The 57,671-nt window shown below is 59.8% G+C and carries 49 protein-coding genes and 2 pseudogenes (2 of these 51 cut by a window edge); 11 read left to right on the plus strand and 40 right to left on the minus strand.

All coding sequences use genetic code 11. The annotated features are described in order from the left end of the window. The 8 genes from C8J33_RS12945 to C8J33_RS12980 all read right to left on the minus strand — a co-directional run. Positions 1–879, minus strand: the 5' portion of a protein-coding gene (locus tag C8J33_RS12945; RefSeq protein WP_132664604.1) for an NAD-dependent succinate-semialdehyde dehydrogenase. 513 nt of this gene lie to the left of the window's left edge; the window shows 879 of its 1,392 coding nt (coding positions 1–879); the start codon lies at positions 877–879; its stop codon lies beyond the left edge, outside the window. A gap of 70 nt (positions 880–949) precedes the next feature. After that, complete coding sequence (locus C8J33_RS12950; protein WP_132664605.1) at positions 950–2,368, minus strand: NAD(P)(+) transhydrogenase (Re/Si-specific) subunit beta; 1,419 nt, start codon at positions 2,366–2,368, stop codon at positions 950–952. 2 nt (positions 2,369–2,370) lie between these two features. Beyond that, positions 2,371–2,679 (minus strand): NAD(P) transhydrogenase subunit alpha, encoded by a 309-nt coding sequence (locus C8J33_RS12955; RefSeq protein WP_132442655.1) that lies wholly within the window; start codon positions 2,677–2,679, stop codon positions 2,371–2,373. Next, positions 2,676–3,818: an NAD(P) transhydrogenase subunit alpha gene (locus tag C8J33_RS12960; protein WP_245507169.1), complete on the minus strand. Its 1,143-nt coding sequence runs from the start codon at positions 3,816–3,818 to the stop codon at positions 2,676–2,678. Before C8J33_RS12960 ends, C8J33_RS12955 begins: the two co-directional genes overlap by 4 nt. A 63-nt stretch (positions 3,819–3,881) precedes the next feature. Beyond that, positions 3,882–4,907, minus strand: a complete 1,026-nt coding sequence (adhP, locus tag C8J33_RS12965) for an alcohol dehydrogenase AdhP (protein ID WP_132664607.1) — start codon at positions 4,905–4,907, stop codon at positions 3,882–3,884. A gap of 218 nt (positions 4,908–5,125) precedes the next feature. Further along, on the minus strand, positions 5,126–5,263 hold the full coding sequence (gene cydX, locus C8J33_RS12970) for a cytochrome bd-I oxidase subunit CydX (protein WP_132664608.1): 138 nt from the start codon (positions 5,261–5,263) through the stop codon (positions 5,126–5,128). Positions 5,264–5,276: 13 nt separating this feature from the next. Beyond that, positions 5,277–6,425 (minus strand): cytochrome d ubiquinol oxidase subunit II, encoded by a 1,149-nt coding sequence (cydB, locus tag C8J33_RS12975; protein ID WP_132664609.1) that lies wholly within the window; start codon positions 6,423–6,425, stop codon positions 5,277–5,279. Positions 6,426–6,454: 29 nt separating this feature from the next. Beyond that, positions 6,455–8,020 (minus strand): cytochrome ubiquinol oxidase subunit I, encoded by a 1,566-nt coding sequence (locus C8J33_RS12980; protein ID WP_207904040.1) that lies wholly within the window; start codon positions 8,018–8,020, stop codon positions 6,455–6,457. A gap of 174 nt (positions 8,021–8,194) precedes the next feature. Here C8J33_RS12980 and cydD point away from each other — a divergent pair, with 174 nt between their 5' ends. Continuing rightward, entirely contained in the window at positions 8,195–9,973 is a 1,779-nt protein-coding gene (cydD, locus tag C8J33_RS12985) for a thiol reductant ABC exporter subunit CydD (RefSeq protein WP_132664611.1), read from the plus strand. Further along, complete coding sequence (cydC, locus tag C8J33_RS12990) at positions 9,970–11,628, plus strand: thiol reductant ABC exporter subunit CydC (protein ID WP_132664612.1); 1,659 nt, start codon at positions 9,970–9,972, stop codon at positions 11,626–11,628. Before cydD ends, cydC begins: the two co-directional genes overlap by 4 nt. A gap of 139 nt (positions 11,629–11,767) precedes the next feature. Here cydC and C8J33_RS12995 read toward each other — a convergent pair whose 3' ends face one another. From C8J33_RS12995 to C8J33_RS13020, 6 genes are all read right to left on the minus strand, one after another. Next, positions 11,768–12,604, minus strand: coding sequence for a universal stress protein (locus C8J33_RS12995; RefSeq protein ID WP_245507170.1), 837 nt, complete (start codon positions 12,602–12,604; stop codon positions 11,768–11,770). Between the two features lie 127 nt (positions 12,605–12,731). Beyond that, positions 12,732–13,382 carry a helix-turn-helix domain-containing protein gene (locus C8J33_RS13000; RefSeq protein WP_132664613.1) on the minus strand — a complete coding sequence of 217 codons (651 nt, stop codon included), beginning with the start codon at positions 13,380–13,382 and terminating at the stop codon, positions 12,732–12,734. Between the two features lie 82 nt (positions 13,383–13,464). Beyond that, on the minus strand, positions 13,465–13,821 hold the full coding sequence (locus C8J33_RS13005; RefSeq protein WP_132664614.1) for a transcriptional regulator: 357 nt from the start codon (positions 13,819–13,821) through the stop codon (positions 13,465–13,467). Positions 13,822–13,934: 113 nt separating this feature from the next. Then, complete coding sequence (gene fixJ / locus C8J33_RS13010) at positions 13,935–14,546, minus strand: response regulator FixJ (protein WP_132664615.1); 612 nt, start codon at positions 14,544–14,546, stop codon at positions 13,935–13,937. Next, positions 14,533–16,053 (minus strand): PAS domain-containing sensor histidine kinase, encoded by a 1,521-nt coding sequence (locus tag C8J33_RS13015; RefSeq protein WP_132664616.1) that lies wholly within the window; start codon positions 16,051–16,053, stop codon positions 14,533–14,535. The genes fixJ and C8J33_RS13015 overlap by 14 nt, the downstream gene beginning before the upstream one ends. 206 nt (positions 16,054–16,259) lie before the next feature. Then, positions 16,260–16,925: a TetR family transcriptional regulator C-terminal domain-containing protein gene (locus C8J33_RS13020; protein WP_245420189.1), complete on the minus strand. Its 666-nt coding sequence runs from the start codon at positions 16,923–16,925 to the stop codon at positions 16,260–16,262. A 298-nt stretch (positions 16,926–17,223) separates the two neighbouring features. Between C8J33_RS13020 and C8J33_RS13025 the strand changes: the two genes are divergently transcribed. The 7 genes from C8J33_RS13025 (at position 17,224) to C8J33_RS13055 (ending at position 25,325) form a co-directional block, all read left to right on the plus strand. Then, positions 17,224–18,288 (plus strand): BMP family ABC transporter substrate-binding protein, encoded by a 1,065-nt coding sequence (locus C8J33_RS13025; RefSeq protein WP_110802225.1) that lies wholly within the window; start codon positions 17,224–17,226, stop codon positions 18,286–18,288. Positions 18,289–18,394: 106 nt separating this feature from the next. Continuing rightward, positions 18,395–19,963, plus strand: coding sequence for an ABC transporter ATP-binding protein (locus C8J33_RS13030; protein WP_245507171.1), 1,569 nt, complete (start codon positions 18,395–18,397; stop codon positions 19,961–19,963). Further along, a complete protein-coding gene (locus tag C8J33_RS13035) occupies positions 19,960–20,997 on the plus strand; it encodes an ABC transporter permease (RefSeq protein ID WP_110802221.1) in 1,038 nt (345 codons plus the stop codon). The genes C8J33_RS13030 and C8J33_RS13035 overlap by 4 nt, the downstream gene beginning before the upstream one ends. Beyond that, complete coding sequence (locus C8J33_RS13040; RefSeq protein ID WP_132664617.1) at positions 20,994–21,887, plus strand: ABC transporter permease; 894 nt, start codon at positions 20,994–20,996, stop codon at positions 21,885–21,887. Before C8J33_RS13035 ends, C8J33_RS13040 begins: the two co-directional genes overlap by 4 nt. Before the next feature lie 10 nt (positions 21,888–21,897). Continuing rightward, positions 21,898–22,341, plus strand: coding sequence for a VOC family protein (locus tag C8J33_RS13045; RefSeq protein WP_132664669.1), 444 nt, complete (start codon positions 21,898–21,900; stop codon positions 22,339–22,341). Between the two features lie 68 nt (positions 22,342–22,409). Next, positions 22,410–23,933, plus strand: a complete 1,524-nt coding sequence (locus tag C8J33_RS13050; protein ID WP_132664618.1) for an amidohydrolase family protein — start codon at positions 22,410–22,412, stop codon at positions 23,931–23,933. Between the two features lie 42 nt (positions 23,934–23,975). Then, on the plus strand, positions 23,976–25,325 hold the full coding sequence (locus C8J33_RS13055; RefSeq protein WP_132664619.1) for a thymidine phosphorylase: 1,350 nt from the start codon (positions 23,976–23,978) through the stop codon (positions 25,323–25,325). Positions 25,326–25,659: 334 nt separating this feature from the next. Here the strand turns inward: C8J33_RS13055 and C8J33_RS13060 are convergent, their stop codons facing one another. The 13 genes and pseudogenes from C8J33_RS13060 to C8J33_RS13120 all read right to left on the minus strand — a co-directional run bounded on the left by C8J33_RS13060 (position 25,660) and on the right by C8J33_RS13120 (position 37,583). Then, positions 25,660–26,616, minus strand: a complete 957-nt coding sequence (locus tag C8J33_RS13060; RefSeq protein WP_132664670.1) for an ABC transporter ATP-binding protein — start codon at positions 26,614–26,616, stop codon at positions 25,660–25,662. Positions 26,617–26,723: 107 nt separating this feature from the next. Further along, positions 26,724–27,749, minus strand: a complete 1,026-nt coding sequence (locus tag C8J33_RS13065) for an ABC transporter ATP-binding protein (protein WP_132664620.1) — start codon at positions 27,747–27,749, stop codon at positions 26,724–26,726. Between the two features lie 4 nt (positions 27,750–27,753). Further along, the gene (locus C8J33_RS13070) at positions 27,754–28,725 is read right to left on the minus strand and encodes an ABC transporter permease (protein ID WP_132664621.1); all 972 of its coding nucleotides are present in this window, start codon (positions 28,723–28,725) and stop codon (positions 27,754–27,756) included. 10 nt (positions 28,726–28,735) lie between these two features. Next, on the minus strand, positions 28,736–29,785 hold the full coding sequence (locus C8J33_RS13075) for an ABC transporter permease (protein ID WP_245507172.1): 1,050 nt from the start codon (positions 29,783–29,785) through the stop codon (positions 28,736–28,738). 99 nt (positions 29,786–29,884) lie between these two features. Next, on the minus strand, positions 29,885–31,582 hold the full coding sequence (locus tag C8J33_RS13080; RefSeq protein ID WP_245507173.1) for an ABC transporter substrate-binding protein: 1,698 nt from the start codon (positions 31,580–31,582) through the stop codon (positions 29,885–29,887). Between the two features lie 66 nt (positions 31,583–31,648). Continuing rightward, on the minus strand, positions 31,649–32,542 hold the full coding sequence (locus C8J33_RS13085; protein ID WP_132664622.1) for a proline iminopeptidase-family hydrolase: 894 nt from the start codon (positions 32,540–32,542) through the stop codon (positions 31,649–31,651). 23 nt (positions 32,543–32,565) lie between these two features. Further along, entirely contained in the window at positions 32,566–33,156 is a 591-nt protein-coding gene (locus C8J33_RS13090) for an ANTAR domain-containing response regulator (RefSeq protein ID WP_110802206.1), read from the minus strand. After that, positions 33,153–34,304 carry a transporter substrate-binding protein gene (locus tag C8J33_RS13095; protein WP_132664623.1) on the minus strand — a complete coding sequence of 384 codons (1,152 nt, stop codon included), beginning with the start codon at positions 34,302–34,304 and terminating at the stop codon, positions 33,153–33,155. The genes C8J33_RS13090 and C8J33_RS13095 overlap by 4 nt, the downstream gene beginning before the upstream one ends. A gap of 375 nt (positions 34,305–34,679) precedes the next feature. After that, positions 34,680–34,940: pseudogene (locus C8J33_RS13100) on the minus strand (ArsC/Spx/MgsR family protein); the annotation flags it as partial. Positions 34,941–34,955: 15 nt separating this feature from the next. Next, positions 34,956–35,996, minus strand: coding sequence for an ACR3 family arsenite efflux transporter (arsB, locus tag C8J33_RS13105; RefSeq protein ID WP_132664624.1), 1,041 nt, complete (start codon positions 35,994–35,996; stop codon positions 34,956–34,958). Further along, positions 35,996–36,523, minus strand: a pseudogene (locus C8J33_RS13110) (arsenate reductase ArsC). The gene arsB and the pseudogene C8J33_RS13110 overlap by 1 nt, the downstream one beginning before the upstream one ends. After that, complete coding sequence (locus C8J33_RS13115; RefSeq protein WP_132449589.1) at positions 36,520–36,879, minus strand: ArsR/SmtB family transcription factor; 360 nt, start codon at positions 36,877–36,879, stop codon at positions 36,520–36,522. Before C8J33_RS13115 ends, C8J33_RS13110 begins: the two are co-directional and overlap by 4 nt. Before the next feature lie 275 nt (positions 36,880–37,154). Next, complete coding sequence (locus C8J33_RS13120; protein WP_132664625.1) at positions 37,155–37,583, minus strand: sulfatase/phosphatase domain-containing protein; 429 nt, start codon at positions 37,581–37,583, stop codon at positions 37,155–37,157. A gap of 197 nt (positions 37,584–37,780) precedes the next feature. Between C8J33_RS13120 and C8J33_RS13125 the strand changes: the two genes are divergently transcribed. Further along, positions 37,781–39,742, plus strand: coding sequence for a putative bifunctional diguanylate cyclase/phosphodiesterase (locus C8J33_RS13125; RefSeq protein ID WP_110802193.1), 1,962 nt, complete (start codon positions 37,781–37,783; stop codon positions 39,740–39,742). 209 nt (positions 39,743–39,951) lie between these two features. Here the strand turns inward: C8J33_RS13125 and C8J33_RS13130 are convergent, their stop codons facing one another. From C8J33_RS13130 to C8J33_RS13190, 13 genes are all read right to left on the minus strand, one after another. Next, positions 39,952–40,722 carry an ATP-binding cassette domain-containing protein gene (locus C8J33_RS13130; RefSeq protein ID WP_132664626.1) on the minus strand — a complete coding sequence of 257 codons (771 nt, stop codon included), beginning with the start codon at positions 40,720–40,722 and terminating at the stop codon, positions 39,952–39,954. Positions 40,723–40,741: 19 nt separating this feature from the next. Next, positions 40,742–42,748, minus strand: coding sequence for a Fe(3+)-hydroxamate ABC transporter permease FhuB (gene fhuB / locus C8J33_RS13135; protein ID WP_207904035.1), 2,007 nt, complete (start codon positions 42,746–42,748; stop codon positions 40,742–40,744). After that, positions 42,745–43,671, minus strand: coding sequence for an ABC transporter substrate-binding protein (locus C8J33_RS13140; RefSeq protein ID WP_245507174.1), 927 nt, complete (start codon positions 43,669–43,671; stop codon positions 42,745–42,747). Before C8J33_RS13140 ends, fhuB begins: the two co-directional genes overlap by 4 nt. Before the next feature lie 10 nt (positions 43,672–43,681). After that, positions 43,682–46,102, minus strand: coding sequence for a TonB-dependent siderophore receptor (locus C8J33_RS13145; RefSeq protein ID WP_132664627.1), 2,421 nt, complete (start codon positions 46,100–46,102; stop codon positions 43,682–43,684). A gap of 118 nt (positions 46,103–46,220) precedes the next feature. Further along, positions 46,221–47,225: a FecR domain-containing protein gene (locus tag C8J33_RS13150; RefSeq protein ID WP_245507175.1), complete on the minus strand. Its 1,005-nt coding sequence runs from the start codon at positions 47,223–47,225 to the stop codon at positions 46,221–46,223. Between the two features lie 67 nt (positions 47,226–47,292). Then, complete coding sequence (locus C8J33_RS13155) at positions 47,293–47,796, minus strand: sigma-70 family RNA polymerase sigma factor (protein WP_132664629.1); 504 nt, start codon at positions 47,794–47,796, stop codon at positions 47,293–47,295. A gap of 494 nt (positions 47,797–48,290) precedes the next feature. Beyond that, complete coding sequence (locus C8J33_RS13160; protein WP_110807862.1) at positions 48,291–49,181, minus strand: ABC transporter permease; 891 nt, start codon at positions 49,179–49,181, stop codon at positions 48,291–48,293. Positions 49,182–49,227: 46 nt separating this feature from the next. After that, positions 49,228–50,178 carry an ABC transporter permease gene (locus tag C8J33_RS13165; protein WP_110807893.1) on the minus strand — a complete coding sequence of 317 codons (951 nt, stop codon included), beginning with the start codon at positions 50,176–50,178 and terminating at the stop codon, positions 49,228–49,230. A gap of 140 nt (positions 50,179–50,318) precedes the next feature. Then, complete coding sequence (locus C8J33_RS13170; RefSeq protein WP_110807861.1) at positions 50,319–51,983, minus strand: peptide ABC transporter substrate-binding protein; 1,665 nt, start codon at positions 51,981–51,983, stop codon at positions 50,319–50,321. Positions 51,984–52,118: 135 nt separating this feature from the next. Further along, positions 52,119–53,450: an NAD(P)/FAD-dependent oxidoreductase gene (locus tag C8J33_RS13175; RefSeq protein ID WP_110807860.1), complete on the minus strand. Its 1,332-nt coding sequence runs from the start codon at positions 53,448–53,450 to the stop codon at positions 52,119–52,121. A gap of 1 nt (position 53,451) precedes the next feature. Next, positions 53,452–54,165: an SDR family NAD(P)-dependent oxidoreductase gene (locus C8J33_RS13180; protein WP_110802175.1), complete on the minus strand. Its 714-nt coding sequence runs from the start codon at positions 54,163–54,165 to the stop codon at positions 53,452–53,454. Continuing rightward, entirely contained in the window at positions 54,162–54,647 is a 486-nt protein-coding gene (locus tag C8J33_RS13185) for a MarR family winged helix-turn-helix transcriptional regulator (RefSeq protein WP_110802173.1), read from the minus strand. The genes C8J33_RS13180 and C8J33_RS13185 overlap by 4 nt, the downstream gene beginning before the upstream one ends. A 286-nt stretch (positions 54,648–54,933) precedes the next feature. After that, on the minus strand, positions 54,934–56,577 hold the full coding sequence (locus C8J33_RS13190; RefSeq protein WP_110807892.1) for an ABC transporter ATP-binding protein: 1,644 nt from the start codon (positions 56,575–56,577) through the stop codon (positions 54,934–54,936). Between the two features lie 337 nt (positions 56,578–56,914). On the opposite strand from C8J33_RS13190, the gene C8J33_RS13195 reads away from it, so the two are divergent. Further along, positions 56,915–57,671 carry the 5' portion of a LysR family transcriptional regulator gene (locus C8J33_RS13195; RefSeq protein WP_110802169.1) on the plus strand. 218 nt of this gene lie beyond the right edge of the window, so only the first 757 of its 975 coding nucleotides appear in the window; its start codon is at positions 56,915–56,917; its stop codon lies off the right edge, out of view.

A 57,671-nucleotide genomic window follows, 5' to 3' on the forward strand; every position in this document is an offset into this window, starting at 1 on the left:
GCGCAAGGCGGCAACGCCGGCCGTATAGCGTTCGACGAACTGGTCATAGACCTCGTTGACAATGATCATCCGTTTGGAGGAAACGCAGACCTGTCCGCCATTCCAATGTCGGCCGAAGACGGCCCATCTGGCCGTTTTCTCCATATCGGCGTCGGCCAGGACGACGAAAGCGTCGGCACCGCCCAGTTCCATGGTCGATTTCTTCAGGGCTTTGCCGGCTTGGGAAGCGATGACGGCTCCGGCAGCTTCGGAGCCGGTAAGCGCCACGCCATGCACACGCGGATCGTTGAGAATCGTCTCGATCTGGGTGCGCGTGGCGTAGAGGTTCTGGAATGCCCCCTCGGGAAGACCGGCTTCCTTCATCAGCTTTTCAAAGGCCGCGGCACTCTGCGGTACGTTGGAGGCGTGTTTGAGCAGCATGGTGTTGCCCGCCGACAGCTGGGGAGCGATGATGCGGGCGATCTGATAGTAGGGGAAATTCCATGGCTCGATGGCGAGCAGAACCCCAAGGGGTTCATGCACGAGGGTCGCTTCGCCTTCCTGCGGATCGGCCACCGACAGCTTTTCCGGAGCAAGCAGCTGCTCGGCGTGCTTGACATAGTATTCGAAGATCGCCGCGGATAGCTCCACTTCCGCCAGGGCCTCGGGAACAACTTTGCCCATTTCGAGCGTCAGCAGCCTGGCGTAGCTGTCAGCGTTCTTCCGCAGAATGTCGGCGGCATTCTGCAGGATGCGGGCGCGTTCGCCAAACGGCACGTTCTTCCATGACAGAAAGGCCTGATGGGCTTTACCGATCGCCTGCCCGACCTCGGTGTCGGTGGCATCGGCAAACGTTTTCAACACTTCGCCGGTATAGGGATTGATCGTCGCATAGGCCATGATAATTGCCTTCGTGGTTAGCGGCGCGTCCGATCTGAACGGGACGCCACGGGTTCGGAGCGGAGGCCGATCAGCCTCCGAGCTCCTTGATGGCCTGGACCATCCGGGTGATCACGGCCTGGGCATCGCCATAGACCATGTTGCAGTTGTCGCCATAGAACAGCACGTTCTCGACGCCGGCATAGCCTTTGCCCTGACCGCGTTTGACCACATAGACCTGATGAGCGTGATCGACGTCGAGAATGGGCATGCCGTAGATCGGGGAGGCCTTGTCGGTGCGTGCCGCCGGATTGACGACGTCGTTCGCACCGATCACGAGAGCGACGTCTGTCGTTGCGAAGGCATCGTTGACGTCCTCCATGTCGAAGATGATGTCGTAGGGCACACCGGCTTCGGCCAGCAGCACATTCATGTGCCCGGGCATCCGCCCGGCGACGGGATGGATGGCGAATTTCACATCGACATCGGCTGCCTGAAGCAATTTGACCAGTTCGTAGAGCTTTTGCTGAGCCTGGGCGACGGCAAGGCCATAGCCCGGCACGATGACGACACGGGACGCGTAGCGCATGGCGATGGCCGCGTCGCCGGCATCGGCCGGTTTCATACTGCCGGCGATATCGGACGGCCCGGTCGCTGCGATCTCCCCGAAATTGCTGAACAGCACGTTTGCAAGCGAGCGGTTCATGGCCTTGGCCATCAAAACGGTGAGCATCGTACCAGCGGAGCCGACAACCATGCCGGCAATCATCAGCGCAGGGTTTTGCAGGGCATAGCCTTCGAGAGCCACGGCAAGGCCGGTGAAGGCATTGTACAGCGAGATCACCACCGGCATATCGGCGCCGCCGATCGGCAGTGTCATCAGGACGCCGAAAGCCAGGGAGAAGGCGAAAAAGAGAAGCGCGATGACGGCGGTGGACAGACCCCCGTCGGGAAGAAGGACGATGAGGACGCCAAGCGCGATGGCAACCAGAAAGACGACCGCATTGAGGACCCGCTGGCCGCCGAAGCGCCAGGGCTTGTCGATCCGGCCGTCGAGTTTCGCCCAGGCAATGATGGAGCCGGTGAGCGAGATCGAACCGATCAGCGCGCCGGCGATGGTCACGGACATGAGCAGCGGCCCGGCCGTCGCCACGGTCAGCAGTCCGGCCGCCGCGACTGCGGCAGCGGCGCCACCGCCCATGCCGTTATAGAGCGCCACCATCTGAGGCATCGCCGTGACGGCAACCTTGCGGCCATTCCACCAAGCGCAGCCCCCGCCGATGCCGAGCGCAAGGATGGCGAGAGCGAGGTTCGTCAGAAGGTTGGGACGCGCTGCGTCAGGCAGATCGGCTAGCACCAGGAAGCTTGCGGCAACGGCGATGACCATGCCGACGCCGGCAATCACAATGCCGGACAGCGCCGTGACCGGAGACGACATGCGCTTCAGGCCGAAGATGAAGAGGGCTGCCGCAACCAGGCCGCTCAGCCCCTCGATGTGCTGGAAGAACATGATCAACCCTTCTTTCCGTCGCTCGACCGGAACATGGCGAGCATCCGGTCGGTGACGATATAGCCGCCGGCGGCGTTGGCGGCGCCCAGTGCAACACCCAGAAACCCGATGATCTGTGCCGTCACGCTGGTGGCCGTGAGAAGCGCATGCAATGCACCGACCACGACGATGCCATGGATGAAGTTGGAGCCGGACATCAGCGGCGTATGAAGAATGGAAGGAACCTTGCGGATCACCTCGTAGCCGGTGAAGGCGGCCAGCATGAAGATATAAAGCGCAATGAGCCAGGTAAGCGACGTGTCGATGGTCATGCTGCGGCTCCCTGCGGCGTCATCGATTTGACGGCGCTCAATCCGGGCTGGTTGCGCATCTCGCCGTGATGCGTGAGCACGGTCCTGGCGATGACCTCGTCATCGAAATCCAGCACAAGCTTGCCGTCGCGGATGATCAGCTGGAGCAGATTGAGAAGGTTTTTAGCGTAGAGTTCGCTGGCATGCTGGGCGAGGTGCGAGGGAACATTGAGCGGAGCGAGGATCGTAACCGGTCCGATCTCGACGGTTTCGCCCGGTCTGGTTCCCTCGCAATTGCCGCCGCCTTCGGCACCGAGATCGACGATGACGGCGCCGGGTTTCATGCCGGCGATCTGCCGGGCGCTGATCAACTTGGGGGACGGGCGGCCCGGAACGGCCGCCGTCGTGATGATCATATCCGCCTCCTGGATATGCTGCGTCAGCGCCGCATCGACCGTGCTCTTCTCTTCAGCGGTCAGTTCCCGCGCATAGCCGCCATCGCCTCGCGCATCGACGCCGGTCTCGACGAATTTGGCACCGACGGAAAGCGCCTGTTCCCTGGTTTCCGGACGCACATCGTAGCCTTCGGTGATCGCACCCAGACGGTGCGCCGTCGCAAGCGCCTGCAAACCGGCTACGCCGAGGCCCATCACCAGAACCTTCGCGGCCCTGAGCGAACCGACCGCGGTCGTCATCATCGGCAGAATGCGCGGCATGTTCGCCGCCCCCAGCAAGGGTGCGTAATAGCCGGACAGTGCCGACTGGGTCGAGAGCACATCCATGGCCTGGGCGCGGCTGATGCGGGGCACCGTTTCCATTGCGAAGGTCGTGATCCCACGGTCACACAGTGCCTTCACCAGCTCCGGCTCGCGATTGGCGTAAATCAAGCAGATCAGAACGGCGCCCGACTTCATCCGCGTAACGGCATCGATGCCGGGAGCCTGCACCGCAAGAACGATGTCGGCTTCGCTCAGCAGACTTTGCAGATCTGGCTCGAACGTCACCTGCTGGAAGCTCGCATCCGGTAGCTTCGCCGCGTTGCCGGCTCCCGTCTGCATATGCAGTTCGGCGCCAAGCTTGATAAGCTTCCCGGTCACGACGGGTGCGAGCGCGACGCGCTTTTCGCCCGCCCGCGTTTCCTTGAGCACTGCAATCTTCATCGAAATTGAACTTTCACGATTGTCAGAGCAGCAATCCTGGGAGGGATTGCCGTCTAAACGGTCCTAATGGAGCTGCAGCACGATCCGGCCGTCGATGCCGCCTGCTTCCATGCGGGCAAAGATGGCATTGATATTCTCCAGCTTGTCCCACGAGAAATGCGCGGCCACCGCGCCATCGCCAGCGAACTCGAGTGCTTCTTCGAGATCCTGCCGCGTACCGACAATCGAACCCCGCACGGTAATCCGCTTGAGGACGGTGTCGAAGATCGGCATGGCGAACTTTCCCGGCGGCAGACCAACCAGCGCCATCGTTCCATGAGAGCGCAGCGCGCCGAACGCCTGCTCGAAGGCAGCCGGCGAGACCGCCGTGACGAGAACCCCGTGGACCCCGCCGATCCGCTTTTGCAGTTCGACAGCAGGATCGGTCTCACGCGCGTTGATGACGATCTCGGCCCCGAGCTTGGTTGCCAGAGCGAGTTTGTCGGGATGGACGTCGATGGCTGCAACATGCATGCCCATCGCCTTGGCATATTGCACCGCCATGTGGCCAAGGCCACCAACGCCGGAAATCGCCACCCATTCGCCGGGCTTGACTTCGGTTTCCTTGAGACCCTTGTAGACGGTGACACCGGCACACAGGATCGGCGCTGCGGGACCCCAGTCAAGTTTGTCCGGCAGTCGCCCGACATAATCGGGATCGGCCAGCGCGTATTCGGCAAAGCTGCCATTGACCGAGTACCCTGTGTTTTGCTGCGCGCCGCAGAGCGTCTCCCAGCCGGTCCGGCAATGCGGGCAGTAGCCGCATGCGGTGTGGAGCCACGGCACCCCGACCCGATCACCCTCCTTGACGCGCTTCACGTCGCGCCCGACACCGACCACAGTGCCAACGCCCTCGTGGCCGGGAATAAAAGGCACCGTCGGCTTGACCGGCCAGTCGCCCTTGATGGCATGAAGATCGGTGTGGCAGACGCCTGTCGCGGCAATCTTGACCAGGATCTGGTCGGGACGAGGCTCCGGCACCGGAACATCTTCGATGACGAGAGGTTTGCCAAACTCATAAAGAACAGCGGCTTGCATCATGCGGGTCATCCGGCATCTCCTTGGTTGACCTACAAGTGACACGGGTCGAGGCTGCCTGGATTGATTCACATCAAAGATCGTTTGTTTCCGTCTCCATGGTCGCTGCCAGCAGACGGCATCCAGGATTGCGCCTGACTCGTCGCAGCCGAAAATTTATAAACCGCCATGCGATCGACCTTCACTCTAGAATGATTGTCGCCTCCCGTAACGGACACACGATCGATCCTTCATTGCAAATCCACGCCCGACGGCGGCGCCGGCAAGGCGGATTTGAGCCTGTCCTCGCGCATTTCTAACCACATGGCGTTCAGGATGGCGAAAGAGCAGGCAAGACCGATGCCGAGAATCCAGGAAAAATACCACATGCTGTCGTTTCCTTCAGTAAGCGTTGGGGTTGCGGCCGATGGATATTGTCGTGACCGTGCCGCGCATGACGCGGTAGACCCAGGCCGTGTAGGCAAGGATCAGCGGCAGGAAGATCACCGTGGCGATCAGCATGATGAACAGCGTCAGATGGCTGGACGAAGCGTCCCACACCGTCAGGCTGACATTGGGATCGAGCGAACTTGGCAACAAAAACGGGAACAACGACATCCCGGCCGTCGAGATGATGCCGAAAATGGCGACCGTGCTGCCGAACAATGCCGTTTTGAAAGCGCTTCGACCGAATGCGACCATGGCGATCAGTGCGCCCGATACGCCAAGCACCGGCGCAAGCATCATCCAGGGATGGGCGCTATAGTTGGCGAGCCATCCGCCTGTAACACGCGAGACGGTCTTTACGAGAGGATTGGACGGGCCATTCATGTCCTGTACGCTGGTGACGACGTAACCATCCATGCCGAGGCCGATCCACAGGCCGGCGACGACGAAGAGCGCAACGGTCGCGACAGCAGCCCAGCGGCCGTAGGTCCGTCCTCTCTGCGCGACCGGTCCATCCGTGCGCAGCGCAATCATGGCGGCACCATGGGTGACCAGCATCGCGACGCTGACGAGGCCGGACAACAGCGCGAACGGCCGCAGCAGACCGAAGAAATTCCCCGCATAGGAGGGCCGCAGAGTTTCATCCAGCGCAAAGGGTACGCCAAGCAGAACATTGCCGACCGCCACGCCGAAGATCAGCGCCGGCACGAAGCCGCCGATGAAGAGCGCCCAGTCCCAGGTGGAGCGCCAGCGCGGATCCTTCAGCTTGCCGCGAAACTTGAAACCAACGGGCCGCAGGATCAGCGCCAGAAGGATGGTGATCATCGCCAGGTAGAAGCCTGAAAAAGAGACCGCATAGAGCGCCGGCCAGGCGGCGAAGATGGCGCCGCCACCCAGAACCAGCCAGACCTGATTTCCTTCCCATGTCGGCCCAACGAGATTGATGACGACCCGTCGCTCTTCATCGGTTCTGGCGACGAACGGCAGAAGCGCACCGGCGCCAAGATCGAAGCCGTCCATGATGGCGAATCCCATCAGCAGGATGCCAAGAAGCCCCCACCAGATCAGCCGCAATGTTTCATAGTCGAGGGGGATATTGTTCATCGCTTTTCTCTTTTCTGCGCGCGCATCGATCAGGCAGCAACGCTGCTGGGAACGTGAGGTTGGCCCTTTTCGTCATCGAGCATGGCGTAGTTGCCCGGTCCGGCCTTGATGGTCTTGAGCATGAGGAAAACCATGACGATCAGCAGGACGGTGTAGAGAAGGAGGAAGAAGGCAAGACTGATCGAGAGGTCGACAAGCGTCAGCCCGGAGGCGGCATAGAACGTCGGCAGCACACCCTCGATCGCCCAGGGCTGACGGCCGTATTCGGCGACGATCCAGCCGGACTCGATCGCGATCCAGGGCACAGGCAAGCTGAAGAGTGCGATCTTGAGAAGCGTCCTGTTGTTGCCCAGCCTGTGAAGGCTGCCGAGCACGAAGGCCGTGGCGAAGAAGACGATCATGTAGAGACCAAGCGCCACCATGATGCGGAAACTCCAGAACAACGTGGCGACATCCGGGATCGTATCCATCGCGGCTCTGTCGATCTCTTCGGGCGTGGCGTTCTGAATGTCATCGCGGTACCGCTTGAGGAGAAGGGCGTAGCCGAGGTCGTGCCAGGTGATTGCAAAAGCTTGCCGGGCCTGCTGGTCCTGCGGGTTCAGGCGAATGGCATCGAGGCTGGCGGATGCAGCCATTCCGGTGCGGATACGCTCCCGTGCATGATCGACAAGGGGCCGGATGCCGGGAACTTCCGTGTCCAGGCTGCGCGTCGTGATCAGCCCGAGAAGCCAAGGGATCTTGACCTCGTACCGGTTGCCATCCACCCCCGGCAGCGCAAACAGGGTGAGACCTGCCGGCGCCGGTTCCGTTTCCCACATTGCCTCCATGGCGGCGATCTTCATCTTCTGATGTTCGGTCGCGACATAGCCGCTTTCATCACCAAGCACGACGACGGACAGGGCGGACGCAAGGCCGAAGCTCGCCGCCACCACCATCGACCGTTTCGCCAGGTCCAGATGGCGTCCGCGCAGCATGAACCAGGCGCTGATCGCCATGATGAACATGGCGCCCGTGGTGTAACCGGCACTCACGGTATGAACGAATTTCGCCTGCGCAACAGGATTGAAGATCACCGCCATGAAATCCGTGACCTCCATGCGCATCGTATCGGGATTGAACACGGAACCAACCGGGTTCTGCATCCAGCCATTGGCGATGAGGATCCATAGGGCCGAGAAATTGGCGCCGATCGCGACAAGCCACGTCACAGCCAGATGTCCGGCTCTGGACAAGCGGTCCCATCCAAAGAAGAACAGGCCGATGAAGGTCGCTTCCAGGAAGAAGGCCATCAGGCCTTCGATGGCGAGCGGCGCGCCGAAGACATCGCCGACATAATGGCTGTAGTAGCTCCAGTTCATTCCGAACTGGAATTCCATGACGATGCCGGTGGCAACACCCATGGCGAAATTGATGCCAAACAGCGTTCCCCAGAACAGAGTCATGCGGCGCCAGACCTCGCGACCGGTCATCACGTAGACGCTTTCCATGATCGCCATGAGAAACGAAAGCCCCAGCGTCAGAGGCACGAAGAGAAAGTGGTACAAGGCGGTCGCTGCGAATTGCAGCCTTGCCAGGTCCACCACAGTGAAATCGATCATGATCGCCATGTCCTGTCTGAAAGTCGGTCATATGCCGGTTCGTACAAGCCATTAGGCACGTCATCATCATCCCGCATTGATCCGTATCAATGCGGTCCATGCTTTCGCTCACTATGTCGAAGCCACAAATGAGGCTCGATCCCGAGCGCCTGTGGAAGCGAAGAAAAAACGATGAGTGACCGCGCGCACGACAGTGACCCGGCTTGCGAACGACGCTGGATGAACAGGCTTCGCCAGCGCGGTGGCTTCGCCCTCAGGCTGGCTATTACTCTACCCCTGGTTTCAGGTTTGCTTCTCATCGCACAGGCTTACATCCTGGCATTCGTGCTGCAGAAGGTCATCATCGATCACGCGACCCTGCAACAGGTCGTGCCGATGGTTCTGCTCTTTGGCGGCGTTTACCTTACCAGGACCGGCTTGAGTCTTGGCGCGGAACAGGCCGCATCTGCCGCTGCGGAACGCATCAAATTCGATCTTCGTAAATCGCTGAACGACTTTCTCCTCGATCAGAAGCCTGGCTGGACCGCACACCGGTCCTCTGGCATTTTGAGCGCTGCGATTGTCGATCAGACCGAAGCCCTTGACGGCTATTTCGCCCGGTTTTTGCCGGCGATGGTTCAGGCCACTCTCCTGCCGCTCGTCTTTGCGGTCTCCATCCTCCCCGTCGACTGGATGGTCGCACTGCTGTTTCTGGTCACCGCGCCTCTGATCCCTTTGTTCATGGCATTGGTCGGATGGGGTGCCCAAGCGGAAACCGACCGGCAGGCAGAGGCATTTTCGCGGCTGTCCGGCCTGTTCGCGGACAGGCTGCGCGGCATCGTCACCTTGAAGATCTTCGGCCGCGCTACCCGAGAAACATCCGGCGTTCTCGCGGCAAGCCACGACCTCCGTCTGCGCACATTGCGCGTATTGAAGGTCGCGTTTCTTTCCTCGGCCGTGCTGGAGTTCTTTGCAGCCCTCGGCGTTGCCGGCGTTGCCCTCTACGTCGGACTGTCCTACCTCGGATTCATCGACATGCGATGGGCGCCGCTGAGTCTTCAGTCCGGTTTGTTCTGTCTGCTCATGGCCCCGGAGGTCTACCAGCCTCTGCGGCTGCTTGCGGCGCACTATCATGACAAACAAAGCGCAAAAGCTGCCATATCGGAAATATCAAGGCATTTCGAAGAGATGACGGATGCCGTTTCGAAAACACAGCTGCCACGCAGTTTACCGGCCTCCGCCATGCGTTCCCGCAACGGTGCGGGAGTCGATCTCACGATCCGCGGTCTGCGCCTGAACACGACGGCCGGCAACCGCACGCTGTTGTCGAATGCTGGAATGACCCTTCCGGCCGGTATGCATGCGGCCCTGATCGGCAAAAGCGGCATCGGCAAATCGACCCTGCTCGAAGCCATCGCCAGATTGCACGCCTTTAAGGGCACGATCCGGATCGGGGCGGACCGCCTTGAGGATATCGATGAACAGGCGTTGCGCGCTGGCCTCGCTTTTCTGGGGCAAAACCCTGTGTTGTTCAAAGGCACGATCGCCGACAATATCCGATTTGGCCGCAGCGATGCGACCGATCTGGACATACAGACCGCCGCTGCCTGCGCGGCGGTCGTTGAATTTACGTCCCGCCTACCGGATGGGCTGGACACCCTTATTGGAGAAAACGGACGGGGATTATCGGGTGGCGAGGCCCACCGTGTTGCTCTGGCCCGTATCTTCCTGCGCAATCCCGGTGTGATCCTGCTCGATGAGCCGACGGCGCACCTCGATCCTGCAACGGAAAGCCGTGTGCTCGATGCGCTCGCGATCTTTGCGAAGGGGCGCACGCTGCTTGTCGCCACCCATTCGGAAGCCGTAGCCCAGCGCTTCTCTCGCATCTACCGGATCGCGGACGGGGCCATTCTGCCCGCATTTTCGTCCTGTCCCACCGTGAAGCCGATGCTGCGAGGACATGCCGCATGAGCGCACTTCTTTCCTTTCTTGCGCTTTATCGCCGCCAATCGACCAAAATGGTCGCAGCTCTGACGCTCTGCATCGTGACGATCGCGGCCGGTATCGCGCTTCTCGGCATATCGGGCTGGTTTCTCACGGCAGCCGCGCTGACGACCACGGCCATCAGCTTCAATCTGTTCGGACCGTCTGCCCTCATTCGAGGCCTGTCGCTCGTGCGCATCGGTTCGCGTTACGGCGAAAAACTGATGGGTCACGACGCAACATTGTCGCTCCTGGCCGACTTGCGGGCGCAGATTTTCAGCCGGCTTTTCCCGCGTCTCCCCCTATCAGACCGCACGCTCCAGCACGGCGATCTCGTCAGTCGGCTGACAGCCGATATCGACACGCTCGACACCGTCTTTCTGGTCGCGATCGGGCCGTTATTGACGGCGTTGCTCCTGGGAACGGCAATGACGGCGGCCTTCGCCTTCATCATTCCCAACGCGGCAATACCTTATGGAACGGCCCTGTCGCTCGCAACCGTGCTGGTGCCGCTGCTTCTGGTGATGAGCACCCGCTCGATCGGTGTGGATATTGTTTCAGCTTGCGCAGCCATGCGGACTGCGGTCCTGCAAGGCATCGATGGACATGCCGACTTCATCGTGTTCGGACAAACGGCAATGGCGCGCAAAGCCTTCGATGATGCCGCTCTCTGCCTTGCAGGCGCAAAAAGGCGCCTCGCGCTTCGCAGCGCCCTGGCAATGGGCGGGGTGCAGATTCTTGCCGGGTCGGGTCTCGTTTCCGTTCTGTGGACCGGCATCACGGCGTTTCAACGCGGTGAGATCACGGCGCCCGTGCTTGTCGGCATGCTGCTGGCGACGATTGCGAGTTTCGAGGCAACCGCCGTCATCGTCCGGAGCGTCTCGCGTTTCAGCGCCGCCATCGCTGCCGCCAAGCGTATCCATGACGTCGCAGACAGCAAGATCACGGTGAACGACGATGGCGATGCCAGCCTGCAGCCATGCGGCAATGCCGTAGCGTTTGAAAAGGTAAGCTTCGGTTACGATCCCATCCATCCGGTCCTGCATCACCTGGACCTTCATCTCCCCGCCGGTCAGCGCGTTGCCATTGTGGGGCAAAGCGGCTCTGGAAAATCGACACTCCTGGCGCTTCTCCTGCGGCTCCACGATCCACGGTGCGGTGCCGTCAGGATCGGAGGCGTGGACCTGCGCGATATGAAAGAAGACATATTGCGCCGTCATGTCGCCCTCTTGACCCAGGAAACGCACGTCTTCATCGGCACCGTCCGCGAAAACCTCCTGATTGGCGATCCGGATGCCACCGATGAGGACCTGTGGCAGGTCCTGGAGAAGGCCAGGCTCGACCAGCACATCCGCAGTCTGGAAGAAGGGCTTGAGACGTATGTCGGGGAAACCGGTCGCACGCTGTCCGCAGGTCAGGCGCGAAGGCTCTGTCTGGCCCGCACCCTTCTGTCCAAGGCAGGGATTCTCGCCTTCGACGAGCCGACATCCGGGCTCGATCGTCCGACAGAATTGGCGTTTTTGAGTGATCTGATCGCGGCTACAACCGGGAGGACGGTCCTGTTGGCAACGCACGCGAACCTACCCGAAGGTGCTGTCGATGCCTGCTACACCCTTCGAGGAGGATGCCTGACAAAGCTGTGACGCTGCCGACATCTGCCGCGGGGAAAGTAAATGCCGGCGACAGCCGTCATGAGGTGCTCGATAGTGTGGGCTCGGGCAGGCGGATAAACGCCTGCCCCTTCCGTTTTGGTGAAAGTGTATCGACGGATACTGGGATGGCTCAATGTGCCATGAAGACGGGTGTTTCCCGGCTGGCAATCATCGATTTTGTGACCCCGCCAAAGACGCGCTCCCGAAGACGGGAGTGTCCGTAGGCACCCATGACGATCATGTTGGCCCCCATGTCTGTTGCGTGTTGTTGCAAAACCTCTGCGACGGACCGTCCCATCGCCGGAAGTTGATCGACAATGACATTGGCGCTGTGCCGGGAAAGATAGAGCGCGATGTCAGCTCCCGGTTCGTCACCGTTTTTCCTTGCGCCAGTGTTGGGATCCACGACAACCACATGCACGCATTCGGCCTGGCTTATCAAATCGAGCGCAGCGCCAACGGCACGAGCGGATTCAAGACTGGAATCCCAGGCGATCATCACCTTGGCGGGTCGCAGCGAAACGCCGCCGCCGCGAGGGGCCAGAATGGCAGGCCGGGCCGAACGGAATAGACATCCCTCGACGGCCGTCGAGAAAAGATCGCGATCAAGCTCCAGATCGGAGCCTATGATCGTGAGATCGGAGTAGCGGGCACGCATTCCTAAGTTTTCCTCGGCGGACGCCGCTTCCGCGTACGTTCCTTCCACAGAACAGGAAATACCTGTCGCGGACACGATATCCTTGACCTTCTCGATATACGCATCAAGGCTTGCCTTCTCGCTCTCTCTTTCTTCAAGCCAAACCGAAGAGATAATCATAGCATCTCCTATCGGCGGCGGAGATGCCAGTTGCACGATCAGGACGGAAAGGTGAGCGTCGGCTTCCGCGCAAAAATCGACGGCATCCCGCAGTTCGCGCTCCGAATGATCGACGCGAACAATGGCCAGAATGGACTTATACGACATCATTAAACCTCCATACGACCCCATCGTCGCATTGGCGGCCAGCCTAAGCCACCTGCCGGCATGACGCCTTGACCAAGGTCAAAGCCTTGATAAGATAACAATCTTCTGCCAATTTCTTCGCTCCCTCGCCTCATTCACACATCAGGCGCAGGGCTTGGGGTTTGCAGATGTCCAGCACACGAAGGCCGTGAAACTTGATGAAACCCGTGTCGCGCAATTTTGTGAGCCCTCGCGACACGGTCTCGATGGTGAGACCGAGGTAATCGGCAATATCCTGACGGGACATCGAAAGCTCGATGTGCTCCAAACCTCCTTGACGGTCGGCAATGTCAATCAGAAATGCGGCAATGCGCTCGACAGCATTCTGGCGGCCGACGACAAGAAGATGTTTCTGGGCGCGGGCCAAGTATCGAAGCGCCAGTGGCAGCAAGTCTTGCGACAAGGTTTCGCCGGCAGATACGCGGTGCGTACAAAGACAGGTCGCGACGATCGCTTCCGCGAAAAAATGGTGTGTGAGGTCTGCTTCAAAACCAAAGGTTTCTCCAGCCAGGTGAAATGCCGCTATCTGGCGGCGACCATCGGAAAGCAGACGATAGATCCGGACCGCCCCGAATTCGATACGATAGAAATTGCCGGCCGTTTCGCCCTGAGCGTAGATTTCCGCGTTGGACGTGAAAAACGATATCGGTTGCGGTTTCGCGAAGACCGGGGCGGGCGGGCGCGGGCCAACAGCGATAGTAGAGTTTCTGTGACTTGCTTCGGAGCGGACGAGAGCGTTCATGTCTGTTTCCCGGCGTTGAAAAAACAACAATCGCGCGAAACCCTCGTGGGCGTTATTCGGTTATGTCCTTACGGGAAATTACTTACTCTCGCTCCTGCCCAATGACGGAGAACCGACGAACAGCATCGAGCAAATCACTGCCATGCAGAGGCTTTGTCAGGATGATCACCCCTGCGCCTGCAAGTGGCGCCAGAATACTGTCCGCCAGAAATATGACGGGCGTAGACATTCGCGTGAGCGACTGAAACGCTCCCTCCTCCAAATGTAGGACGTCTTCATCGACAACGGCACACACGGCAACGGCGGCGGCGAGAGAGCCATCGGCGTCCGAAAGCCGCTCATGAGACTCCGTCAGGAAACCTTCAACGTCCAACGCAAACTCGAGTGAGCGTCGAAAGACCCTGTCGAAAGCGACGATCAGTATGATGGCGGCGGCCAAGGTGCGATTCCTGAAAGATGCAAACGGGATAGTCACCATCGTTTGTCAGATTAAAGCAGGAATGTTGGAGATGCGCCTTGCGCGTGATCAAATAGTCGGCCGTTTCGGTGACGTCAAAATCCTGCCACCAACGCCATTCGGACAAGGTGCGGGAGGCTTCTTGCCTGCATTTTGGCCATGACGTTCGACCGGTGAACCTCCACCGTCCTTGGACTGATGCTCAGATCGTAGGCAATCAACTTGTTGGGCAGTCCTGCGACGACTCCTGTCAGAACCTGCCTTTCCCGATCGCTCAATGATCCCAGTCTGACATGAATCGACACGATGTCGTCGGCGTCCGCTGGTTTGTCGATCAGTTGCGCAGCCGCCCTTTGGATCGCCTCCATGATAACGACATCTTCGAACGGCTTTTCGATGAAGTCGATCGCGCCGGCCTTCATGGCTTCGACCGCCATCGGGACATCACCGTGCCCCGTGATCACGACGGCGGGGAGAATTGCTTTTGCAAGCAACAGGTTACGCAGCAATTCGACCCCGGACATATCCGGCATGCGCAGATCGGTGACAAGGACCCCGTTGATGACGGTGGGAGCGGCCGCGAGGAAATCCGTCGCGCTGTTGTGTATCCGAACTGTGAAACCAGCCGTTCCGAGCAAAAACGCGAGTGAGTTCCTGACGGGCTCCTCGTCATCGACGATGTGAACGACATAATCACTCGTCTGCATTGGCATCCTCTTTCTCGGTTGTCGGAAGCGTAAACCGGAAGGTCGCCCCGCCGGCGACATTGCGGCTGACAGAAATCAAGCCGCCATGCGCTTCCACGATGCGCTTCGATATCGACAGGCCAACCCCCATTCCGCTGGGCTTTGTTGTCACAAAAGGCTTAAAAAGCTGCGAGGCAATCTCGTCGGAGATACCTGGACCCGTGTCTTCGACGCTCACGGCGATTTCACCGGGTCCTGCCGATTGCGTCCGCACGACGAGTTCGCGTTGCTCTTTATCCAGCATCGCCTCCATGGCGTTTCGCATCAGGTTCGTCAGGACCTGCTGGATCTGAATGCGATCGACCAAAACCATCTCTGGACCCGATTCGAACTCGAAAACCGTCCGTATTCTGCGCTCGCGCGAGCCGACGAGCGCCAGGGCTCCCGCTTCCTCGATGAGTTGCCGGATGTTTTGCGGGGCCTTTCCGGTTTCGCCCTTTGTCACGAATTCACGAAGATGTCGGATGATCTGGCCAGCGCGCAGGGATTGACGCGCGGTCTCTTCGAGCGCTCCCCTCATTTTGTTGGCGATTCCGTCATCCATGTCGCGCAGCAGCCTCGTGCAACCCTGCACATAATTTGCGATTGCAGATAGCGGCTGATTGAGTTCGTGGGCAAGCGTCGATGCCATCTCGCCCAGTTCGTTGACACGGGCGAGGCGCGCCAGTTCGCTTTGAATCTCCTGCAGGCGAGCGGCAGATTCTTCCCGCTCCGTAAGATCGCGGATAAAGCCCGTGAAATACGTCTTGCCACCTGATGTCATTTCGCCGACCGCAAGCTTCATCGGAAAGGTCGAACCATCCTTGCGACGTCCGACAACGACACGGTCAATACCGATGATCCGCTTCTCATTCGTGGCCATATATCTGTTCAGATATCCGTCGTGCTCCCGTCGATAGGGCTCAGGCATCAGAAGCCGGACATTCTCTCCGACGACGTCTGCCATCGCATAGCCAAACTGGCGGACAGCGGCGGCGTTGAACGAGACGATCGTACCGTCCTTCTCGATAACGATCGTCGCATCCAGAACCGTGTCGAGGATAGACTGCAGGTGAGCCTCGCGGGCCGCAAGCGCACTATCGGCCATATCGATTGCGCGCCGCGCGGTGTGTAACATCTCGCCCATCCATGCGACTGCGATACCGACGACAGTAAAGATCACGAGCTCGAGCATATTGCTGAAGCGGTCTATCGGCAGTCCGTTGAGCCAGAAAATTCCGGCCATTGAAAGCGAGACAGCAAGTATTCCTGGCCTGATGCCGCCCGCGATCGATGCGACAAGAATGGCCGGAGCGGCTAATGTGAACGTCACACCATTATCGATCACGTGCTGAAGCAAGACGATGACCAGAAACGACACCGCCACCAATATCGTCGCCAGGATATAACCGTTCTTCCCCTCGAAGCGGTCTGACAGCCCAGCCTGGGTGAAGCGTCCCTTTAGTCCCGCGATTTTCCGCGCTGGCATGAGATGATGACCGATCGGAGAGAGATTTGGCTGCCAGTTTTGGATTCAGAAACCGCCAACATAGAGACTCTATCGTATGCTTCGCCACAAAGCGACATCGCGCTAGAGGCGCCGACACGGAAATTGACTTTGATGGAAGTGTGGGAAGTAACTTCCCGTCATTTCCATTGAAATCTCTAGAAAAATTTGCGGCCGGACGTATTCACCTATTTTAGAAGACTTCCAATCACCGTCTGTACGATCGTTTGAGCCGCCGTTTCGAGGTCCGCGGCCGTGAGCCGGGTTGTCTCCAGCGCGTCACATGCCAGTTTGTCGAAATCGGCGTAGAATTGGGTAGAAGACCAAAGAATAATAAACAGATGGCGTGGGTCCACAGGCTTCAGCTTTCCCTGCCGGATCCAATGCTCAATGATTTCCGACCGTTCTTTCGTCACATCACGCATGTGCTCGCGGTCACGTCGTGAGAGAAAGGGTGCCCCGGCAAGGATTTCCGTCGCGAACATTCGCGATTCTTCCTTGTTGTGCCAAGCGTAATCGAGCTTTGCGCGGACATAGGCCTCAAGTGCCTCGGCAGGCTCTCGGTCTGCTCTGATCTGCTGAAGCGCATCATCCCATCCAGCAATCAGGTGCCGGATGACGGCGCTGTATATTTGCTCCTTGGACGAGAAATAATAATAGACATTTGCCTTCGGCAATCCTGCGGCCTCGGCAATTTCGGAGGTGCGTGTGCCCTGAAAACCCTTGCGCGAAAACAGCACCGTCGCAGCTTCAAGGATCTGACGCTCGTTGCGTTCGCGGATCTTCTCTTCCTGACCGGAGCCAGTCGCTGCCGCTTTGCCTCTGGCTGAACGCTTCGATTTCACATTCTCCACGCCTGTCTCTCCTCTGTCAGCATCATCGATCCGCCAAGATTACTCGACGGATTAATTGTTGTGCATTTATGAGTTTTCTTTTTGTGCAAACCGCATGATATATAATCGTTCTTTTAAAACAATATCTTGGTGGAGAAAAAATTTGACCATTCGGTCAGATTTTCGATTCCTATAAGTTGACACTTTGGTCAGCTTTTGGCTAGGTTCATGTTAACGACCTGCTTGAAAACAGACAGCCTCACGAGATTGTTTCAAACGGCATTCCGTTCGCGGATGAGCCTCAGCCAAGGATGACGACATGACGAAGTCTGCTGACACCAGTGCGCATTCCCGATTTTCGCCATCCCGGCGCACTCTTCTCAAGCGCTCGGCCGGCCTTGCGGCTGCAGGACTTGCGACCGCGCTTTTGCCGAGCGCGGCTTGGGCTGCGGGCGAGATCGTGGCGCTTGTTCACACTCAGGCGGCCGGAGACAACGGTCCGGTGGACTCCATGATTGCCAAATTGACCGAGCTTGCCGCAGAAAAGGGCCTTGAAGCCAAAATCGTCTACGCTGCGGATCCGGCAACCTACGAGACGATTTTCCGCACCCTCGGTGATGCCGGCGCATCCATCATCGTTTCGACGTTCAATGAGGTCGCCGAACCCTTCAAAGCACTGGCGCCAAGCTACCCGAACACCAAATGGATCCAGCTCTTCGCCGACCCCTTCGAGCCGGCAATGCCGAATGTCGTCACGGTTTCCTATGATTACTATCTTGGCTGCTACCTGTCCGGCATGTTTGGTGCGCTGACATCCACGAGCGGCAAGCTTGGCTACATCGGCGGACTCTCGCTCCCGCCGCTGAATGCCGACGCCAATGCCGTCAAAGCCGGCGCAATCTCGGTCAGGCCCGATGCCACGTTGACGGTAGCTTTTGCCGGTTCGTTTCAGGACCCTGCGAAGGGTCAGGAAATTGCAGGCCAGATGTACAAGGCTGGCGTCGATTTCATCCAGACCGATTCCGCCGCAACGGACGCCGGCATTATCGCGGCAGCCAATGAAATACCCGGCAAGCTTGTCAGTGGCATCTCTCCGGCCCAGTACAAACTGGGTCCTTCCTCCGTCGCAACGCTGGTCTCGCTCGACTTTGGCCAGTCGCTGTACAACGAAGTGTCGAACGCCCTGAAGCCTGGGTGGACGGGCAGCCACACGAAGACCGGCCTCGGGACCGGCGTCATCGACTTTGTCCTCTCCCCCGAGTTCGTCGCGAAGGGACCTGAAGATCTCGTGGCAAAGGCCAGGGAAATCTGGCCGCAGATCGATGCCGCGAAAGCCAAGATTCAGGACGGGTCGCTGACTGTCGCATTCGACACGACGCTCTGATCGTCTTTGCGCGACTATGAAGCCCTCGATCGACCAGGCCCGGGGCACGTCGAACTTGAACTGTCTTTCAGTCTGCAGCCGCCCGATGGGTGGCGGAGCTATGCGTATGAAACCAATGATGAGCCATAGGGCTATAGCATTGCCGGCGCTGCACTGCCGCGACATCACGGTTACCTATGGTGATTCCGTCGCTCTATCCGGTGTCAGCGTGGCGTTCGAACCAGGTCTTATCCATGCTGTCGTCGGTCAGAATGGCGCGGGCAAGACGACGTTTGCAAGGGTCGCGGCGGGTCTTGTAAAGCCGGAGCCGGGCGAAATCCTGATCAACGGCGAACCGATCGAGCCTGGCAAGGTCAAAGCAGCACGGCGTGCGGGGGTCGAACTCGTGCATCAGAGCTTTGCTTTGCCGCCTTCGTTTACCGTTTCAGAAGCAATCGAGTTCGGAGCAACAGGGCAATCGCCGCTTTTCACCTCGTCGCAACTGAACCGACGGTGGCGCGAGCATCTTCATTCGCTCGATGTAACCGTGGATTCCAGCAGACGCATCCGCGATCTTCCGGTTGAAACGCAGCAGGGTGTGGAAATCGCCCGGGCTCTCGTCAGCGATGCACGGATACTCATTCTCGACGAACCCACGGCTGTCCTCTCGCCTTCCGGTATCGAGAGACTGTTCGAGCGTGTCCGGATGCTGAAAGCGCGGGGCGTGACGGTCATTCTGATCCTTCACAAAATTCGGGAGGTGCTGGGCATTGCCGACACCGTCACGGTGCTGCGTGGCGGCAAGCTGATTGCAGCGGCCGTTCCGTGCGCCACAATCGGTCCTCGCGAGCTTGCCGAACTCATCATCGGCACCTCTGCCCCCTCGGACGATGCAGCGGTCGTCATCGGTGCATCGACGCCGACGGATCAAGCGTATGCGATCACCGCATCCGTTCCGCCATTCTTGAAAATGGAGAATGTCTCCACGCAGAGTGACGCGGAAGGCCCTTCGCTGGAAGAGGTTTCCCTGTCGATCCGTCCGGGCGAAATCATCGGCGTCGCCGGCATCGAAGGCAATGGTCAACGCGCATTGGTTCAAGCCATTGCAGGTCTTGTTGAGGTGCCGTCGGGAAAGCTGGTTCTTGGCGGCGAAGATATCATGAAGCGCGACCTGGGGGACCGCCGGTCGATGGGATTGCGGATCATTCCCTTCGAGCGGAACACCGAGGGCCTGAGCCTTTCGAGTTCGCTCTGGGAGAACTGGTCGATTGCAAGGCTGCTGTCGAAAGGGCTGCTGGATTTCGTCAGCCCGCAGGCCTTGAAGCGGGAGAGCGTGGCGACACTCGACGCCTGGAGCGTACGCTATGCGGCACCGACCCAGCGCGCAGGCTCGCTCTCAGGAGGCAATGCACAAAAGCTGATCTTTGCCCGAGAAATCGATCAGAACGCGAAGCTGATCATCGCGGCGCAGCCGACACGTGGCCTTGATATCGGAGCGACTCTGTTCGTCTGGAAGGCGCAGCGTGAGGCACGGAACCGTGGTTGCGCCATCATCCTGATTTCATCGGATCTGGATGAGCTCTTCGATATCAGCGACCGTATCATCGTGATGCTGTCGGGTCGGATTGCCGCGGAATTCTCGGCACCATTCGACATGGCAAAGGTCGGTGCGGCTATGACGGGAGCAGACCAATGAACGCCAGCCTGACGGCAGTGCTCCGCGCGCTCATCTTCATTATCGTCGCGCTGATGCTTTGCGGCATTCTCTTTGAATTCGCGGGCTATTCCGCGCCTTCAATGTTTGCCAGCATTTTCAACGGCGCCTTTCTGCGGCCCGGGGGTCTCACGCAGGGCCTGCGTTGGGCACTTCCACTTTTCATCACCGCATGTGGCGTAGCGCTGTCATTCCGATGTGGCTTCTTCAACATCGGCGCCCAGGGCCAGTTTTACGTGGGCGCGATTGCCGCGACCCTTGCCGCGAGCCTTCTTGACGGCGCTCCGGCGCTTGTCCTGATACCGCTCTGTTTCATGGCGGGGATGGCCGGCGGTGCGCTTTGGGCGTTGTGGCCGGGCATCATGCGCCTGCGCTGGGGAACGGACGAAGTCATCACGACGTTGATGGGCAATTTCATTGCGGCACTCTTGCTGGTCTATGTCACGGCGGGACCTTTGAAGGATCCGTCGGGCAGTGGGCAGCAGGCGTCGAGCAAGCCGCTGAATGCGGCCTATCGGATCAGCAACTCGCTGGGCATTTCGCCGACGATCCTGATCATCACCGCTGTCGTCGGTGTGCTGATGTGGCTTCTGATCAATCGCACAGCCTTCGGCATCGTCGGAGGCCTTGCCGGCAGGAATCCGGTGATGGTCCGCTGGCAGGGCGCAAAGGTTTGGCGGCTTGGCCTCGCCAGCTTCGTCATCAGCGGCGCACTGGCCGGGCTTGCCGGCACGGTCGAGGTCTTCGGGCCAAACGGCCGGCTGATCGGCGGATTTCTACCCACCCATGGCTTCACCGCCATCCTCATCGCGCTGGTGGCCAATCTCTCGATCATCGGGACAGCCGTTGGAGCCCTGTTCTTCGGCGGCCTTGCCTCGGCGGCTCTCTACCTGCCGGTCATGGCCGGTCTCCCCTCCGCGGCAATCGATATCATCAACGCGGCAATCGCGTTGTTCATCACCGCAAAATCCCGGTTCGTCGATCGGCTTCTCAGCGTCGGGAGAAGGTCAGCATGAATGATTTCATCGTGGCCATCCTGCGCTCCGGAACGCCGTTGATCTACGTGACCATGGCCGGGATGATCGCGCAGCGTGCCGGAATCTGGCACCTCGGCCTGGAAGGCGTGATGATTATCGGCGCCTGCGCAACGGTCATCGGCATCGTGCTGACGGGCTCGTTCGTCGCAGCGATGCTGATGGCCTGCGTGCTGTGTATCCTGGCGTCCATTCTGCTCTGGTTCGTCATCGAGAAGCTGAAGGCCAACCCGATCATCGCAGGCCTTGGCCTGACCGGACTTGGCATCGGCGGGACCGCGCTTGCCGCGCAATCCATCTTCGGTAGCCAGGCCTCCGTCACGGCCCCCTTCGGCGTGCCACGACTCGGCCCCGCCTTCGGGTCCTATAGCTCGATCTCCATTTTCGTCGTTGCGATGCCTTTCGTGGTCCTTGCGCTTTGGGTGCTTCTGAAACGGACACGGTTTGGCCTGCAACTGGCGGCCAGCGGTGAACATCCCTTCGCAGCCCGCAGCGTCGGCATAAACCCCGCGCGGATGCGCTTCATCGCCCTGGCCGTCGGCGGTATCCTCTGCGCGATCGGCGGCGCCGAGCTTTCGGCGGGCAGTCTGCAGATCTTTGCGCAGAACATGACCGCCGGTCGCGGCTTCATGGCTTTTGCCGCCGTCGTCTTCGGTGCTGCTCATCCCATCGGCTCGGCCTTGGCAGCCCTGTTCTTCAGCGTCGTCGGCGCGCTCGGGATTCGCGCCCAGATCGTCTTCGGCGACGCTGTCCCCCATGACCTGCTTCTGGCGCTTCCCTATCTGGCAACCATCGTCGGCGTCTGGGTCAGCGGACGGTTGCGCGGCGGCGCGAAGACCGCAAACGGCTTTGCCGAACTTCGAGATTATTGAGGACGTACCGATGCTACCCTTTGCCCAACGCCATGCCATCACGGACGTTTGCCTGCTGGTGCGCGACGTCGAGACTTCCGTTGGTTTTTATCGGGACAAGCTCGGTTTCGCTCTCAAGCACCGCGCCGAGGGCTTTGCCGATTTCACCGGCGCGGGCGTAACCCTGGCACTCTGGGAGAGTGCCCATATCGGACACCATGCAGGCGTCGCCGTTACACAGGATCGTCCGGCAAGCGTCCTGATCGCCATCAAGCTCGACCGCTGCGACGATGTCGAGGCAACATATCAGGAGTTGATTGCTAAAGGCGTCACCTTCACGGGACCTCCTGCCGACTATCCCTGGAACGCCCGTGGCGCATATTTTACCGGCCCCGATGGAGAGATTTGGGAGCTCTATGCATGGCTGGAAGGCGGAGCACCCGGTCGGGTTCCGGAAGCGTTCTCGACCATCTAGCGTCGGCTGCCCGTCGTCATCGCCGCCGAACAACGCAAGCCTCTCCCGAGCATCCGGAGACCATGTCCATGACGGAAACACTATTTCGAAACGCCCTGATTTTGACCATGGCCCCCGGCAGCAATGGCGCGACGCCAAGCGGCGATGTCCTCGTCAGGGATGGCAGGATCATTTCGGTCGGAACCACTGTGATACCGACCCCGGATATGGTGATCATCGAGGCTGCCGGAAAGTTGATCATGCCGGGTCTGATCAACGCCCATACCCATTCGAGCGAAACATTCTTTCGCGGCCGCTACGAACGCATGCCGCTTGAGGTCTGGCTGCTCTATGCCTATCCGCTGCTTGTCGGCACACAGATATCGCCGCGCCTGCTCTATCTGAGAACTCTCCTCCTTGCGATGGAATCCCTGAGGAGTGGCGTGACGGCCCTGTGCGACGACTTTTTTGATGTGCCGGGCCATGATGTCGAGCGGCTGGCCACCGTGTTCTCCGCCTACGAAGCCAGCGGCATCAGAGCAAACATCTCCAGCGCGGTGATGAACATACCAACGCTGGACGCTCTGCCTTTCGCCCGCGAGATCGTGCCGCCCGAACTGCAACGGCTTCTCGACGGCAACCCGCAGATTCGAACCGACGAGTACATTGCCTTTTGCAAAGAGATATTCTCCACATTGCATGGCCGCGCCGGGCGCTTGCAGTTCATGATCGCGCCCTCTGCTCCGCAGCGTTGCACGCCGGATCTCATACAGGCCTGCCATGCGCTGGCGCGAGACAAATCCGTGCCGTTCCACACACACGTCGTGGAGACCAAGACCCAGGCCGTTACCGGTCAGCTGCTCTATGGAAAGAGCCTGATCCGTCACTTGCACGATCTCGGCGCCCTGGATCGCCATACGACGATAGCCCATTCTGTCTGGGTCAATGACGAAGACATCGAGCTAATGGGCGCTGCTCGGTGCTCGGTCGCGCATAATGCCGTCTCCAACCAGAAGCTCGGAGCCGGGATCGCGCCGATCCGAAGGCTGCTCGAGGCCGGCGTGACCATCGGCTTGGGAACCGACGGTGTCTGTTCCAACGATACGGCCCGGATTCTCGACGTCATGCGCACGGCAGCCCTTATCCATGGCGTTAGCGGGCCCGATCCTGAGGAGTGGCTGACGGCGAACGAAATCCTGCATGCCGCAACGCTCGGCGGCGCTCGCACAGCCCTTCTCGATCATGTCACCGGTTCGCTGGAGCCGGGCAAGGCGGCCGATATCATCATGCTGGATCTCGACACCTACGCGTTTCAACCGTTCAACGATGCCGAGCGCCAGATCGTCTTCAGTGAAAATGGCTCCTCAATCGAATTGGTGATGGTTGCCGGCGAAGTCGTCGTTCGCGACCGCAAGCTGGTGACGATCGACGAGGCAGCCATTTTTCAGGAAATTCGCGAAACCGTCCCGGAACTTCTGGCCGAGCATGGAGAGGTCGAGAGAAGGAATCGGATTTTTGAGCCATGGTTTGCCGAAATCCACAGACGCGCGTCACTCGTCGATGTCGGCATGAACCGCTATGCGGGCGATATGCCTTTCTGGCGGCGCAACTGAGAAACGAGCAATCTCATCACCAGCTGATCGAAAGGATATCAGATGTCTGTCGCATCACGGCCATTCCTGCCTCAGGACGTCATTCGCAGGAAACGCGATGGCGAAACCCTCGATCAGCGGGACCTGAAACAATTTGTCGATGGCACGGTCAGCGGCGCGGTGAGCCAGGCGCAGATCGGTGCCTTCACGATGGCGGTCTATCTCAATGGCATGTCCAGACAGGAACGGATCGACTACACACTTGCCATGCGCGATAGCGGTCGGGTGATCGATTGGGCAACGGTCGGCCTTGAGGGGCCTACGATGATCGACAAGCATTCCAGCGGCGGGGTCGGCGACGAAAAGGTCAGTCTGATCGTAGCACCTCTGGTCGCCGCTTGTGGGATCCGCATGCCGATGATTTCCGCGCGAGGTCTTGGACATACCGGCGGTGAAATCGATCTGCTGGAAGCCATTCCGGGATATGACACCGTACCGACCACCGCGGCTTTCATGAACACCGTCAAGGATATAGGCTGCGCCATCATCGCGCCGACACCGGATCTTGCTCCGGCCGATAAGCCGATCTTCTATGCTCGTGACGTCTGCGCGACGGTGGAGAGCATACCGCTCATCACGGGCTCGATCATGTCGAAGAAACTGGCGGCCGGTATTAACGGCCTGGTGATGACCGTTCCGTTCGGGTCGGGTGCCTTCATGAAGACGGAAGCCCGCGCCGTAGAATTGGCTGAGAGCCTCCTGGATGTCGCACGCGGCGCAGGAGTGCCGATGACCGCCCTCATCAGCGATCTCACCCAGGTCCTGGGAGACAGCGTCGGCAGCGGTTTACAGATACGTGAAGTTATACGCTTCCTAACAGGCGAATACCGGGAGCCCAGGTTGCTGGAAGCCGTTCTTGCGCTCGTCTCCGAGACGTTCGTCATGGGAGGCCTTGCCGCCAACTTGGAGACCGCTCGCGGAATCGCGTGGCAGCACCTCGAAGACGGATCGGCCAAAGACCGCTTTGCGCGCATGGTCTTGGCTTTCGGGGGCCCGGCCGATCTCGTCGATCTTCCCGAGAGGTACATAAGGGATGCCCCTGTCATCCGTCCGGTCTATCTGGAAAAGACAGGATTTGTTAGCCAAATGGATTGCTATGCGATCGGCAGCGCGCTGCTTGGCATCGGAGCCAGTCGCACGCGCCCTCAGGATGATATCGATCACACGGTGGGAGCGTCTTCCTTCGCATCGGTCGGCTCCACGATGGATGCCACTCATCCTTTTTGCATCCTACACGCGCCATCCGAAGACGCATGGGAGCGGTGCTCCGAGGCACTCACTGCCGCGGTCAAGTGCAGTGTTACGCCAGCGGAGCCTCTGCCCGTCATTCGATCGCGGCTCAGCACCGACTGATTTAGATCGCTTGCCCACTTGCTCTTGAACCAATACGAAACGGCGATCCAGATCGACACTATGGTTCATGAGAATGTTGAAAGGAGCCTTCTCCCTTAAGCTGTTCGACCCCACAGATCATCTACTGAGAGGATGCGATGCGAGGTGCTGAATGCAGGGGACAGCTTTAACGCCTCTTCTAAGCCTAAAAATTCCTTATCCGCACTGTAAATAGACCGGAATGGTGACGGGTACGGGACGCTTCAGTACCGCGTCCATTATCGCGAGAGATCCATCAAGAACATTGCCAGGAGTTCGAAGCCCTGTTCGGCAGGAAGCTACGCGTTGATGCGCATCAAGCCAGCGGAAAATGGCAGGCGACGGAGCGTTCATTCGATATGGCTGTCAGCGGTGGGCGAACCTCTCGACAGACGGCCTGCGCGTGTGGGCACCGGGTTGAAAACTTGCAGCCTGCAGGCGGGTCAAGCGGGCTCGGGATTTCACCGGTGAGCAGGATCCGCCCTCGCCGGCTCCGGTTATGCGGCTGTGGAATCGCAGATAACAAGGCTTGCGTGTAGGGGTGGCTAGGGCGTGCATAGAGTGCATCGGTCTCGCCCGTTTCGACGATGGAGCCAAGATACATAACGGCCACGCGGGTAGACACCTGGCGCACAACGGCCAGATCGTGAGCGATGAAGACGTAGGTAAGGTCCAGCTTTTCCCTCAGCTCGCTGAACAGATTGACGATCTGCGCCTGCACCGAGACATCGAGCGCCGATACCGGCTCGTCGGCCACGATCAGCGTCGGCTCCACCGCAAGTGCCCGGGCGATACCGATGCGCTGGCGTTGGCCACCCGAGAACTCATGGGGGTAGCGATCGAGATATTCCTGGCGCAGGCCCACGAGGTCCATGAGTTCGCCGAGCCGCTCCTCGATGCCGGCGCCCTCGCGGATGCGGTGAACCTTCAGTACTTCGGCAAGCACATCGCGCACCCGTCGGCGCGGATTGAGCGAGGCCGAGGGGTCCTGGAAGATCATCTGGACCTTGCGGCGTACCGGCTTCAGCGCCCGCGTATCCGCCTTGGTGATATCAGAACCCTCGAAGCTGAGCGTGCCTCCGTCGATGTCGTAGAGCCGGGTGAGACAGCGGCCGAGCGTCGATTTGCCGCTGCCGGATTCGCCAACGAGGCCGAGCGTCTCCGCCGGAAAGACATCAAGGCTGATGCCGTCCACGGCGTGAAGCGTGCGCCCGGAACCAGGTCTGAACGTCCGCCCGACGGTGAAGGTCTTGACAAGCGACCGCGCCGACATCAGCGGCACCCGGGGCGAAAGGCAGGTTTCGCCAGTGCCGCGTATCGAGGTGTCGGGCGCGGACGGACCTGTTGCCCGGGACGCAACGTTCGAAGGGATGGACGGCGTCATGCGAATTCCTCAGGCGACAGGACGGTGCGCCGGAGCGCGCTTCGCTCCGGCTCTTCCAGAACGCAAAGGGCGGCCTGCGTGCCGATCTTGCGCAGCGGCGGCCGCTCCAGGCAGGCGGGTCTGGCAAAGGCGCAGCGCGGTGCAAACCCGCACCCCTCGCCAATTCTGTCGGGCGTCGGCGGCATGCCGGGAATGGACTTCAGCCGGGCGAGACGCGGGCCGGTCAAAGGCGGAATCGAGCCCATCAGGCCCCAGCTGTAAGGGTGGAGCGGGCTTTCGAACATCGCCTCCGTCTCTCCGCGCTCGACGATGCGCCCGGCATACATGACGGCGACGCGGTCGGCGACTTCGGAGACAACGCCCATGTCGTGGGTGATGAGGATGATGGCCGAGCCAAAATCCTTGCGCAGGCGCAGCAGGAGATCGAGCACCTGCGCCTGCACCGTGACGTCGAGCGCCGTGGTCGGCTCGTCGGCCACCAAGAGCGCCGGATTGCAGGAGAGCGCCATGGCGATCACGGCACGCTGCCGCATGCCGCCCGAAAGCTGGTGGGGATAACGGTCGACCGCTTCCTGCGGATTGGAGAGACCAACCTCGCCTAGGAGCTCGACCGCCCGCTTCTTCGCAGCCCGGGCGGAGATCGCATCGTGGGCGCGGATCTGTTCGGCAATCTGCCAGCCGATCGTATAGACAGGGTTAAGCGCCGTCATCGGGTCCTGCGAGATCAGGCCGATCTCCCTGCCGCGGATGCGGCGCAGTTCGCCCGGGTTGAGATCGAGAATGCTGCGCCCGCGGAAGGCGACCATGCCGTCGACGCGCGTCGTCTTGCGGTCGTGGAGGCCGAGCAGCGAGAGCAGGGTCACGGACTTGCCGGAGCCGGATTCGCCGACGATCGAGAGGATCTCCCCCTCACGCACCGAAAAGGAGACGTCGCGGACGGCCTTCACCATGCCGCGGTCGGTGGCAAAGGAAACGGTCAGGCCGTCGACGTCGAGAAGGATGGGTTTTTCCGCTGCGGTCATGGCTTCAGCTCTCCCGGACGCGCGGATCAATGAGGACATAGACGACATCGACCAGCGCATTGGCGGCCACCACAAAGAACGAGGCATACATAACGGTGCCGAGCACCATCGGCAGGTCGAGATTAAGAAGTGCCTGGTAGGTCAGCCGTCCCACGCCGTTCAGCCCGAACACGACCTCCGTCAGCAGCGCCGAGCCGCCGACGAGCACGCCGAAATCGAGACCGAACATGGTGACGAAAGGGATGAGCGAGGTGCGCAGCGCATGGCGGACCATGACCCGCGTGGGGCTCAAGCCCTTGGCGCGCGCGGTGCGGATGAAGTCCTCCTGGTAGGCCTCCACCAGATTGGCACGCAGCACACGGCCGTAGATGCCGATATAGAGCGCCGCGAGCGTGAACCACGGAATGATCAGCGTCTTGAACCAGCCCCAGGGGTCGGTCAGCAGAGGCTTGTAGCCGAGCGAGGGAACCCAGGAGAAGAAAACCGTGTCATGGAAGCGGCTCTGGGTCATGAGGTTCATGACCTCGCCCAGCCAGTAGACCGGCATGGAAACCCCGATCAGCGCCAGCACCATCAGCCCGCGGTCGAGCAGCGTATCGCGCGACAGAGCCGCGACGACGCCGACGAAGATGCCGCCGATGACCCAAAGCACGGCGGCACCGGCCACCAGCGACAGGGTGACGGGCGCCGCCTGCGCGACGGCCGGCACGATGCGCATGCCCCGGTTGACGAAGGACGTCAGGTCCTGCGTGACGAACAGGCGGTTCATCATGATGACGTACTGGACAGGCAGCGGCCGGTCGAAGCCGAAGTCCTTGCGGATGGCTTCAACCGTTTCGGGAGACGCATTGCGACCGGCGAGACGCGCAGCCGGATCGGACCCCGGCGTGGCGAAGAAGATGAGGAAGACGAGCGCGGAGATGCCGATCATAACGAAGAGCATCTGGCCGAGGCGCTGGAGAACGGCAAAGATCATCGGCGTTCCCTCAGACCAGTTTCGTGCGCGGATCGAGCGCATCGCGGATGCTGTCACCCAGCACGTTCAGAGACAGGACGGTGAGTGCGATGGCGATGCCGGGCGCCAGCGCCACGGCAGGACGGGTGTAGAGCAGCGTCTGTCCATCCTGGATGATCGTACCCCAGCTAGCATCCGGCGCCTGTACCCCGATCGACAGGAAGGAAAGCGAGGATTCCGTGATGATGTTCAGCGCCATCATCAACGGCACGAAGACGATCAGCATGGTGGACACGTTGGGCAGGATATCGTTGACGAGGATGCGCCAGGCGGGGATGCCGAGGCCCTTGGCCGCCAGCACGAACTCGCTCTTCTTCAGCGCCATGACGCGGCCGCGCACGGGGCGCGCGACATAGGGGACGTAGATGATGCCGATGATGACGATGGGCAGCAGGAGGCTGTCCCCGGTGATCTCGATCGGCCCGATGACGATGCCGTGCGACAGAAGAACGATGGAGAGCGATATGGCGAGGAGATAGACCGGAAAGGCCCAGAGGATATCGAGGATGCGCGAGAGGATCTGGTCGGTGATGCCGCCGAAGAAGCCGGCGGTAATGCCGATGACGGCCGCCAGCACGAGACAGATGACGGTGGCGGATGTCGCGATCAGAAGCGAATTCCGCCCGCCATAGAGAAGTCGCGCGGCAACGTCGCGTCCCTGCGTATCCGCGCCGAGGAAGTATTGCGCGCCGTAGGTCGGGCCGATCGGGGTGACGCCGAGGCCCAAGCCTTCCGTGGAGGCCTGCATGACCTTGACCCGCTTGCCGTCGACCGTGATGCGCGCCGAAAGGTTCGATCGGAACGGGTCGCTCGCGGCGACATAGCCCGCATAGAGCGGCGCCGAAAGGCTGGAGACCACGATGAGGACGAGCACGATGGCTGCAAGGACCGTCGGCTTGTCGCGCCGCATCAGCAGCCAGGCCCGGCGCCATGGGCTTGCTCCCACCCGCTTGCCCGCCGTTTCGTCCGGCATATCAGGAATGAAGGCGTCGGGGGAGGCGATGTCGGACGGGATGCTCATGGCACCTCCTGCAGGCGTCTGGCGATCGGGGACCGCTGAAGTCTTGACGGGACCGTCCAGCGGCGTGGAGCCTTTAGGGCCGCACGCCGCTGGGCTTTTCTACTTCACCCAGGACTGGGCGATGTTCCAGCGGTTCTGCTTGTTGAACACGTAGTTCCCGAGGCGGGCGGAGGTGAAGTTCACGCTCTTCGGCGTGAAGAGCGGGGCCAGCGGCGCCTGCTCCATGAAGCCCTTGTCAACCTCTGCCCAGAGGACGTTGGCGGCGTCCTGGTCGGTCAGCGCCGTGGTCATCGCCTGCTTCATCTTCGCGTCCAGTTCCGTGTTGCAGTAACCGGCAATGTTGACGGATGCGTCCGAGCCCTTGTTGAACGAGCTGCAGGACAGGAGCACATTCAGGAAGTTGGAGGCAGCGGGATAATCCTGGTACCACTGGCTGACGCTGATCTGGACATTATTGTTGGTGTTCTGGATATAGGTGAACTGGATGTTTGGCGAGATCGCCTTCATCGACGCGTCGTAGCCGAGTTCGGTGAGGACGCTGGCGATATAGGTGCCGATGCCGCGGGCGACCGCGTTGTCCTCGGCAATGATCGTGACCTTCTGGCCCTTGGTGCCGCTCTCGTCCACCAGCGCCTGCGCCTTCTCCATGTCCGGCTCGGACCAGCTTTCGCCGGGCGCCTTGGTATAGAGGCAGCTATCAACGTGGCCGGGGAAGTCCGGCGGCAGGATCTGGCAGACCGGCTGGGCGAGCACGTCGCCGCCGAAGAGGCCGACGAGCGCATCGCGATCCAGCGCATAGTTGACCGCCTGGCGCACCTTCACATTGTCGAAGGGGGCAAGGTTGGTGTTCATCGGCGCATACCAGAAGGCGGCCAGCGGATCGATATGCACCTGGCTTGCATATTTTGCGCCGATCTCCGGCAGGCGGTCGGAGGGCGGCGTGTCGAACATCCAGTCGATCTGCCCGTTGATGATGGCGTTGATCGCCGCTTCCTCGGTCAGGCCGAACTTGTAGACCACCTCGTCGGCATAGCCGTCCGGCTGCGCATCGACGCTCCATTCCTTGAAGGAAGGGTTGCGCTTCAGCACCATTTCGGCGTTCGGGTCGTAGCTGGCGATCATGTAGGCGCCGGTGCCGGGGATGGGCGTGGTGCCGGCGTCGGCCAGCGGTGCGTCGGCCGGCAGGATCGAGGCGTGGGGCACAGCGAGCTTCGAGAAGATCTCGGCGTCCGGTGCAACGAGGTTGATCGTCACCGTTCCAGCCGTGTCGTCACCCGTCACACCGCCTTCCAGCGTGCAGCTTTCCGGCGTCGCGATGCAGGCATCGGCCCCGACGATGCCGTTGTAGAAGCTGCCCGTCGTCGGCCCCTTGATCTTGAAGATGCGCTGGAACGAGGCGACGACGTCGGCGGGGGTGACGTCCTTGCCGTTCGAGAACTTGATGCCTTTGCGGATCTTGAAAACATAGGTCTTGCCGTCATTGGTGGGCTCCGGCAGGGCCTCCGCGATCGATGGCACGATGTCGAAGCCATCGGTGCCGGCCGCCTGCTTGAACTTCACGAGACCGTCATAGGTCATCTGGAATATCTGCCAGAACTGGGCCGTGTAGTTGATCATCGGATCCACGGTGCCGGCGGCAGAGACGGCGGCGAGGGTGATGGTGCCGCCGCGATGCTCGCTCATAAGGGCCGCGCGATCCTGCGCCTGCGCGGCACCGCCGAGCGCCGTCTGGGCGAGAAGGCAGGTCGCGAGCATGGTGCCCGCGTGTCGTGTCAGCTGTTTCAGGCGAATGGTCATGATCGTCGTTCCCTTGTTGTTATGGTTTTGGCGTTGTCATGCGTCTTTATGCTTGTGGCTGGACCGTCAGGGTGCCGTTTCCGCGAGGAAGGCTCCCACCACAGCCATGCAGTCTTCCCGTTCCTCCACATGCGGCATGTGGCTCGACTGCTCGAAGATGGTCCAGCGGACGTCCGGGATCTCATCGGCATAGGGCTGGACGCAGGCTTCCGTCGCCTCGTCGAAGCGGCCAGAAATAAGAAGCGTCGGCACGGAAATGGTCGAAAGACGGCCGACAATCGACCAGTCCTTCATGGTGCCGATGACGTGGAACTCGTTGGGGCCGTTCATGGTGTGGTAGACGGTCGGGTCCGCAGCGATCGCATCGAATGTGCGCTGGACCTCCGGCGGCATGGGCACGACGCGGCAGACATGACGCTGGTTGAAGACATCGGTCGCTGCGGTATAATCCGCGCTGTCCGTCGTTTCCGCACGCTCGTGCTTGAGAAGGGTTTCCTGCACGTCCTCCGGCAGCTCCCGGCGCAGGCGGTTGGCCTCCGAGATCCAGGTGTGCATGGAGGCCGGCGAATTGGCGATGATCAGAGCCTTGAGGCCTTCCGGCCGGTCGACGGCAAATTCCGCACCCAGCATGCCGCCCCAGGACTGCCCGAGCAGGCAATAGGCCTGGCGGATGCCGAGATGGTCGATGAGGTTGTGGAGTTCCGCCTTGAAGAAGGAGACGGTCCAGAAGTCCCCACCCTTGTCCGGGAGATGCGTCGATTGCCCGTTGCCCACTTGGTCGTAGTGGATGACGGCGCGGCCGGTGGCGGCGATGTCCTTGAAGCTGTCGACATAGTCATGCGTGCAGCCCGGGCCGCCATGCGCGACGATCAAAGGCGGCCTGGGGGACGACAGGTCGCCGGTGACCCGATACCAGGTCTGGTATTCGCCATAGGGTGCAAAACCTTCGATGATCTCCATCGTATCCCTCTCCTTGTCCATGTTCAGGCACCGCTGCGGGTGTGTTTGTCATTGCGGCAGATGGCCTCGGCCGCATCTTCGATTGTCATGCCCCAGTCCATGGCAACGGAGCGCAGGCGCTTCCATGCCGCGGCCTCGCCGCCGCCTTCGTTCTGGAGCAGGTGCAGGATGGCCCGCACGACGATCGGGCGCTGGCGCAACCGGTCTTCGAGCACGCGAATATTGTCTGCCTGTGCGCGAACCTGCTCGTAGGCGTGCGATGCGATGAGGAGCGCGCTGTAGGCACCGGTCGAGCCGATGGGTTTGAGCAGATGCGCGTTGGAGCCCTGGTCCAGTGCCCATTCGATCCGTCCCGGCGCTTCCGATCCGATCAAGGCAATCATCGGCATTGGCGCAAATCCCCGCGGCCATGGGAATTGACCGTCATGTCCCATGTCGGCATCGAAGAACACGACGTCGGCCACAGCCTGGGCTTCGTCGAGATGCGGCCAGCAGACCGTGACCCTGATCTGCAGGAGTTCAAGCTGGCGCCGCAGGGCATCCACCGAAGGATGATCGCGATGCAGGATGACGGCGCGCCATTGCGCGAGAGGTGGTCTGTTCCGGCGCGTCATTTGACCACCTTCAGCGTTACCGGATGGGGGGCGGCCACCCTCTTCATCAAGGAGCGGACGAGATAGGGATCGGCCGAGATGACCTCGTTGGCACTCTGGAGCAGGGTAAAACCACCGTCTTCGTCTGATAGACCCAGGTGCGGCCGGAATGCCGCGTGATGGGTGCGGGGATCGATCCCGATCGGCCCCACGGGCGTGTCGAACAGCCTGGATGTCGCGATGCTTCGTACGGCCTCTGGTGCATCCGACCCGGCATCGGCAATTGACCGAGCAAGGATCGACATCGCCATATACGCCGACATGAAGGGTGTTGAGATCATCCGGCCAGCACCTTGACGCGCGGCCATACGCGCCTTGAAGGCTTGATTTTCAGGCGTTTCCAGCCGATCGAAATAGATCGACGTCGTAACGTGGCCGCATCTCGCCTCGGGGCTTAGACCATCGAGATCGCTCTCCGACAGATTGCAGGCAACAATCGGTGGCGCATCAGGCTGGTTTTTGCGAAAGGCGCCGTAAGCCTCGATAAAGGCCGTTGCCGACTGGCCGACCAGATTGCTGAAAATGAAGTCCGGCTTCTTCTGCTGGATTTCCGTGACGAGATGATCGACCTCTGTGGAGCCGAGCGGTACGTACCGATCCGAAGCGACCTGACCTCCGGAAGCCTCGGTGATTTCCCGGGCGATACGACTGATCTCCCAACCCCAGATGTAGTTCGAGCCGACGATAAATGGCCGGCGACCATAGCGCGGCAGAACATAGTCAAACAAAGGCAGCAGGTGCTGGTTCGGACATGGGCCCAGATAGACAACGCTGTCGCTCGCCTCGTAGCCTTCATAGGGAAAGGCGTACCACAGAAGCGCTCCATTACGCTCCACGACCGGCAGCAGATCCTTGCGGCTCCACGACGTGAGGGTGCCGATGATGTGTCGACAGCGGAAATCGCGGATCGCGGACTGCCCCAGACCGGCATATGCCTCTGCCCGACCGCCAGGATCGTCGATCTTGGCGGCAATCGTGAAGCCATAGGCGGGATCTGAATTGATCTCTGCGACCGCTGCCATTGCTCCGCTCACCGCTTCGCGGCCGACAGCCGCATAAGGACCGGTGGTCGAATAAAGGATGGATACCGGCACGACATTCAGAGACATTCGCAGGAAGCTCCTTTCTTGATCCAAGCGTGCTACGGTTTACGTCCCAACATTCGCATCAAGGCCGCTGAAAACAAAAAAAGCCCCGAACCGCGTCGAGCGGTGTTCGGGGCTTAATTGCCAGCGGCGTAAAACGCCATTTGTTGACGCAACGCTAAGGCAAGCATCGATTTTAGTCAAACATATTTTTTGCTCATTTTTTACTCATCCCCCTGCCCTTCCTATCGCTTTATGGCATTACGACCGGATAGTCGCGGCCGAAGCTTCGAAGTAGAGGCACGCCCCGCCTTAAGTCTCAACATGGACACTCAGCCACGAGAGATGCGTGTGCAGGCCCGACGTGAGCGGCCAAAAGCCTATGGAGGGGAAGCCTGCAATCAGGATCGGGACCTTCAGCATGGCGTCGAGCAGTTGGTCGTCGGAAAGATCCGGATTGTCGAGACCAAGTTCGGCATAGGGCGTACCCTTCTCGTGGATCGCCTCTCGCACGGTAAGGCCTGCTTCAGAGATCATCGTGGCAGGCGTCGTTTTCGACGGCGGATGCTTCACATAGTCGATGACCGTGGGTTCGATCCCGGCATTGCGGATCAGCTCCAGCGTGTTGCGCGACGTGCCGCAAGCAGGGTTGTGGTAGATGGGGCTTCCATGGTCTCAGACCTTTCTGATGGTAGCGGCATGGGTGCGGACGGCAGCCCCGCGCTCGTACCAGCCCTTGCTGCCGTTGACGATCCAAACCACCGACAGCATCACCGGCACCTCGACCAGCACACCGACAACGGTGGCAAGGGCCGCGCCGGAAGTGAACCCGAACAGGCTGATGGCGGCCGCCACGGCCAGCTCGAAGAAATTCGAGGCCCCGATCAGCGCCGAGGGTCCTGCCACACAATGCTCCTCGCCGCTCACGCGGTTCAGCAGATAGGCGAGACCTGAGTTGAAGTAGACTTGGATGAGGATCGGCACGGCCAGGAGTGCGATGACGGTCGGTTGCGCAATGATCTGCTCACCCTGGAAGCCGAACAACAGTACAAGGGTGGTGAGCAGCGCCACCAGCGAGACGGGTTGCAGGCGGCCGGCCATGCGTTCGACATCGGTGTTGCGGCGCACGACCTGAGCCACGATCACCGGGAGCACGATGTAGAGCAGCACCGAGAGGATCAGTGTATCCCAAGGCACGGTGATGGCAGACAGGCCGAGCAGGAGGGCGACGATTGGGGCAAACGCCACCACCATGATCGCGTCGTTCAGCGCCACCTGACTCAGCGTGAAATGCGGCTCGCCCTTGGTGAGGTTCGACCAGACGAACACCATGGCCGTGCAGGGCGCCGCGGCGAGGATGATCAAGCCGGCGATATAGCTGTCGATCTGCGTTTCCGGCATGTACGGCCGGAACAGCCAGCCGATGAAGAACCAGCCAAGCAGCGCCATGGAGAATGGCTTGACCGCCCAATTGATGAACAAGGTGACGCCGATGCCACGCCAGTGGCGGCTGACTTGAGCCAAAGCAGCAAAATCGATCTTTAGTAGCATCGGGATGATCATCAGCCAGATCAGCACCGCCACCGGCAGGTTGACCTTGGCGACTTCAGCCGCACCGATGGCCTGGAATACGCCCGGCATCAGGTGCCCGAGGCCGATGCCAACGACGATGCAGAGGGCGACCCAAAGGGTCAGGTAACGCTCGAACGTTGACATCAGACGACCTGACCTTGCGGGAAGGTGCTGCCTTCCAGGTTGCCGATCTCGCGCAGGCGGGTTTCCAGCGCCACCTTGTCGACCGAGGTCAGCGGTAGGCCCAGAAACGCGGAGATACGGTTCTTGAAAAAGCGCGCGGCCTTGGAGAATGCCCGACCCTTCTCCATCTCGGTGCCTTCGACGGCGGCCGGATCCTCGACACCCCAGTGAGGGGTCATCGGATCACCGAGCAACACCGGCAGGCTTCGCCGGAAGCGTTGTTTCAGACCGTGAAGAAGAAATCCATGCCGGGCGCCGGGTGCGGCAAATTCATCCCAGGTCTTCGAGCGGAAATCCGTGGACTTGTAACCGAGGGCGCGCAATCTATCGAGGGCCGGCGGGTGTACCTGCCCTTCGGGCTGGCCCCCTGCCGAATAGGCCCTGAAGCGCCCCTTCCCTTCGCTGTTGAGGATAGACTCGGCGAGGATCGAGCGGACGGAATTGCCAGCGCACAGGAACAGCACGTTATAGACGCGGTCGGTGGTCATTGCAGGTTCTCCGGAGCGGACGGGGCGCCGCAGGGGGTGAGAGCAGTAATCAGGGGCGCGCACAGTTCGGCGCTGCCGCCGCAGCAGTCCTTGATCAGGTAGAGGGTCAGGTCGCGGAGCGTGTCAATCTCGGCGCGGTAGATGATCGAGCGGCTGTGGCGCTCGCCTTTAATCAGGCCGGCACGCGACAGGATCGCAAGGTGCGCAGACATGGTGTTCTGCGGCACGCAGAGCAAGCGGGCGAGTTCACCAGCAGGCACGCCCTCCGGTTCGCGGCGGACCAGCAGCCGAAAGGTGTCTAGGCGGGTGGATTGGGCAAGGGCGGCTAGCACTTCAATAGCGTTATTTGATTCCATAAATCCAGATTACCGGATATATGGCTCATGTCAAACGTCTCCACTCTGCGCATACGCGTGTCGCGATCTTTCAGACTCGCTGAAGACGCTTTAGGTCCTTGTTTTTCCGCATGTCGTGGTCGCAGAACCGCTGCACACTATTGCGCAACGTGTTTTATGTCTTGTCGAGGCTGTGGCGGTCAGCTGTCCGAATGGAGAACGCCGTCCTTTGCCATGAACCAAGTCAAAGACTCGTCCTCATGACACATCCTCCAGGTCAGGAGGCGGTCGAGACCTTAATTCAAAAGAGACCGGCACGCAGGGTCGGTGGCACGGTTGACCATCTCGCCGGGATCGTCGGACAGGTCGAAAAGAACGGGCGGCATTCCGGCGAAATGAACGTACTTCAAGGTTGTGGGTCGTACGACCTGCAGATTGCAGCGATCCGAGGGAAGCGAAAATGCAGTCTCGAAGCGCTTCGAAATGATGTTGCGGAAGTCGTAGCTCCAATGCGCCTCGTCTCGCCAACCGGACGGAACCTCGCCGTTGCAGAAAGCGAGAAAGCTGCGACCGTCCGCATTTCCGGGGACGGGAAGTCCCGCTGAGGCGACCAGCGCCGGTGTGACAGGCATCGCGGCAACTACCTTGTTTTCGCTGTATAATCTATCAGGTCCGTTCCGAATAGGAATGGAAATGGTTGCAAGCGCAATCGTCAAGACCCGCATGGATGGCGACGTTCCACACCATGCCTCCATGGTTGTTGAAACTGTCAGTCACCTGGACGTGGTCGCGCTTTCCATCGGCGGCCAAACTGCGACCTCTCCATCCCCCAGGTCTCGGTGATGACCGGAGATGTCCTTTAAAACAATGCTCACATTTGCTACCTATGTTCACGATACGATGGTAACGGTTAGGCGTCAGCATGAGTGCGGCTACGGAAAATCTGGCGTATCTCAAGCAGCTTATTAGTGCCGATCAACTCAATGCTGTCCGGCGCAGCGTGCTGATTTCTATACCTATCAATATCGCCCTCGCCACGATCATCATGGTCGTGACTATATTCTACGGCCACGTCTTTCCCGGTGTTATCTGGTTTCTCGGAACCTTAATTATCAATGGTTTGCGGATTGCACTTTGCCTTTCCCCCCTACCCGGCGCACCCGCTACGGGCTTGCTGGCATGGCTCAGTAGACTTTCCGTGAAGCGCCACCTTCAGATCGCTGCGGTTCTGGCATTCATTTCCGGGCTGATTTGGGCAATGATGCCACTTCTATGCGAATGGTATACATCACCACAATCCACTTTCTACCTCGTCGTCATATGCGGAATCACAGCGGGCGCAGTCACCCATGGCAACGCCTATGCGACCATTCCCACGGCTTTCATTTTGACGCCACTACTGGTTATGGCGGGGTGCCTGGTCTATGCTGGCGGGATCGATCGTATTGGTCTGGCCCTCGCAACATTCCTGTACCTCGGTGCCTTGATCCGCTCCGCCCGTGAAAGCCATGCCCTCTTCTATGAAGGCAGCCGACGGAAAAACGAAGCGACGGCTTTGGCAGGATCGCTTACTCAGGCCAACGTGCGCACTGCAGAGCTTGCCGAAGAAATGCACCGTCGCGCCGTCCACGATACGTTGACGGGGCTCCTCAATCGCGCAGGTTTTGCTAGTGAAGTGGAGGCACTTAATTCAGGTCCGCATAAATCGATGTGCCTGATGATCCTCGATCTCGACGGTTTCAAATCCGTCAACGATGTGTTCGGCCACCTTGCCGGCGATGAAGTGCTGATAGAGGTCGCATGGCGGCTACGAGATACACTGCCCAACAGCTTCACCATCGCCAGGCTGGGAGGTGATGAGTTCGCCGTCGTGTTCGATCCGGAGGCTGACAGGGCTAGACCCGACCAAATCGCCGATCAGTTGATAGCGGCCATTGGACAGCCCTTTAAGGGCTTCGACGCCGGTCGTGTCGGCGTCAGTATCGGTATTCACCAAACTCGGGATCGCAGCGGCTTTTCCGAGATGATGATCTGTGCCGATAGTGCTCTTTACGCCGCCAAAAGCGCTGGCCGCAACCGACATTACATATTCGATGAACAGCTTGATAACCGTTTGAAAATGAAGCGCGACATTGAGCGAGACCTGCCCAGGGCTTTGGCAACTGAGCAATTGTACATGGTGTTCCAGCCCATTATGGGCCAGGGCGGTCACCGCCTCACCAATTTCGAGGCGTTGCTGCGCTGGGATCACGCCAAACACGGACCCGTCCCACCAGGAGATATCGTTGAAATCGCTGCGGTTCTCGGCTTGTCGGAAGTTCTCATCCAATTTATCCTGAGGCAGTCAGGTGTTCTGATCGAGAAACTCAGGGGGCTTGGGCAAAACGAACTTTGGGTGGCCATCAATGTGTCCCCGCGCGAAATGTCACGCCTGCCGATCGACGATTTTGTGTCTCAAGCCCTGAAACAATGGAACGTTCCAAGCTCCATGCTGGAAATCGAGATCACGGAGGAGACAGCCATGGACACACGTGCGGTCCAAGGTAAACTCGCCGTGTTGCGACAGGCTGGGGTCCGTCTTGCTATTGATGATTTCGGCGTAGGCTATTCCTCACTATCGTCCTTACGAAACCTACAGGTGGACCGCATCAAGATCGACAGGTCCTTTGTCACCGACCTGATGGCTTCTGCGGCCGATCGGGTGATGGTGCAAGCCATTATCAATCTTGGCCGCTCGCTTGAAATAGACGTCGTGGCAGAAGGTGTGGAAACTGAAGACGTAAAGGTCATGCTGCAATCATTAGGCTGCAGTACCATGCAGGGATACCACCTCGGGCGGCCGGGCTCCCTTCAGCAGGCCATCGAGCATTGTCGGGTAAAATGAGAAACTGCGCCATAGCGAAGTGAAGACCTGCCGCTCGTGTCGAAACGAGGAGAGATGCCGCGTTTCAACGAACTCGGTGCGCGGGATCGTGGCAAAGTTTAACATTGCAAATGTCACGATCGCCGAGATGCGGCGCGAACTAGGGCCTGGTATTTTTGGCCCATGCGGGCATCGCGATATGGGCGAAAAGCCGGCGCTTGCCCCGCTCACTATGACGCTACAGCAATTGCATGCCCGGTGGTGGGATGGATCATCACCTCCATCGGAAGCCCGTAGATGAACTGCAATTGTTTGGGCGTCATGATCCCTTCCGGCGCTCCACGCACAACAATCTTACCAGAATGCAGGGCGATAACTTCGTCGCAGAACCGGGCAGCCATATTGACGTCGTGCAAGACCAATACGATGGAAAGTCCTCTGTCTTTCGAGAGCTTTTGCACAAGGGAAAGGACGTCAATCTGATGGGAGATGTCGAGCGCCGAGGTTGGCTCGTCAAGCAACAAACACTCTGCATCTTGCGCGACCAGCATCGCGAGCCAAACACGCTGACGCTCGCCGCCCGACAGCGTATCGACCAGTCTATCAGTCAACGAACCAATATCGGTCAGCGCTACTGCGTCGGCGACCTTGTCACGGTCAATCGCTCCGAAACGTCCAAGTGCACCATGCCAAGGGTATCGACCGAGGGCGACCAACTCCCTGACAAGCAGGCCCGATGTCGCCGGGATGTGCTGCGGCAGGTAGGCGATCTTGCGCGCCAATCGACGTGCGCCCCAATCGTGTAAGGGTTTTCCCTGAAACAGGACCATGCCCGCGCTCGGTCTGACCTGATTGGCCAGGATCTTCAGCAAAGTCGATTTGCCGGAGCCATTATGGCCGATAAGCCCGATCGTTGTTCCTTTCGGCAAATCGAGCGAAAATCTATCAAGAAGCGTCCTGTCGCCCATGCGCAAAGTAACGCCCGCCAGCTTGAAATTCATGTCACATCATCCTGTCCGGTCATCGTCGTTCGCTTCTTTGAATGAGCCACAAGAGCAGTGGCCCGCCAATGAATGCAGCCAACAAACCCGGCGACATCGGCCATGGCCATATGATATTGCGCCCCAGCCAGTCGGAAAACACCATCAGCAATGCTCCGAACAAAGCGCACCCAATGACGGAGTCAGCCATACGGCGAAATCCGGCTATTCGGACAAGATGCGGGATCATGAGGCCCACAAAACTCAATGGGCCTATGACGACCGTGGCCGCCGCTGTCCCGACAGACGCCGTGACAAGCGCCAGTGCGCGCGATGTCTTCAAGGGAACACCCAGACCGCCAGCCAATCGGTCACCGAGCGCGGACAATTCGAGCCAACGGTGACCCATGACGCCGGACACGAGCGCAAGGAATGCGACCACGCAGACCGCGATGGCCTCGTCGATGCCCACACCACCCGTCGATCCGGAAAACCAGCTCAACAGGGCGGCAGCTTTCGGCCCTCCACCCGCCAAGACCAGAACGAGCAGCGCGTTCGTCGTGCTGCCGAGACCGACGCCGATCAGCAACGTGCGCTCAGGATCGAATGCGTTGCGCCACGACAAGAGCACGACAACACCGAGCACGACGAGTGCGCCAATGGACGCGACAGCGAATTTTGACCAGATGCCGGCGACCGGTAACAGGATGATGGCGAACGCCAGACCAAGGCCGGCCCCATGGCCGATACCGAGCAGGTCGGGACTGGCAAGCGGATTGCGCAGGCTACGCTGCAAGATAAACCCGGAGATCGCCAGACAGGCACCTGCGCCGGCGGCTGCAACAATGCGTGGCAGACGCCATGTGAGAGCCGTCTCGATATCGGACGGCATGCCGATATGCCATCCGGTTTGCGACTGCCCGACAAAAAATGCGAGAATGAGCGTGACGAGAAGAAGGAACACCAATGCGCCCGTCAGCCTTGCCGTAGGCCTAGGTTTGACAAATGACGGCGTGACCGTCTCGCTATAGTGCAGCGACGGCTTGCGGTGACGCAGGGCAAGGACGACAAGCAGTGGCCCTGTCAGAAGTCCGGCTGCTGCACCGACGGGAATATCGCCAGCGTATTGTGACAGAATGCGGACAAGCTGGTCGGCAAGCAGCAAAAGAACGGCACCGGTCACAGCAGACCGCACAAGTCTGGCCCTGGTCTGCGGCCAAAGCACCCGTGCCAGAGCCGGCGCTGCAAGCCCGATAAAACCGATGATGCCGAAACTTGCGGTGACGAAGGCGGCAAGCATCGATGCACAGGCCAGCGCAAGGACCTTCATGGTTGCGGATGAGACGCCGAAGGCTTTCGCCGTTCCATCCCCGAGCGACAGGAGGGCTATGGGCCGCTGCATGAGAAAAATGGCCGCCGACACGATGGCAACCTGCGGAAAGAGCATCCTGGCGCCGTGCCAGCCGCTTTGTTGCAACGATCCGGCCTGCCATCGCAGAAGATCGGTGAGAAAATCGTGGTTGAGCAAAACGAGGAGAGCATACAAAGCTCCACAATACAAATTGACCACCACCCCTGCCAGAATAAGGGTGTGGGACGCCATGCCGCGCCCGAAGGCGACACCGAGAACCAGAACAAGTGCAAGTCCGGCGCCCGTCAGCGCAACGACCTCGGGGCCGGAACGCCACAATGCGGGTGCATACAGAAGGCTTGCCGCCAAGGCCAGACCGGCACCGGATGAGACCCCAAGGAGGCCAGGCTCGGCCAGTTGATTGCCAAGGATTTGCTGAAAAACGGCGCCACCCAGACCCAGTGCGAACCCGGCGACAAGAGCCACGACAATACGCGGCAGCAGTCCGTAAAACACCAGAGCTTCCGACGGTGCCGAGACCTTGGCCGAGCTGAGAAGTTGCCACCAGTGTGAGGGCGGCAGGGAATGAGCAAGCCCGTTCAGGGAGAGTGCCGTTGCAGCAATGGCGAGCAGGAGAAAGACGATGTTGCCCCTCAGCGTTAGGCTTTGGTGCGTGGTTATCGCAACGCTTCTCATCGGCCCGCTCCTTCAAGCGCCGCTGTGATGGCCTCGGCGAGGTGCAAAGCGGAGACACAGCCGCCGAATGGATAGAACTGCTCGATCCAACGCGTGCGGCCCTGCCTGACAGACGGGAGCGACTGCCAAAGGGCACTTGTTTCGAGTGCCTTAGTTGTCTGATGCCTGAGTGCGGGAATATCGATCAGGACAAAAATCGCCTCGCCTATATCGAACAGAGCGTCGAAACCGGTCTGAAAAATGCCCGCCGCATTGACCGGCCCCTGCCAGGCATTCTCAAGCCCCAGCCGTTGTAGCACGGCCTCCGGCAGGCTGCCTTTTCCATAGATCACCACGCCACGACCTGTCTGGTCAGGCAACAGGACGCAGATGCGACGGGTGGACACTGGGAGCCGCGCACGCAGGGCCGAAATGCGCTCCAGCCCTTGGGCAGCGACGGCATCCATACGGGAAGGCTCCAGCCCCGCTGCCCCACCCGCATGCCGTAAAATGTCGATGGTCAGATCGTAACGATCGCCAGAGACGGCTTTTTCCGGCACGATCTCGACGCAAGCGATCTTCGCGATATCCGGTGTCATGATGAGACTGGAGCTGTTGATCAAGATGAGGTCGGGTGCAATGTCGGCGAGCAGTTCGCGGTTGATCTCCCAGAACGGGCCGACATCCCGCACATCGTCGGGCAGCGGCAACGGCATTCTCTGGCGGAAATATCCCGTATCCGAGACAGCCGCGGGTACAACACCCAGCGCAAGTAACGATTCCGCTGCAGACCAGTCTATCGCGACAATGCGGGCGGAGCCTGCGGACGCAAAGGCATTGCTGCGCATCCCAGCGATCGAGAAGAGCGAGAGAGCCAGAAAATGCCGACGTGAATGCAGGCGTTTTCCGGGCGGCGAACCACCCGGAAATATTGCGTCTGTCATAGCCAAGACCTTAAAAGTTCACCTTAAGACGGCCGATGACGCTGCGACGATCACCCTCGTAGCAAGAAACGCTATCTTCGCAGGTCGTGTAGTAGCTCTTGTCGAACACATTGGTGGCGTTGACCGAGAAGGTTGCGTTTTCGGTCACCTTGTAGCTGGCACCCAGATCGATCAAAGTGCGGCCATCGACCTTCACGGTGTTGGCATTGTCGCCGAAGCTATCTCCGACATAGCGCACACCGCCGCCGATCGACAGGCCTTCGAGCACCCCGTCATCAACCGTGTAATTGAGCCAAGCCGACGCCTGATGTTCCGGCACGAGATAAGGTGTCTTTCCAACGAAACCGGAATTGTCCCGCGTGATCTCTGCGTTGGTCCAGGTATAGGAACTCGTGAGATCCCAGCCACTTCCAAGGCTGAATTTTCCTTCCACTTCCACGCCGCGCGACTGCACCTCTCCGGTTGCCACAGAGAAGCCAGTGGTCACACCGGCGCCGTTCCGCTCAGGTGTCAGAATGTTCGACTTTACAATATCGAACCAAGCGACCGTAAACAGCGCATCGATTCCCACCGGTTCATATTTTACGCCAACCTCCCACTGACGGCCGGTCGACGGATCGAAGCTGTTGCCGGAGGACGAGATACCCGTGTTTGGCACAAAGGATTGTGCGTAGCTGACATAGGGGGCCACGCCCCACGGCGTCTTGTAGGTAAGCCCCGCCCGACCGCTGAAATTGCCGACATCGACAGACGGATTGGTATTCGAGAGCTGGTTGGCCGTATCGATATCAACCCAATCGTAACGACCACCAAGCGTCGCGATCAGGTTATCCGTCAGATTGATACGGTCCTGCGCATAAAGCCCGATCTGCTGATACGTCTCTTCGTAGTCGGCAAACGCCGTGGTCGGCTGCCGGATACTGACACCATAAACGGGGTTGCTGGGGTCGAGCGAGGGAGCCAATCCTCTATAGCGCTTCACATCCGCCTCCGACCGCGCATAATCCAGACCGAGCAGCAATTCATGCGCAAAAATTCCGGTGTCGAAATTCGCCTGCGCCTGATTGTCGATCGTCAGCGCGTCGAGGCTCTCATCGAACCTGCGCGTGCCACGTATCAGGTTTCCGGAAGCATCCATTCCAGTGGCTAGAAGATTGTCGAGCGTGAAATCGGCTCGACCGTAACGGAGGTTCTGACGAACGGTCCACGTATCATTGAACCGATGGGAGAACTCATAGCCGATCGTCTGCTGTTCCTGGACACTGTTGTTGAAGCTGTGATCGCCGATCAGAGTATTTGTCGGCGTGAACATGAGGACTGTGCCGCCGCTCTTGTCGCGCAGCGCTTGCCCGCTGACGGTCAGCGATGTGTCTGAATCGGGCGCCCATGTTATCGACGGCGCGATCATGAACCGATCATCGCCGATATCGGTACCATCGGGATATTGGAATTGCGTGTTGCTGTTGCGAGCGACGCCGGTCACGCGATACATGATGGACTTGTCATCATTCACCGGACCACCCAGATCAAACCCGACCTGCGCGCGCTGGTGGCTGCCATATTCAAGTTCGACTTCCCTCACGGGCGTGTCTGTCGGCTTCTTCGAGACCTTGTTGACGATGCCGCCAGCGTCACTTTGTCCGTAAAGCGACGATGACGGGCCGCGCAGCACCTCCACCGATTGAAGCTGATATGGATCGGTGCGGAAGAAACTGTACCCGCTCGAAATCTGACGCAGGCCATCCAGATACGAGCTGGTCGACTGGGCGTTGAAACCACGCATCAAAATCCAGTCATAGCCTTTGGGATCGGGACCATAGGTTTCGATCGTAACGCCAGGGACGTAACGCAGGATTTCGGAAACGGATTGCGCATTCTGTGCCTCGATCTGCTTTCGACCGACGATTGAAATGGACTGCGGCACTTCGGCCAGCGGTGCATCCGTTTTTGTCCCCGTCGCGCTTCTGGTGACGACATAGGTGTTTTCACCGTTTCCGGCCCCGTTCACCGTGATGGTCTCCAACAGTGTCGAACCATCGGCTGCGACATTGGCACCTGGAACCAACGGGCCGGAAGCGGCAATGGCCGCGGTCGTCGCGTTGGGGAAAGAGTAGGTCAGACCGGAACCCCTCAGGATGCTGGCCAGCGCCTGCTCCCGTGTTCCATTGCCCGAGAAGCCGGGCGATGATTTTCCAGCGGCAATCGATGCAAGATAGGTGACCTGAAGGCCAGTCTGGCGACCGAAGGACATCAGCGCCTGATTGAGCGGGCCGGCATTGACGGAGAAATTCGTCTGCGCCGCAGCCTGTGCAGATGCCGTCTGTTGCGTCATGCCGATGGCAATACCCAGACTGGTGCTCATCATCAGCGCGGCGATCAGCGCTCTGCGCGTATCATTTGTTTTGCGTCCGTTCCCCGACAGCTGCCCCATAGCCCATTCTCTCCTGCTCGATCGTGTTGCAGGGGTGCATGCCGCAAAATTCGAAATTGCAACCCCTGTAGCTATTACAAACGGGGCACCGTTTTTTTCTGCTCTCCCTGAATTATTTTCAGACGGGCGAAATAATCGTCAGGTATGACGATACGCGTCTAACCCGTGCACCTGCCGGAAGCACAACGGCCTCAAGCGCACGTTGCGGATTTGCAAGATCAAAAAGACCGCTGACACGCCGCGATTCGACAAACGGGTCTGCAATGATAATTCTGCCAGGATACCATCGGCCAATTCTGGCGACGAGGGCAGCAACGGTTTCCTGCTCGGCAGCAATGATATTGTTGCGCCAGAGAGCGGTCTGCCCCGGTTCGCGCATGCCACGCTCGATGGTGTTCGACGAGGGTTCAAACGATATCCACTCCCCTGCCCTCAACCTCTGCCCGCTTTCGAGCGAAGAGATAGATGCGCGAGCCTCGACGATGCCGCGGTCGACGGAGACGGTCAGAATACCTGCATCATTGGCAACATCGAATGCCGTTCCAATTGCCGTTGCGGTTAAACCGCCGGTCTGAACTGCGAATGGTCTGCGAGCATCTCCAACGACATCGAAAAACGACATACCAGAAAGAAGCTCGATGCCGCGCTTTTCGGGCGTGTAATCCAATGCGAGGGCACTGTCCGGTCCAAGCGTCGCAACGCTTCCATCCGGGAGTTCGAAGCGGCTGATCTCCCCCTTCCCGGTGATGTAATCCGCCTTCGCGCGAAGAATGGCAGAGGGTCCATAGACGGTTCCGGCCAACGCCGCGCCAAGACCCACTGCGCCGCCTATGACCAAATGGCGGCGCGTCGGCGCCAGGCTCTCCCTTTTCTCGGCTTTCGCGCGGTCGGTCAGAACTTTGCCGCTCATGCCGTAAGCATCGGCCACTCTGGACCATGCCGCCTCATAGTCAGGGCCACGCTTGCGCCATGTCCTGATCATGTCAAGGGTGACGGAATTGCCGGGGTCGACCTGCAAGCGAATGACGAGATCGATAGCCTCATCAAGCAATCTTTGGGGGTCTTGTGCGGCAACGTTCATGCGTATGGTTCCGGTTTCATGCGCCGACAGCAATGCCGGCATACGTTGTTGCCCTTACCATCTAGTACAATTGAACGGCCGCGATTTTCTCTTTTCCCGTCAAAATAAACTATAGCCCACTGGTTCGGATGACAATGTGCCGATAGGCATCGCGGATCAAAGCCCAGGTTCGCGAGGTGGACAGACCAATTTCCTGGCCGACTTGACTCATGGTGAGCTCTCCCAGTCGATGCAATTCGAACGCGCGACGACTGCGGTCCGGGAGCTCTGCAAGTGCCGCTTCCGTCAGTCTCAACCTTTGCCGATCATATACAACCGCGTCTGGCAGTGGAAACGGATCGGCGATGTTCGCAACGGCTTCGTCGAAACTGTCGATCTTGTCGAACAAGCGCTCACGGCGCTGGTGGTTTATGCCCAGATTGCGCGATACCTGGTAAAGATAAGCCGCCGGATTGGAATTGGTGATATTTTCCGCAGGTGGCGCAATCAAGACGCGTAGAAACGTATCCTGGGTAATGTCCGCAGCTGTTTCTTCGCTCAGCCCCCTTCGGCGCAAAGAGCGGGTAATGCCATTTGCGTGGCGAAGGAAAAGCTTGTGCAAATCCCAAGCCACTAACGATCGCCTTTTTTGACCGAGCGCAGAAGGTTCATCACCAACCGCCGGGTCGCCTCTAGAGCCCTGAGACCGGGATGACGTGTCGTGAGCGGGTGATAAAGCGTCATTTTACCCATGTTGGCACTTTTGGTCAGCATCCCGCCGTTATGGTAGGAGGTGCTCGTGCTTTAATCCCAAACGAAAATTCGTTGCAAGCATCGTTACTTAGAGGGATTCTAAAGGTACTTCGGTACGCAATCTCCAGCCGAAATAAAATATGTGTAAAAAACTCATGTTTCCCATGGGTTAGGTTTAGATACCACCATGACGTGATCAGTTGCACAAATTTTCAACCGCCGCCAATTCACCCACTTCTTATGAACACGTTGCAACTATGCAACTAAGCGTCAGACTCTGTCAGCGGTAAATGGACTTCCGTTTTCGCGCCAGGCGTCGCAGTGGCATACCATAGGATCATATCGAACGGCGAAAACAGGGTCACCCGTCGCACCTCAGTTCAAATCGCTGCGAGCATCGAGCGCGTCGCGCAACCCGTCGCCGATGAAGTTGAAGCTGGTCACGGCGAGCGTAATTGCCACGCCCGGAACGATGGCCAGCCAAGGTGCCTTATCGAGATATTGTTGTGCGCCGTTCAGCATATTGCCCCAGCTCGGCAAGGGTGGCTGGATGCCGTAGCCAAGGAAGCTGATGTAAGCTTCCATCAGGATGGCGCGCGCCACCGTCAGGGTCGCCGCCACGATGATCGGTCCGATCGCGTTGGGCAGCAGTTCGCGGAACATGATCCATGCATTCGGCAGACCCAACATGCGGGCGGCCAGGACGAAATCTCGTTCCCGTAGCGAGCGCACTTCCGCTTCGACCAGACGCGCGATTTCCATCCAGCTGGTCACAGCGATGATAACGGTAATCATGAAGGGGCTTGGCTTGACGAAGGCGGCAAGTGCCAAGAGGAGGAAGATGCTCGGGAAAGCCAGGAAGGCATCGACGAAACGCATCAGAACCGTGCCGAGGCGTCCACCATAGTAGCCGGCCACGACGCCGATCACCGTTCCGATGACCGTTGACAGCACCATCGCAAAGAAGCCGACCAAGAGCGAGATGCGCCCGGCATTGAAGAGGCGGGCTGCAATATCCCGGCCGAGCGGATCGGTGCCAAAGATGTGGTAGCCGGTCAGCGGCGGCGCAAAGCGGGCGCGCAGATCGATGTACAACTCATCATAGGGCAGAAGATAAGGACCGCAGACGCAGGCAAGGACGAGAAGCGTAATCATGGCCACGCCGACCACGGCCAGCTTGTGGCGCGCAAAGCGACGAACCGTCCGGTTTTGCCAAAAGCGAGGTGTCGGGGGGAAAGACGAGGATGGAAGCGTTGCAGCAGTCATGTGAAGATCCTTTCGACAGTTGACACGTCTGATCGCGGAACCCTGCCTATCCGAGCCGGATACGCGGATCGACGAGCGCGACCAGAAGGTCTGCAAGCAAGCTGCCGAGCAGCACGAGAATGGCCGAGAACATCAGAAGGCCCATCACCACCGGATAGTCGTGATAACCGAGGCTATCCAGAAACAGGCGCCCCATGCCCGGCCAGGTGAACACCGTCTCGGTGACCAGAGCCCCGCCCAGGATCGTTGGCAACTGCAGGCCAGCAAGCGTGATCATCGGCAAGAGCGCGTTTCCGACGACATGCTTCATCAGGACTCTGCGCGGGGTAAGCCCTTTGGCACGTGCGGTGCGAACGAAATCCTGATTGATAACGTCGAGCGTCGCCGTGCGCATGTAGCGGCTCCAGACGGCGATATTGACGAGAGCCAGCACGATGCTGGGCATGATCAGATGAATGGCGTAGTCGTAGAAGGACTGGTCGCCGATCGTGTACATGTTGCCGGCAGGCAGCCATTTGAGCTTCAGCGCAAAGACGTAGATCGCAACAAGCCCGAACCAGAAGGTCGGGATCGAAAGCGCGATCATGGCTCCGACCGTCGCCGAGTAATCGAATATCGAGTATCGCTTCGTCGCGCCCTTGATGCCGATCCAGGTGCCTATGAGGATGGAGACGACCGTGGACGAGATCATGAGGAGCAGTGTTGCGAACAGATGCCCGGAGATGATGTCGAGAACCGGCCGCTGGTCTCGATAGGACTTGCCCCAGTCACCCTGCAACAGCCTCCACGCCCATTCCAGATACTGAATGGGAAGGGGGCGATCGAGCCCCATCTGACGGGCGATGCGATCGAGGGCTTCGCGGGTCATGCCGGGCGTCAGCGCAAATTGTGACAAGGGGCCGCCGGGCGCGAGATTGAGGATGGCAAATCCGATGATGGAAACGAGCAGCAGCAGGACAAGGCTCTGCCAAAGTCGCTGAAGAAGATAGGACAGCATGGTCATACTCCACGTCCGCCGATGGACACGACAGACATCGGCAAGGAGGGATCGGGCAAGGAGGGACCGGCAGCGTACCAGCCCTGATCGGGCTGGCACTTACCGGCAATTCAGGCGAGCGCGAGCCACCCGGGCAGGAATTACGCCCAACGCCAGGTCGCGACGTTCCAGGTGTCGATACGGGTGTTGATGTTCGGCTGGACCTTCTCGATACCGTCCTTGTGACCCCGCACGGTGGCGTATTGGAACAGGGGCAGAAAGGGCAGCTCCTTGCGCATGACGTTCTGGATCTTCAGGTAGACCGCCTTGCGTTCTTCGGGCACGAAGAGGCTGCCGCCCTGTGCCAACAGGTCATCCACGTCCTTGTTGACAAACTGCCAGGTGTTCTGCCCGGCACCACCCTTGGCCGGGCTCGATGTCGAGCGGAAGAAGTCCGAAGTATCCGGATCTGGACCGGTCAGGAAGTCGAGACCGACGATGACCGTGTCGAACTGCGAGAGCATCCAGTAGTCGCCCCACATGACAGCCGGCGGCAGGTTGGAGATGGTCATCTCCACGCCGATGTCCTTGAAGGACTGCTGTATGTATTGCTGGACCTGTTCCCGGATATGGTTGCCCGCCGTCGTCGAGCAGGTGAAGGAGAGCTTGACGCCGTCCTTTGCACGGATACCGTCGGCGCCCGCGGCCCAGCCGGCATCGTCGAGAAGCGTCTTGGCTTTCTCGATGGAATATTCGTGTTTCGGCAGATCGGTATTGTAGTAGAAGGACTGCTGCGGCACATAGCTCTCGGTTGGCGACGGCAAGCCGTAATACAATGCCTCGATGATCGATTGCTTGTCGATCGCGTGGTAGAGCGCCTCGCGAACGGCCGGCTCCTTGAACTGCGGCCGCTCCATGTTGAACGTAAAGGATTCGATCGTCGAGCCGGGCACGATGTTGATGACCTTGCCTTCGAGATCCTTGGCTTCGTCATAGTGGTCGGGCGTGATCCACTGCAGTCCCACGACGTCGATATCGCCTGTCTTGAACTGCGTATACAAGACGTTGAGGTCGGGCACGTATTTGTAGATCAGCCGTTCGACATAGGGACCGTCGGCGAAATACGCGGCATTGGCTTCGAGCAGGATGTAGTCACCGGCAATGCGTTCCTTCCACTTGAAGGGACCCGTTCCGATCGGGGCATTGTTATAGGCAGCGGTGTTTCTGTCCGCTTCAGCCCCCAGGATGTGCTTGGGCGTGATGAAGGTCGATGCCAGGATGGACGGGTAAGGCGCAAACGGCTTTTCCATCTTCCAGGTAATTTCCGTCGGCGAGACGACCGTGAGGTCGCGGACGAATTCATGACCTGTCTTTCTCCACGAGCGGAAGTCGGGGTCGACCAGAAGTTCGAGGGTGAACTTGACGTCTTCGGCCGTGAACGGCTTGCCGTCGTGCCATTTGACATCGTCACGAAGTGTCACCTTCCAGGTCAGGCCGTCGGCGGAAATGCCGCCATTTTCGACGGACGGTACTTCGGCGGCGAGCGCAGCAACGAACTTGCCTTCGGCATCGACGTAGAAGAGCGGATCGAAGACACTGAAATGAACGCCTTCATCGACTTCGATATGCGGCATGTGTGGATTGAAGACGGTCGGCTCCTGGGAGAAACCGACGGTCAGCTGACCCTTGATGGTCTTGGCCTGCTGCGCCATGGCGCTGGCGAAGCCGGGAAGGCCGGAGAAGACGACGCCGGAGACGCTGAGCGCCATGAGCCCGAGCGCCTGGCGGCGGGTGGTCTTGATAAGCGGCTTGTTGTGGTCGGACATGTCAGTTCCCCTTGATCCGATGGTTGCACGCGATGATCGGTTCTTATCTCCGCCTCTACGGGCAGTTTTCCTCCCATCAGCAGTTTCCTGCTTCATGCATCGGAGCAGGCGGCGCTCGTTCGCCTGCCCTATCCGTCAAAAGCCGCTGACCAGCTCGATCTTGGAGCCGTCATTGAAACGGCTGAACCGAAAGTCGTGACGATCGACGATTGGATTGCGTCCGGTGACGATGTCGGCCATCAGCTTGCCGGCGGCGGGTCCAATACCGAAGCCGTGACCGGAGAAGCCGGTTGCGACATGGAAACCCGGAATGGCATCGACGGCATCGATGACCGGCACGGCGTCCGGCGTGACGTCGATCATACCGCCCCAGCGCTGCGCGATTTCTGCCTTTTTGAAGACCGGAAATGCCTCGGACAACCGCTTCAGCGCCTCGTCGGCCAGGGCCTTGGAGGGAATGGGGTCGAGCACGCGGTTATGTTCGAACGGCGAAGCTTCATCGAGAGCCCAGCGGCGTGGAATACGGGCTTCATCGAAGAAGCGACCACCCAGGCGGAAACGCAACGAACGCCATTCATGGGAAAAGGCCGGCATGAATTTCATCGCGTAGCGAAACGAGGCCGGCACGAGATCGACGATGTTCTGGAAACCATCGGCAATCGTATAGCCGCCGTCCTGGCGCTTGCGCAGCGCAAAGCCGCTGGCCCAGATCGCCTCTTCCGGTCCGCCTTCGAGCGGTTTGGTGCGCAGGACCGAGTTCAGGACCTTGAGCTGCGGGAGGTCGAGACCGTTGTTGCCAAGGAACAGGCTGGACCATGCACCGCCGGCAAGAACAACCGACGTGCAGGCGATCTCGCCACGTTCCGTGACCACGCCCGACACGCGGCCACCGGATAGCTGCAAACCACGTACCGCGCATTCTGTGAGGATATGCGCGCCGCGGTCTCTCGCTGCTTCCGCAATGGCCGGCGCCGCCTTTTGGGGCTCTGCCCGGCAATCGCCGGCGGTGTAGAGCGCACCAGCGATCTTCATGGTGTTGTCGGGATACTTCGCCTTGAATTCAGCGGCACTCAGCATGCGGGACTCGATCTGGTACCCTTCGAGATTGCGGTTCCAGCGCTCATGATCGTCGAACTGTTTCTCGTCGGCGCAGGTAAAGACGATGCCTGCGCGCTTGAAGCCGGTTTCACGTCCTGTTCGACGATTGAGATCTGCCCAGAGGCGCAGCGATTCCGCCATCAGCGGCACTTCACGCGGATCACGCCTGGAGATACGGACCCAGCCCCAATTCCTGCTCGACTGCTCGTGTCCGATGCCGCCCTTTTCGCAAAGTGCGACCCTCAGACCGCTTTCGACGAGCTCGAGCGCAGTGGAGGTTCCGATAATTCCCCCACCGATCACGACGACATCGACCTCGCTGGGAAGGTCTGCATCGCCATGGACAGGAACGACATATGGACCGGGCATTTCAGAAGAACTCCTCGAGCTGGCAATTGACGGCGAATTCGGCGACGGACGCCTCGTTCGGAAGAGAGATAAGCATGGCGATGATGCGCGCGAGATCGCCGGGCTGGGTCAGTTGATCCGTCGGGCGATCGGTCAATGCTGCGGCCATATCGGTGGCGACGAACCCCGGGCAGACGGCGGTCGCGCGAATTCCTCTGTCGAAGCCCGCCTGGCGGATGGCGTGAGAAAGCGCGACGGCAGCAAATTTCGATAGCGAATAGCTGCCCGCCGCTGCCGACTTGACCCGCTTTCCGGACAGGGACGCAAGGATGATGACCCGTCCGTGGCCGCTCTCGCACAGCGCGCTCCAGGCCGCTTTGGCAAGCCGGCGCGGGGCCTTCACGTTGACCGACAGCATGGCCTCGATATCGTCTTCGTCGGCCTCGATCACCGTTTTCGGGATCATGATCCCGGCATTGGCAATGATGGCATCGATGCGACCGAAACGATGAAGGGCACTATCCACCCAACGGCTTTCCGCCTCCACGTCCTTGGCATCATAGTCTATCAGATGAACGCGCTCGTCGTGGCCGGCAGCCCATGCCGGACGTGCCGGCGTACGCATGGCCAGCGAGACAGCCCAGCCCTGCTGCAGCAATTCGGCTGCGACATAATCGCCGATGCCGCGGCTGGCACCGGAGATAAGGGCAACACGGTTTGTGGCGTTCGCGCTCATGTGGTCTCCACGATGCGACGATAGGCACGTCGGAGAATGTCCATCAGTTGCTGCTGTTCGTCGTCCGGTATGAAGCTGAAGAAGTCGCGCGACTGCTTGGGCACGAGCTCCCTGATCTTGACGGCCAGTGCTGCGCCCGCTTCGGTGATGTAGAGTTCCTGGGCGCGGCTGTCTTCCGAAGAGACCTCCCGCCGGATCAGGTCGTGCGCCACCATCTGTTCGATCAGGCGACCCATCGCGGAGCGATCACGCATCGTTAGATGGGCGATGACCGATGGACGAATTCCCGGATAGCTGTCGACCAACAGCAATGTCGTTATCTTTCCTGTCCCCTTGGCAACGTCCAGGCCCTCGAGACACGTGTCGAGATCTCGGGAGACAGCGATATTTATCGTTCGAATATAAAAGCTCAGCGTGCCTTCGAGGACGTCGAGATTGATGTCCTGCGGCGTGGTCGGCGGCTTTGACGGTTGTTTTGGCATCATATTTCCGTTGAAAGACAAGGGTTCACGGCAGCACGGCGCTCGGGGCGCTGCCGTTCAAGTCTCCCCCCATGTCCTGTTACACTTTCGTGATCTTATGAAAGTTCATTTAGTGGACTTTTGCAACTGGTTTCCTGCCAAAAATTACGAATTATCTAACAAAAACAATTACATAATTTTCGCAATACATTGAGCCCTGACCTCCGCCGAGATCAGGGTGATGCAGGATGTCTCTTCCGTAGCGGCGTATCGTTTCCCGCAAGGCCAACGCGTTGAGGACCCGTCGTCAGCCTATCGCCGCCGCTCGGGCTTCCCACTCGGCACCGGGGATCGCCGCAACAAGCGCTCGCGTGTAGTCATGTGCGGGCGCGCGGAAGATCCTTGAAGGCGGCCCATGTTCCACGACGCTGCCTTTGTGCATGACCAGAACGTCGTCGCAGATCTGACTGGCCACCCGAAGGTCATGGGTGATGAAGATGATCGCCACCTTCATCTCCTTCTGAACCCGCGCCAGCAGTTCCAGGATCTGGGCCTGAATGGACACGTCGAGTGCTGACACCGCCTCGTCGGCGACCAGAACCACCGGGTCGAACATCAAGGCCCGAGCGATGCCGATGCGTTGTCGCTGTCCGCCGGAAAACTCATGCGGAAAACGCTCGTATGCCTGCTCGTCCAAGCCGACAAGCTTCAGCAGACCCATGGCTTTTACCCTCGCTTCATGAACCGTCATACCATGGGCAACGGGCCCGACCGTCAGGATCCTGCCGATCGTATGACGCGGGTTGAGAGAGGCGAACGGATCCTGGAAGATCATCTGGATATAGGGCCGCAGCCTCCGGAAGCTTTCTTCCGGCATCTGAGCGATGTCGCGGCCGTCGAAGCGGATAACGCCGCCGTCAGGCTCCAGAAGCTTGAGAAGAACGCGTCCGAGCGATGACTTTCCCGAACCGCTTTCCCCAACGACGCCAAGGGTCTGGCCTTTGCGTAAGATAAAGCTGACGCCGTTCACCGCCTTGACGACACGCGCCTTGCTGAAGACGGAACCACCGCTGCGGTACGCCTTCTCCAGATTTTCGACCTGAAGAACGATCGGCGTTTCCTCGGGTGTGATCTGATCGTCGCTCCGCATGCGTGGAACGGCCGCGACCAAGCGCTGGGTGTAGGGATGACGGGGGCTGACCAGCACGTCTTCGGCCCTACCCTGCTCGACAAGATGTCCCTTTTCCATCACCACGACACGATCGGCGATCTCGGCCACGACCCCGAAATCGTGCGTGATGAACATGACGCTCATGTTCTTGCGTTGCTGGATCTTGCGGATGAGGTCGAGGATCTGCGCCTGGGTCGTGACATCGAGCGCAGTCGTCGGCTCGTCGGCAATCAGCACATCTGGATCGAGCGCAAGTGCCATGGCGATCATCACGCGCTGGCGCTGGCCGCCCGAGAGGCGGAATGGATATTGCAGGTGCATGAGGGCCGGATCGGGTAGCCCGACCTCTTCCAGCAGTTCGAGAACCTTCGCCTTCCGGCTTTTGGTTGTGCCGACATTGTGGGCCTTCATGACCTCGGCAATCTGATCGCCGACGGTCATCAGGGGATTCAAGGCAGACAGCGGATCCTGGAAAATGATGGAGACGGCCTGGCCGCGGAGTGGTCTGATTTTCGCCTCGCTGGTCGCGAGAATATCCATGCCCTTGAAATGAATCTCACCCCCGCTGACGCGGATAGATGGTGGGAGTAGCCCCATGATCGTGTTGGCGGTGACAGACTTTCCGGAACCGGACTCACCAATGATGCAGAGGATTTCGCCGGATCGAAGATCGAACGATATATTGCTGACGGCGTGGGCTCGCTCCATTCCGACGGGAAGATCCACCGTCAGATTGCGAACGGACAGCACCACGTCGGACGACGCGGGTTTTTGCGACATAAGTTCCCCTTTTTTTGTAACTTTGTCCGCAGTGGCCGGCATGTATGCATGCCTGACGACAAGATAGTGGATGATGTCCACTATCTTGTCCAGCGCCTTATGACCGATGGATGACATGTCGTTCTTCTTGGCGGGTTTTGGCCCTGCCGTGAACGCCGAGCGAAGATCAGAAGCAGAACCGAACCAGAACTCGGTCGTTTCCGAAGTCTCCGCTCCCCTGTGCGCCCCCGGTGAACCGCGTCCTTCGGATAGGTCCCGCCCGTACAAGCAGCCTCGCTCCCACGTGGCACGAAATATGCGTCTCGATGGCATGTCCCTCCAATGAAAGCGACATGCCATGACGACACAGGCAAGTGGATCGCTCGATGTCCGGCTGATGCGGACTTTGCTGCTGCTCCTGACGGAATGCAGCGTTTCCAGGACGGCGGAGCTTTTGGGGCAGGCGCAACCGACCGTCAGCCTTACCTTGCGCAAACTGCGCGAGCTTCTCGATGACCCTCTTCTCGTGCGCTCGGGCAGCACGCTGGTGCCGACGGAGCGCGGACTTGCGATGCGGGAGACCATCCGTGATATTCTGGGGACGATCGATGCGCAGCTCGCGCCGCACCCCACCTTCGATCCCGCAACGTCGAAGCGGACCTTCCGTATCGTTGCTGCCAACTGCCTCGGCACCGTCTTTTTGCCGCCGCTCGTGGGACGCATCGCCCGCGTCGCTCCTTCGGTCAATATCGATGTCTGCCCGCTGCCGAGCTATGAGGATTTCCTTGCACAGCTGGCCGACGGCACCATCGATGCCGTGATCGGGAACTGGCCGCATCCGCCTGAACACCTGAGAATGTCGACGCTTCTGACGACCGACATCGTCTGCGTCGTGCGGTCGAGCCACCCTTTCGCCGGCCGGCGCGACCGCATCGGGATGGAGGAATTTCTTCGGGAGAACCATCTTTCGCCGACCTCCGACAAGCGCGCGCATCTCAGCCCCATCGACGGGCGGCTGATCGAGCTGGGACTGAAGCGGCGGATCGGCGTGACCGTGCCCGAATATGCCATCGCGCCCTATGTCGTCGCCCAGTCCGACCTCGTGTTCACCACGG

The organism is Rhizobium sp. PP-CC-3G-465 (assembly GCF_004343445.1).
In the GTDB taxonomy this organism is placed as follows: domain Bacteria; phylum Pseudomonadota; class Alphaproteobacteria; order Rhizobiales; family Rhizobiaceae; genus Ferranicluibacter; species Ferranicluibacter rubi.

Coding starts and splice junctions, on each gene's coding strand:
- C8J33_RS13175 (WP_110807860.1), bottom strand. CDS start 53,450: ATGCCCGGTCCATATGTCGTTCCTGTCCATGGCGATGCAGACCTTCCC.
- C8J33_RS13185 (WP_110802173.1), bottom strand. CDS start 54,647: ATGCCAAAACAACCGTCAAAGCCGCCGACCACGCCGCAGGACATCAAT.
- C8J33_RS13080 (WP_245507173.1), bottom strand. CDS start 31,582: ATGACCATTCGCCTGAAACAGCTGACACGACACGCGGGCACCATGCTC.
- C8J33_RS13050 (WP_132664618.1), top strand. CDS start 22,410: ATGACGGAAACACTATTTCGAAACGCCCTGATTTTGACCATGGCCCCC.
- C8J33_RS13065 (WP_132664620.1), bottom strand. CDS start 27,749: ATGACCGCAGCGGAAAAACCCATCCTTCTCGACGTCGACGGCCTGACC.
- C8J33_RS13070 (WP_132664621.1), bottom strand. CDS start 28,725: ATGATCTTTGCCGTTCTCCAGCGCCTCGGCCAGATGCTCTTCGTTATG.
- fhuB (WP_207904035.1), bottom strand. CDS start 42,748: ATGAGAAGCGTTGCGATAACCACGCACCAAAGCCTAACGCTGAGGGGC.
- adhP (WP_132664607.1), bottom strand. CDS start 4,907: ATGACCCGCATGATGCAAGCCGCTGTTCTTTATGAGTTTGGCAAACCT.
- cydC (WP_132664612.1), top strand. CDS start 9,970: ATGAGCGCACTTCTTTCCTTTCTTGCGCTTTATCGCCGCCAATCGACC.
- C8J33_RS12960 (WP_245507169.1), bottom strand. CDS start 3,818: ATGAAGATTGCAGTGCTCAAGGAAACGCGGGCGGGCGAAAAGCGCGTC.
- C8J33_RS13085 (WP_132664622.1), bottom strand. CDS start 32,542: ATGGAGATCATCGAAGGTTTTGCACCCTATGGCGAATACCAGACCTGG.
- C8J33_RS13190 (WP_110807892.1), bottom strand. CDS start 56,577: ATGTCGCAAAAACCCGCGTCGTCCGACGTGGTGCTGTCCGTTCGCAAT.
- C8J33_RS13130 (WP_132664626.1), bottom strand. CDS start 40,722: ATGAATTTCAAGCTGGCGGGCGTTACTTTGCGCATGGGCGACAGGACG.
- C8J33_RS12955 (WP_132442655.1), bottom strand. CDS start 2,679: ATGACCATCGACACGTCGCTTACCTGGCTCATTGCGCTTTATATCTTC.
- cydD (WP_132664611.1), top strand. CDS start 8,195: ATGAGTGACCGCGCGCACGACAGTGACCCGGCTTGCGAACGACGCTGG.
- C8J33_RS12995 (WP_245507170.1), bottom strand. CDS start 12,604: ATGATGTCGTATAAGTCCATTCTGGCCATTGTTCGCGTCGATCATTCG.
- C8J33_RS13040 (WP_132664617.1), top strand. CDS start 20,994: ATGAATGATTTCATCGTGGCCATCCTGCGCTCCGGAACGCCGTTGATC.
- C8J33_RS12950 (WP_132664605.1), bottom strand. CDS start 2,368: ATGTTCTTCCAGCACATCGAGGGGCTGAGCGGCCTGGTTGCGGCAGCC.
- C8J33_RS13095 (WP_132664623.1), bottom strand. CDS start 34,304: ATGTCTCTGAATGTCGTGCCGGTATCCATCCTTTATTCGACCACCGGT.
- C8J33_RS13145 (WP_132664627.1), bottom strand. CDS start 46,102: ATGGGGCAGCTGTCGGGGAACGGACGCAAAACAAATGATACGCGCAGA.
- C8J33_RS13165 (WP_110807893.1), bottom strand. CDS start 50,178: ATGCTGTCCTATCTTCTTCAGCGACTTTGGCAGAGCCTTGTCCTGCTG.
- cydB (WP_132664609.1), bottom strand. CDS start 6,425: ATGAACAATATCCCCCTCGACTATGAAACATTGCGGCTGATCTGGTGG.
- C8J33_RS13000 (WP_132664613.1), bottom strand. CDS start 13,382: ATGAACGCTCTCGTCCGCTCCGAAGCAAGTCACAGAAACTCTACTATC.
- C8J33_RS13075 (WP_245507172.1), bottom strand. CDS start 29,785: ATGAGCATCCCGTCCGACATCGCCTCCCCCGACGCCTTCATTCCTGAT.
- C8J33_RS13015 (WP_132664616.1), bottom strand. CDS start 16,053: ATGCCAGCGCGGAAAATCGCGGGACTAAAGGGACGCTTCACCCAGGCT.
- C8J33_RS13150 (WP_245507175.1), bottom strand. CDS start 47,225: ATGCCGGCATTGCTGTCGGCGCATGAAACCGGAACCATACGCATGAAC.
- C8J33_RS13160 (WP_110807862.1), bottom strand. CDS start 49,181: ATGACTGCTGCAACGCTTCCATCCTCGTCTTTCCCCCCGACACCTCGC.
- C8J33_RS13035 (WP_110802221.1), top strand. CDS start 19,960: ATGAACGCCAGCCTGACGGCAGTGCTCCGCGCGCTCATCTTCATTATC.
- C8J33_RS13140 (WP_245507174.1), bottom strand. CDS start 43,671: ATGACAGACGCAATATTTCCGGGTGGTTCGCCGCCCGGAAAACGCCTG.
- C8J33_RS13170 (WP_110807861.1), bottom strand. CDS start 51,983: ATGTCCGACCACAACAAGCCGCTTATCAAGACCACCCGCCGCCAGGCG.
- C8J33_RS13025 (WP_110802225.1), top strand. CDS start 17,224: ATGACGAAGTCTGCTGACACCAGTGCGCATTCCCGATTTTCGCCATCC.
- C8J33_RS13060 (WP_132664670.1), bottom strand. CDS start 26,616: ATGTCGGCGCGGTCGCTTGTCAAGACCTTCACCGTCGGGCGGACGTTC.
- arsB (WP_132664624.1), bottom strand. CDS start 35,996: ATGTCAACGTTCGAGCGTTACCTGACCCTTTGGGTCGCCCTCTGCATC.
- C8J33_RS13055 (WP_132664619.1), top strand. CDS start 23,976: ATGTCTGTCGCATCACGGCCATTCCTGCCTCAGGACGTCATTCGCAGG.
- C8J33_RS13045 (WP_132664669.1), top strand. CDS start 21,898: ATGCTACCCTTTGCCCAACGCCATGCCATCACGGACGTTTGCCTGCTG.
- C8J33_RS13120 (WP_132664625.1), bottom strand. CDS start 37,583: ATGCGGGTCTTGACGATTGCGCTTGCAACCATTTCCATTCCTATTCGG.
- C8J33_RS13180 (WP_110802175.1), bottom strand. CDS start 54,165: ATGAGCGCGAACGCCACAAACCGTGTTGCCCTTATCTCCGGTGCCAGC.
- C8J33_RS13125 (WP_110802193.1), top strand. CDS start 37,781: ATGAGTGCGGCTACGGAAAATCTGGCGTATCTCAAGCAGCTTATTAGT.
- C8J33_RS13090 (WP_110802206.1), bottom strand. CDS start 33,156: ATGACGCGCCGGAACAGACCACCTCTCGCGCAATGGCGCGCCGTCATC.
- C8J33_RS13115 (WP_132449589.1), bottom strand. CDS start 36,879: ATGGAATCAAATAACGCTATTGAAGTGCTAGCCGCCCTTGCCCAATCC.
- cydX (WP_132664608.1), bottom strand. CDS start 5,263: ATGTGGTATTTTTCCTGGATTCTCGGCATCGGTCTTGCCTGCTCTTTC.
- C8J33_RS13030 (WP_245507171.1), top strand. CDS start 18,395: ATGAAACCAATGATGAGCCATAGGGCTATAGCATTGCCGGCGCTGCAC.
- fixJ (WP_132664615.1), bottom strand. CDS start 14,546: ATGCAGACGAGTGATTATGTCGTTCACATCGTCGATGACGAGGAGCCC.